Origin of the sequence: Thermoanaerobacterium sp. CMT5567-10, from assembly GCF_030534315.2 — a bacterium.
GTDB lineage: Bacteria > Bacillota > Thermoanaerobacteria > Thermoanaerobacterales > Thermoanaerobacteraceae > Thermoanaerobacterium.
Genome location: NZ_CP130558.2, coordinates 2,582,915 through 2,640,585, shown reverse-complemented (window position 1 = coordinate 2,640,585; position 57,671 = coordinate 2,582,915). Strand labels below are relative to the sequence as shown.

Annotated in this window: 56 protein-coding genes (1 of these 56 cut by a window edge); 6 read left to right on the top strand and 50 right to left on the bottom strand. The window is 32.4% G+C overall.

Annotation, left to right across the window (positions count from 1 at the left end; all coding sequences use genetic code 11):
- The 6 genes from Q2T46_RS13430 to Q2T46_RS13405 form a co-directional block, all read right to left on the bottom strand.
- A protein-coding gene (locus tag Q2T46_RS13430) for a DMT family transporter (RefSeq protein WP_303265075.1) crosses the window boundary here: on the bottom strand, positions 1-308 show its 5' portion. Its footprint begins 604 nt before the window's first position; only the first 308 of its 912 coding nucleotides appear in the window; it begins with the start codon at positions 306-308; its stop codon lies beyond the left edge, outside the window.
- A 77-nt stretch (positions 309-385) separates the two neighbouring features.
- The gene (locus Q2T46_RS13425; protein WP_094396718.1) at positions 386-1,837 is read right to left on the bottom strand and encodes a HAMP domain-containing sensor histidine kinase; all 1,452 of its coding nucleotides are present in this window, start codon (positions 1,835-1,837) and stop codon (positions 386-388) included.
- A complete protein-coding gene (locus Q2T46_RS13420; protein ID WP_094396719.1) occupies positions 1,834-2,529 on the bottom strand; it encodes a response regulator transcription factor in 696 nt (231 codons plus the stop codon). The genes Q2T46_RS13425 and Q2T46_RS13420 overlap by 4 nt, the downstream gene beginning before the upstream one ends.
- Positions 2,522-3,298: a lantibiotic immunity ABC transporter MutG family permease subunit gene (locus Q2T46_RS13415; protein ID WP_094396720.1), complete on the bottom strand. Its 777-nt coding sequence runs from the start codon at positions 3,296-3,298 to the stop codon at positions 2,522-2,524. The genes Q2T46_RS13420 and Q2T46_RS13415 overlap by 8 nt, the downstream gene beginning before the upstream one ends.
- Positions 3,298-4,056: a lantibiotic immunity ABC transporter MutE/EpiE family permease subunit gene (locus tag Q2T46_RS13410; RefSeq protein ID WP_303265076.1), complete on the bottom strand. Its 759-nt coding sequence runs from the start codon at positions 4,054-4,056 to the stop codon at positions 3,298-3,300. Before Q2T46_RS13410 ends, Q2T46_RS13415 begins: the two co-directional genes overlap by 1 nt.
- Positions 4,049-4,747 (bottom strand): lantibiotic protection ABC transporter ATP-binding protein, encoded by a 699-nt coding sequence (locus Q2T46_RS13405; protein WP_094045797.1) that lies wholly within the window; start codon positions 4,745-4,747, stop codon positions 4,049-4,051. The genes Q2T46_RS13410 and Q2T46_RS13405 overlap by 8 nt, the downstream gene beginning before the upstream one ends.
- 167 nt (positions 4,748-4,914) lie before the next feature.
- On the opposite strand from Q2T46_RS13405, the gene Q2T46_RS13400 reads away from it, so the two are divergent.
- Positions 4,915-5,076: a ferritin family protein gene (locus Q2T46_RS13400; RefSeq protein ID WP_256961557.1), complete on the top strand. Its 162-nt coding sequence runs from the start codon at positions 4,915-4,917 to the stop codon at positions 5,074-5,076.
- 47 nt (positions 5,077-5,123) lie between these two features.
- Here the strand turns inward: Q2T46_RS13400 and Q2T46_RS13395 are convergent, their stop codons facing one another.
- The 9 genes from Q2T46_RS13395 to Q2T46_RS13355 form a co-directional block, all read right to left on the bottom strand.
- Entirely contained in the window at positions 5,124-6,920 is a 1,797-nt protein-coding gene (locus Q2T46_RS13395; RefSeq protein ID WP_303265077.1) for a carbon starvation protein A, read from the bottom strand.
- 139 nt (positions 6,921-7,059) lie between these two features.
- Positions 7,060-7,827 (bottom strand): LytTR family DNA-binding domain-containing protein, encoded by a 768-nt coding sequence (locus Q2T46_RS13390; protein ID WP_303265078.1) that lies wholly within the window; start codon positions 7,825-7,827, stop codon positions 7,060-7,062.
- Entirely contained in the window at positions 7,799-9,493 is a 1,695-nt protein-coding gene (locus Q2T46_RS13385) for a LytS/YhcK type 5TM receptor domain-containing protein (protein WP_303265079.1), read from the bottom strand. The genes Q2T46_RS13390 and Q2T46_RS13385 overlap by 29 nt, the downstream gene beginning before the upstream one ends.
- A 37-nt stretch (positions 9,494-9,530) precedes the next feature.
- The gene (locus Q2T46_RS13380; protein WP_303265080.1) at positions 9,531-10,091 is read right to left on the bottom strand and encodes a Uma2 family endonuclease; all 561 of its coding nucleotides are present in this window, start codon (positions 10,089-10,091) and stop codon (positions 9,531-9,533) included.
- A gap of 68 nt (positions 10,092-10,159) precedes the next feature.
- The gene (locus Q2T46_RS13375; RefSeq protein ID WP_303265081.1) at positions 10,160-10,960 is read right to left on the bottom strand and encodes a TRM11 family methyltransferase; all 801 of its coding nucleotides are present in this window, start codon (positions 10,958-10,960) and stop codon (positions 10,160-10,162) included.
- Positions 10,948-11,871 carry a type II restriction endonuclease gene (locus Q2T46_RS13370; protein ID WP_303265082.1) on the bottom strand — a complete coding sequence of 308 codons (924 nt, stop codon included), beginning with the start codon at positions 11,869-11,871 and terminating at the stop codon, positions 10,948-10,950. Before Q2T46_RS13370 ends, Q2T46_RS13375 begins: the two co-directional genes overlap by 13 nt.
- 25 nt (positions 11,872-11,896) lie before the next feature.
- A complete protein-coding gene (locus tag Q2T46_RS13365; RefSeq protein ID WP_303265083.1) occupies positions 11,897-12,859 on the bottom strand; it encodes a Dam family site-specific DNA-(adenine-N6)-methyltransferase in 963 nt (320 codons plus the stop codon).
- A gap of 105 nt (positions 12,860-12,964) precedes the next feature.
- A complete protein-coding gene (locus tag Q2T46_RS13360; protein WP_303265084.1) occupies positions 12,965-14,020 on the bottom strand; it encodes a hypothetical protein in 1,056 nt (351 codons plus the stop codon).
- A gap of 75 nt (positions 14,021-14,095) precedes the next feature.
- On the bottom strand, positions 14,096-14,662 hold the full coding sequence (locus Q2T46_RS13355) for a GNAT family N-acetyltransferase (protein ID WP_013298350.1): 567 nt from the start codon (positions 14,660-14,662) through the stop codon (positions 14,096-14,098).
- A gap of 161 nt (positions 14,663-14,823) precedes the next feature.
- On the opposite strand from Q2T46_RS13355, the gene Q2T46_RS13350 reads away from it, so the two are divergent.
- Positions 14,824-15,909 (top strand): endospore germination permease, encoded by a 1,086-nt coding sequence (locus Q2T46_RS13350; protein WP_303265085.1) that lies wholly within the window; start codon positions 14,824-14,826, stop codon positions 15,907-15,909.
- A gap of 114 nt (positions 15,910-16,023) precedes the next feature.
- Entirely contained in the window at positions 16,024-16,866 is an 843-nt protein-coding gene (locus Q2T46_RS13345) for an aldo/keto reductase (RefSeq protein ID WP_303265086.1), read from the top strand.
- Positions 16,867-16,929: 63 nt separating this feature from the next.
- Here Q2T46_RS13345 and Q2T46_RS13340 read toward each other — a convergent pair whose 3' ends face one another.
- The 13 genes from Q2T46_RS13340 to Q2T46_RS13280 are packed head-to-tail and all read right to left on the bottom strand — an operon-like array spanning position 16,930 to position 30,971.
- Positions 16,930-18,258 carry an ADP-ribosylglycohydrolase family protein gene (locus Q2T46_RS13340; protein ID WP_303265087.1) on the bottom strand — a complete coding sequence of 443 codons (1,329 nt, stop codon included), beginning with the start codon at positions 18,256-18,258 and terminating at the stop codon, positions 16,930-16,932.
- A 1-nt stretch (position 18,259) separates the two neighbouring features.
- A complete protein-coding gene (locus Q2T46_RS13335) occupies positions 18,260-18,655 on the bottom strand; it encodes a PfkB family carbohydrate kinase (RefSeq protein WP_303265757.1) in 396 nt (131 codons plus the stop codon).
- Between the two features lie 44 nt (positions 18,656-18,699).
- Complete coding sequence (locus Q2T46_RS13330; protein ID WP_303265088.1) at positions 18,700-20,334, bottom strand: beta-N-acetylglucosaminidase domain-containing protein; 1,635 nt, start codon at positions 20,332-20,334, stop codon at positions 18,700-18,702.
- Between the two features lie 2 nt (positions 20,335-20,336).
- Complete coding sequence (locus Q2T46_RS13325; RefSeq protein WP_303265089.1) at positions 20,337-21,872, bottom strand: DUF4127 family protein; 1,536 nt, start codon at positions 21,870-21,872, stop codon at positions 20,337-20,339.
- Entirely contained in the window at positions 21,869-22,789 is a 921-nt protein-coding gene (locus Q2T46_RS13320) for a GNAT family N-acetyltransferase (RefSeq protein ID WP_303265090.1), read from the bottom strand. Before Q2T46_RS13320 ends, Q2T46_RS13325 begins: the two co-directional genes overlap by 4 nt.
- A 26-nt stretch (positions 22,790-22,815) precedes the next feature.
- Positions 22,816-24,180, bottom strand: a complete 1,365-nt coding sequence (locus tag Q2T46_RS13315) for an FAD-dependent oxidoreductase (protein WP_303265091.1) — start codon at positions 24,178-24,180, stop codon at positions 22,816-22,818.
- 12 nt (positions 24,181-24,192) lie between these two features.
- A complete protein-coding gene (locus Q2T46_RS13310) occupies positions 24,193-25,413 on the bottom strand; it encodes an alpha amylase family protein (RefSeq protein WP_303265092.1) in 1,221 nt (406 codons plus the stop codon).
- 12 nt (positions 25,414-25,425) lie between these two features.
- On the bottom strand, positions 25,426-26,262 hold the full coding sequence (locus Q2T46_RS13305; protein ID WP_311062266.1) for a carbohydrate ABC transporter permease: 837 nt from the start codon (positions 26,260-26,262) through the stop codon (positions 25,426-25,428).
- A 25-nt stretch (positions 26,263-26,287) separates the two neighbouring features.
- On the bottom strand, positions 26,288-27,169 hold the full coding sequence (locus Q2T46_RS13300) for a carbohydrate ABC transporter permease (protein ID WP_303265094.1): 882 nt from the start codon (positions 27,167-27,169) through the stop codon (positions 26,288-26,290).
- Positions 27,170-27,224: 55 nt separating this feature from the next.
- On the bottom strand, positions 27,225-28,526 hold the full coding sequence (locus tag Q2T46_RS13295; RefSeq protein WP_303265095.1) for an ABC transporter substrate-binding protein: 1,302 nt from the start codon (positions 28,524-28,526) through the stop codon (positions 27,225-27,227).
- Positions 28,527-29,414, bottom strand: a complete 888-nt coding sequence (locus tag Q2T46_RS13290) for an ROK family protein (protein WP_303265096.1) — start codon at positions 29,412-29,414, stop codon at positions 28,527-28,529.
- Between the two features lie 17 nt (positions 29,415-29,431).
- Entirely contained in the window at positions 29,432-30,283 is an 852-nt protein-coding gene (locus Q2T46_RS13285; RefSeq protein ID WP_303265097.1) for a MurR/RpiR family transcriptional regulator, read from the bottom strand.
- Positions 30,267-30,971, bottom strand: coding sequence for an N-acetylmannosamine-6-phosphate 2-epimerase (locus Q2T46_RS13280; RefSeq protein WP_303265098.1), 705 nt, complete (start codon positions 30,969-30,971; stop codon positions 30,267-30,269). Before Q2T46_RS13280 ends, Q2T46_RS13285 begins: the two co-directional genes overlap by 17 nt.
- Before the next feature lie 411 nt (positions 30,972-31,382).
- Between Q2T46_RS13280 and Q2T46_RS13275 the strand changes: the two genes are divergently transcribed.
- On the top strand, positions 31,383-31,814 hold the full coding sequence (locus Q2T46_RS13275; RefSeq protein WP_303265099.1) for a HEPN domain-containing protein: 432 nt from the start codon (positions 31,383-31,385) through the stop codon (positions 31,812-31,814).
- A complete protein-coding gene (locus Q2T46_RS13270; RefSeq protein WP_303265100.1) occupies positions 31,774-32,175 on the top strand; it encodes a nucleotidyltransferase domain-containing protein in 402 nt (133 codons plus the stop codon). Before Q2T46_RS13275 ends, Q2T46_RS13270 begins: the two co-directional genes overlap by 41 nt.
- 33 nt (positions 32,176-32,208) lie before the next feature.
- Here the strand turns inward: Q2T46_RS13270 and Q2T46_RS13265 are convergent, their stop codons facing one another.
- From Q2T46_RS13265 to Q2T46_RS13230, 8 genes are all read right to left on the bottom strand, one after another.
- A complete protein-coding gene (locus Q2T46_RS13265; RefSeq protein ID WP_303265101.1) occupies positions 32,209-32,496 on the bottom strand; it encodes a hypothetical protein in 288 nt (95 codons plus the stop codon).
- 144 nt (positions 32,497-32,640) lie between these two features.
- Positions 32,641-33,162 carry a YjbQ family protein gene (locus Q2T46_RS13260; protein WP_303265102.1) on the bottom strand — a complete coding sequence of 174 codons (522 nt, stop codon included), beginning with the start codon at positions 33,160-33,162 and terminating at the stop codon, positions 32,641-32,643.
- 16 nt (positions 33,163-33,178) lie between these two features.
- A complete protein-coding gene (locus tag Q2T46_RS13255; RefSeq protein ID WP_303265103.1) occupies positions 33,179-33,868 on the bottom strand; it encodes a triose-phosphate isomerase in 690 nt (229 codons plus the stop codon).
- A 13-nt stretch (positions 33,869-33,881) separates the two neighbouring features.
- Positions 33,882-34,733 carry a class II fructose-bisphosphate aldolase gene (locus tag Q2T46_RS13250; protein ID WP_303265104.1) on the bottom strand — a complete coding sequence of 284 codons (852 nt, stop codon included), beginning with the start codon at positions 34,731-34,733 and terminating at the stop codon, positions 33,882-33,884.
- A gap of 96 nt (positions 34,734-34,829) precedes the next feature.
- Complete coding sequence (locus Q2T46_RS13245) at positions 34,830-36,077, bottom strand: PTS galactitol transporter subunit IIC (protein ID WP_303265105.1); 1,248 nt, start codon at positions 36,075-36,077, stop codon at positions 34,830-34,832.
- 10 nt (positions 36,078-36,087) lie between these two features.
- On the bottom strand, positions 36,088-36,372 hold the full coding sequence (locus tag Q2T46_RS13240; RefSeq protein ID WP_303265106.1) for a PTS sugar transporter subunit IIB: 285 nt from the start codon (positions 36,370-36,372) through the stop codon (positions 36,088-36,090).
- A gap of 21 nt (positions 36,373-36,393) precedes the next feature.
- On the bottom strand, positions 36,394-36,873 hold the full coding sequence (locus tag Q2T46_RS13235) for a PTS sugar transporter subunit IIA (protein WP_303265107.1): 480 nt from the start codon (positions 36,871-36,873) through the stop codon (positions 36,394-36,396).
- 53 nt (positions 36,874-36,926) lie between these two features.
- On the bottom strand, positions 36,927-39,857 hold the full coding sequence (locus Q2T46_RS13230) for a sigma 54-interacting transcriptional regulator (protein WP_303265758.1): 2,931 nt from the start codon (positions 39,855-39,857) through the stop codon (positions 36,927-36,929).
- Positions 39,858-40,053: 196 nt separating this feature from the next.
- Here Q2T46_RS13230 and Q2T46_RS13225 point away from each other — a divergent pair, with 196 nt between their 5' ends.
- Positions 40,054-40,617 (top strand): Uma2 family endonuclease, encoded by a 564-nt coding sequence (locus tag Q2T46_RS13225; RefSeq protein WP_303265108.1) that lies wholly within the window; start codon positions 40,054-40,056, stop codon positions 40,615-40,617.
- An 82-nt stretch (positions 40,618-40,699) separates the two neighbouring features.
- Here the strand turns inward: Q2T46_RS13225 and Q2T46_RS13220 are convergent, their stop codons facing one another.
- From Q2T46_RS13220 to Q2T46_RS13155, 14 genes are all read right to left on the bottom strand, one after another.
- Positions 40,700-41,863, bottom strand: coding sequence for a mannitol-1-phosphate 5-dehydrogenase (locus Q2T46_RS13220; protein WP_303265109.1), 1,164 nt, complete (start codon positions 41,861-41,863; stop codon positions 40,700-40,702).
- On the bottom strand, positions 41,860-42,303 hold the full coding sequence (locus Q2T46_RS13215) for a PTS sugar transporter subunit IIA (protein ID WP_303265110.1): 444 nt from the start codon (positions 42,301-42,303) through the stop codon (positions 41,860-41,862). Before Q2T46_RS13215 ends, Q2T46_RS13220 begins: the two co-directional genes overlap by 4 nt.
- A gap of 14 nt (positions 42,304-42,317) precedes the next feature.
- Positions 42,318-44,372, bottom strand: coding sequence for a BglG family transcription antiterminator (locus Q2T46_RS13210; protein ID WP_303265111.1), 2,055 nt, complete (start codon positions 44,370-44,372; stop codon positions 42,318-42,320).
- A 5-nt stretch (positions 44,373-44,377) separates the two neighbouring features.
- Entirely contained in the window at positions 44,378-45,802 is a 1,425-nt protein-coding gene (locus Q2T46_RS13205; RefSeq protein WP_303265112.1) for a PTS mannitol transporter subunit IICB, read from the bottom strand.
- A 171-nt stretch (positions 45,803-45,973) separates the two neighbouring features.
- A complete protein-coding gene (locus Q2T46_RS13200; protein WP_094046406.1) occupies positions 45,974-46,387 on the bottom strand; it encodes an EamA family transporter in 414 nt (137 codons plus the stop codon).
- A 45-nt stretch (positions 46,388-46,432) separates the two neighbouring features.
- Positions 46,433-47,410 carry a LacI family DNA-binding transcriptional regulator gene (locus tag Q2T46_RS13195; RefSeq protein ID WP_094046408.1) on the bottom strand — a complete coding sequence of 326 codons (978 nt, stop codon included), beginning with the start codon at positions 47,408-47,410 and terminating at the stop codon, positions 46,433-46,435.
- A gap of 176 nt (positions 47,411-47,586) precedes the next feature.
- Positions 47,587-49,053, bottom strand: a complete 1,467-nt coding sequence (gene gtfA, locus Q2T46_RS13190; RefSeq protein ID WP_303265113.1) for a sucrose phosphorylase — start codon at positions 49,051-49,053, stop codon at positions 47,587-47,589.
- A gap of 19 nt (positions 49,054-49,072) precedes the next feature.
- Positions 49,073-50,029, bottom strand: coding sequence for a carbohydrate kinase family protein (locus Q2T46_RS13185; protein WP_303265114.1), 957 nt, complete (start codon positions 50,027-50,029; stop codon positions 49,073-49,075).
- A gap of 67 nt (positions 50,030-50,096) precedes the next feature.
- Positions 50,097-51,779: an alpha-glucosidase gene (locus tag Q2T46_RS13180; protein WP_303265115.1), complete on the bottom strand. Its 1,683-nt coding sequence runs from the start codon at positions 51,777-51,779 to the stop codon at positions 50,097-50,099.
- 110 nt (positions 51,780-51,889) lie between these two features.
- Complete coding sequence (locus Q2T46_RS13175; RefSeq protein ID WP_303265116.1) at positions 51,890-52,840, bottom strand: carbohydrate kinase; 951 nt, start codon at positions 52,838-52,840, stop codon at positions 51,890-51,892.
- 78 nt (positions 52,841-52,918) lie between these two features.
- Positions 52,919-54,382, bottom strand: coding sequence for a glycoside hydrolase family 32 protein (locus tag Q2T46_RS13170; protein WP_303265117.1), 1,464 nt, complete (start codon positions 54,380-54,382; stop codon positions 52,919-52,921).
- Positions 54,383-54,397: 15 nt separating this feature from the next.
- Positions 54,398-55,225, bottom strand: a complete 828-nt coding sequence (locus tag Q2T46_RS13165) for a carbohydrate ABC transporter permease (protein WP_303265119.1) — start codon at positions 55,223-55,225, stop codon at positions 54,398-54,400.
- Entirely contained in the window at positions 55,225-56,109 is an 885-nt protein-coding gene (locus Q2T46_RS13160; RefSeq protein ID WP_303265120.1) for a carbohydrate ABC transporter permease, read from the bottom strand. Before Q2T46_RS13160 ends, Q2T46_RS13165 begins: the two co-directional genes overlap by 1 nt.
- Before the next feature lie 74 nt (positions 56,110-56,183).
- Positions 56,184-57,512: an ABC transporter substrate-binding protein gene (locus tag Q2T46_RS13155; protein WP_303265121.1), complete on the bottom strand. Its 1,329-nt coding sequence runs from the start codon at positions 57,510-57,512 to the stop codon at positions 56,184-56,186.
- Between the last annotated feature and the right edge of the window lie 159 nt (positions 57,513-57,671).

Sequence of the window (57,671 nt, the reverse complement as noted above, 5' to 3'; positions counted from 1 at the left end):
AATATGACAGCAGATAAGCTGGCAGAAGTCATATTAATTCCCAGCTGCAAAAAAGACATGCTAAAGACAACATTTGTAAGACCTATTAATACTAACAGCAGAAAATCCTGCCATGTCATACGAATATTCTTACTTTTAATATTTTTCAAAGCAATAGGTAGTAAGATAAGTCCTCCTATGAAAAACCTTACGAAATTAAGCTGATAAGGGTTAACAAGATTAGTGAGCGTCCTACCGACAACCTCATATGTGCTAAAAAAGAACACTGTTAAAAAAAGATAGAAATACCCCTTATTCAATTTCAACACCTTCTTATGTAAATTTTACTGTAAATTTTACAATACACTTTTATTATATACCCTGTGTCAAGATTGTCGTAAGGATTTTACACACTCTTCTCATACTTTAAATCAAACTTAATACAAGCACCCCCGCCCTCTCTATTATAAGCTTCTATTTCCCCGCCATGAATCTCTACCAACTTCTTTGCAATGTAAAGTCCCAGACCAACATGTCCATCTTCTGATGACCTAGATACATCTCCCCTGTAAAACCTTTCAAAGACATGTGTTAAGTCTTTCTGATTGAATCCACTTCCTGAATCACAAACTGTTATATAAATTTTATCTTCATCGATATTACATCTTATCTTTATCATTCCTAATTCAGGCGTATATCTTATACTGTTAATGACGATGTTATCCATTACCCTCTCAAACTTTTGAACATCAATATATACCATTGCTTTATCATGCCTTTTGTCTAAAATATCCAAATCGAAATTTAAACTTTTGTCTTTTGAAATTTGTTTATATTCATCTATTTTACGTGTTAAAAAATCTTTTATATTTATTTGACTAAAATTCAGATTGACTGGTGAATCATCTAATTCAGACATAAAAAGCATCATCTTCACAATCTTTATACATTTATCAGTATTCTCAAGAATCACATCTAAATACTTTTTAAATTTTAACTTGTCGTCTATACAATCATCAAGCAATGATTCAGCATATCCTTTGATTATTGAAATAGGTGTCTTCAAATCATGGGCGAGGGATTCTACCATTTCGTGCCTTTCCTGTTCGATTTTCCACTGAGCAGTAAGAGAATTTTTTAATTCATCTTTCATATCATTAAATGCTACGCAGAGACTACCAAGTTCATTATCCGCTTTATAATCAATGTCAAAATTGAGATCTCTTTCTTTTATTTTTCTTGATGCCTCAATAATCAAATTTAAAGGCTTTCTTATATTTTTAGTAAATTCTAGAGAAAAAAGTATTGTAAATAAAGCAATATAAATAAACGGCGAAATTACTATTATTATAAATAATGGCTCGTATAAATATTTGTCTACCTTATTAATAAAATAAGGCGTTAATGTATAAGACAGTGAAACAGCACCTTCTATCATACCTTGCTTATTTATTATCGGTATGATTTTATAATAGCTACCTTTTAAACCAGATGTCGTATTTATAATTTTATACAGCTCATCTCTATTCCTAATCAGCTTCTGACTGTCAGTGCCATATATCTTGTCGCCATTTTGATTCATCACCTGATACTTAATACCTTCTTTTGGTATGATTTTGTCAATTTTACTTTTATTGTAAATATTTAATATATCCGGCCCATACCCTCGAATCTTGCTTTCGATTGAAGGAATCATCTTCTCATAGTAATTCGCCGGATAAACCTTTTTATACTGAATATTTATAAATGCCAGATATCCTATATAATACGTCACTATAGTTGCCAGTATGCTTAATATCAATATAGAAACAAAATATATAATAAACTGTGTCTTTAGCGGTTTATTTTTAAATATCATAAAACCTTCTCCCATTTATAACCTATTCCCCACACTGTCTTAATATATTCTGTATCAGGATCAAGATTCTCAATTTTTGCTCTTATATTTTTAATATGCTCTGTAACTGTAGTAGTGTCACCTTCTGCATCAAAACCCCATACTTTTTCATATATCTGTTCTTTTGAAAATACTTGACCGGGATGAAGCGACAAAAGCTCTAAAACATCAAATTCTTTTTTTGTAAGCCCAATAGGATTCCCATTCACCATCACTTCCCGCGACTTTAAATCTATTGTAATGTGTTTAAAATTTAATAAAGCCCTTTTTCCTTCTTCATTTAATAAAATTGCTCGCTTTTCCCTTCGCAAATGTGCATCTATCCTTGCTAACAATTCCTTTAAGCTAAATGGTTTTACAACATAATCATCACCACCTAAGGCAAATCCCTTTATCCTGTCCATTTCGCTTTGTTTTGCACTTAAAAATACGATGGGACAAATTACAGTATCCCTTATCTTACGGCAAACTTCATACCCATCAATATCAGGCATCATTATATCAAGCACTATAAGATCCGGCATTTCTTTAGCTTTTTCAATTCCTTCCTTGCCATTATAAGCAGTCAGAACAGTGTTGCCCTTTCTTTCAAGCGAATCTTTTAACAAATCAACTATCTCTTTCTCATCATCAATAATTAATATTTTACTCATACATCTTCCTGCCCTCCCATCTCTTAAACCATATTATACCACCAACAATCATAAATATAAAAAACAATGAAGCGAAGATGAACCCACTGGCGATTTGATTAATCAATTCTCCCGACGATATTATTTTAGGCGGATATGTCATGCTTGATGTAAAAAGAAGATATGCACCGGGAAGCATTGATAGCCTTACAGGCCATGCCCATGGGATATAAGTCCATACACTGTCCCCTAAATTCGTAGACATAAGCGCAGCAACTAACATGCCAAAGCCCCCAAATCCAATTGATGCTCCCAATCCCCATGCAAAACTAATCCACATATACATAGACAATAATGATAATGCGCCGATTGATCCTAAAATAAAAGACGCTATATAGATGACCCACGGAAAATTCCCACATAATATTAAGTCAAACCCAATTCCAAAAATAAATATTGAAATTATCATACTTATCTGCATTGATAATGCTATAATTATGAATTTGCCAATGTATAAACTGCTCCTTTCAAAATTATTGCCAAACAAGTTTATGAAACCACCAGCATTCTCCTCCTGATTTGCAGCCAAACCAAATAATAAGCCAGCCGTAATCGGAACAACCACTGCCGTCCAGATTTCAAAAAAGGCTTGATGTATATAAAAATCAGATAAAGATCTTACTGATGAGTACCATAGAAGTGCAGATGAAAACAATACTGGAAGCAAAAATGTAATATATCTTAAAGGCGTACGCTTCGTCTTTATTATTTCAGAATACAATATCTTCATCAATTTAAATCTCTCCTTTGAAACCAAATCATAGTAAGAATTGAGAATATCAAAAACGCTAAAACTGATACAATAACGCCTATCGGGATTACCGATGGATCTTTTAAAGAGTCATTAATCTGTAATAATGTACCGTTAGGATGAACACCTATTATTGGGCACATAAGCCTTGTTGGCCAGCTCCATGGTATATAGATCCAATATGATTTTGCAGCTCCAATCACACCGATAATAAGTCCTACAAACCCTAATGCAATGCTATAAAATGTTCCTTTCAAAGTTGCCAGCCATAATTCCAAAGGTATCAAGGCAAGCGATGTAACCCATGTAAAAAATCCTCCTGCAAATATTTTACCCCAAGGAATATCTCCACCTGCCGTTATTGATCCTGTTATAATAATAGCAATAATCAAAACCAATGTTGACAAAAATGTATAGAAGGCCATTATCAATATTTTACCTATCCATATTTTGTGTAGAGGAACATTTCGGCTTTTTATACTTCGATATCCGCCAGATTTTTTCTCATGCAAAGCTACCAGTGATGCATAAAGTGCCAAGCCAATCGGTATAAAAATTACCGGCCACCAATTGTACACCAAATCAATAAGAAGCTGCCATGGCATGAGATAATTTGCAGGCATAAATATCTTCTGCGGCAGTGCATACAGCACAAAAAACAGCGGCGCAAATATAATAAGTTTTCTCATAAAAGTCCTTCTGTACTTTAAATTTTCTGATTTCAAAATATTAATCATTTTTTTCACCTCTCACTACATTAAAAAATAACTGTTCAATGTCTTGCTTTTCATCTATTGTTCCTTGGTATTTAAGTTTGCCATTACTTATAATACCTATTGTATCAACAAGCTTTGAAACTTCTGTTAAAATATGGCTTGATAATATTACTGTAATCCCCATTTTCTGAAAAGACTTTATTAATTCTCGAAGATTCTGTATACCTATAGGATCTAAACCATTTGATGGCTCATCAAGTATTAACAAATCAGGATTTCCTAATAAAGCAATGGCAATACCTAATCTCTGTCTCATGCCTGTAGAAAATTGCGATACTAGTTTTTTACCTGTATCATTTAAATCTACAATTTCTAGAACTTCTTTAATCCTCTCATCAGCAATTCCAATTAATCTTGCGTGAACCAAAAGATTCTCATGTGCCGTCAAATTCCCATATAGTGCAGGTGACTCAATAAGTGCACCAATTCTATCAAGATGTTCTCTTCGCCACCTCTCTCCAAATACAAATATTTCACCTGATGTTGGATGCAGTAGACCAGTTACCATCTTTAATGTAGTAGATTTACCGGCCCCATTAGGTCCAAGAAGCCCATATATAGATCCTCTAGGAACTTTTAATGAAATGTCATCTACAACTAAGTGTTTCCCATAAGACTTTTTTAAATTTCTCGTTTCAAGTATATATTCCATAATATACCACCTTTCTTCCATCTTTTTGTTTGATGTTTGTATTATAAAATCAAATTATAAAGAATTTATAAAGAAATATTTCCCATTTTCCTATTTAATTAATTAGCAAATAATGTTATAATATTATTAAAAGAAAATTATTGTTTATTGATAATGGAGATGATTATATGAATCTATTGGAATATGCTATAAATATGGAACTTGATGGTGTACAGTACTATAATAAACAAGCCGAATTGAATAAAGACAATGAACTTTACAATGTATTTAAAGAGATGGCAAAAGATGAAATGGCAGCCGAATTTGGTGTAAGAAAAGAAGAATATTAAAATATTAATACATAAGGACAGGCCTTTACCTGTCCTTTTTATTGCTTTTAATTAGATGTTTCAAAATTTGCAGCTACATTTTGCGAATGCATTTCTCTATATATCTTAATCCATTTTGTGACACAGTCAACGCTAATTGAAACAGCCAGTATCAAAATGATTATTGAGAAAATTATAAGCACTGTGTTACCTGATGGCAGATAATTAGTAACAATATTCAAGTATGCAGCAGTAACTGTGGTAACAATCATAAACGCGAAAGGCACTGCCGTTATAGCTATATACTTTGCTTTTCCTCGTTTTAAAAGCATGGTAGTTCCAATTGCTAGCGTTATTGATGCCAAAAGCTGGTTTGATGTACCGAATAATGGCCATATAGTTGATATACTGCCATTGTACACTAAATATGCCCACGCTGCCGTAAACACAATACTTGCAAGAATTATACCTGGCCACCAATCTTTATCTTTTAATGGCTTGTAGATATATCCGCCAGCTTCCTGCAATACATACCTTCCAATCCTTGTACCTGCATCAACAGTTGTTAATATAAACAGCGCTTCAAACAGTATAGAAAAATGATACAAATAAGACATCAATGATTTAAATCCTGGAATAGATGAAAATATATACGACATTCCGACACCTAAAGTAACTGCTCCACCTGTCCTGCCAGCTAAATTTTCTCCTACTGCTTTTGAAAGTACAGGAAGATCCACCACTTTCATGCCAAGGTGTGCAAAAATTTGAGGTGGAACATTAATCGCAAAGTAATCACCAGGATGCAAACTTGTAGCAGCAATCAATGCCATTATAGATACAAAACCTTCTACTAACATTGCACCGTAACCAATAGGTAAAATATCCTTTTCATTTTTGATCATTTTTGGTGTCGTACCAGTCGAAATCAATGAATGGAATCCAGACAGTGCTCCACAAGCTATAGTTATAAATACAAACGGCCAAACTTTACCTGGAATAATAGGACCACCGCCATGTATAAACTTTGTCATAGCCGGCATTTTTATTATAGGATTTACAAATATTACACCGATTGCCAATAAAGATATAACGCCTATTTTCATATAAGTGCTTAAATAATCCCTCGGTGTTAAAAGCAGCCAAACCGGAAGGACAGCAGCAATTAGCCCATAAAGAGCCAATAACACTGTCATTTGATGTTGATTAAAAGTTAAATAAGGTGCTAAGACAGAATGTTGAACCATTGGTCCTACAATGACTGAAACTATCATTAAGACAACACCTATAATAGTTGTTTCTGCAACTTTATTTGGCCTTATCCATTTCATATAGACAGCCATAAAAAGAGCAATTGGTATTGTAGCTCCTACAGTAAATGTCCCCCATGGACTATTAAAGAGTGAGTTTACGACAACGATTGCAAGACCTGCAACAGTAATGAGCAAAATAAATATTACAGCAATAGTCGCTGCAAAACCGGAAAATTTGCCCACTTCTTTTCTAGCAATTTCTGCCAGTGACATCCCTTCGTGTCTTACAGATGCAAACAAAATTACTATGTCGTGTACTGCACCTGCCAATGTCGCACCTATCAAAATCCACAATGCACCAGGCAAATAGCCAAACTGTGCAGCAAGCACTGGACCAACTAAAGGACCCGCTCCTGCAATCGCCGCAAAATGATGCCCAAATAGTACCCACTTATTCGTCGGTACATAGTCATAGCCGTTTTCCAATGCATATGCTGGCGTCTTTCTCGTCTCATCCAATGACAAAACCTTTGACGCAATAAAAACACCATAAAGACGATAAGCTATGGCAAATATACATGCTGCAGCAATTACTAAAATAATTGCGCTCATTTTGTAAAACCCCCTTATATTTTTTAACTTCTATAAGGAGTATATAGCATAACCGTGATAAATTCATTAAATATCCCATAAGAGTTAGAAATACGGGACTAAAAAGAAATATACTGTATTAAAAAGAAATGTTTACATCCTAATTTTTCTCAAGTCCAAATATCTTTTTTAGCTCTCTAATCTTGTTTTTGCTGACTGATATCTTTGTCTTTTTATCGTCGTCCATTACAAGCCAGTATGTGCCTTTAAACCAAGGCAGTATCTCTAAAATATTGTTTAAGTTTACAATAAAGCTCTTTTGAACTCTTAAAAATGAGGCATCATTTAGTCTATTCTCCAGGTTTTTCATCGTATCATTGTAGTCAAAAATATCATTTTTAGTTTTTACAAGAACTTTTCCGTCCATCGCTTCCGCATATACAATCTCATTAAAATCTATAAGCTTAATCCTGCCAAACTTCTCCACTGGCAACTTGTGAAATTGTTTCTCAAAAAATTTTGCCTCATTATTTAGATAGACTTGCAACGTATCTGGCTTATCATACATATTTACAATTTTATTTATAGCTTTATTCAATCTACATGGATTTATAGGTTTAAGCAGATAATCTATAGCACCTATCTCAAAAGCATCTATTGCATAACTATCATATGCAGTAACAAATATAACTAAAGGCACTTTATCCAATGCAGTTATATTATTTGCAACGTTGATGCCATTTAATTTTGGAATATCAATATCTAGAAAAACTACATCTGGCTTTAAATTAAGGATTTTTTCAAAGGCCTCCGTGCCATTTGTGGCTGTTCCTATAACCTCAATAGTATTTTTATAATCCTCTAAAAGGTACTTTAAACCCTCTATAGCTGGGATCTCATCATCTACTATTAAAGACCTCAACATCACTAGAAATTTCCTCCTTATTTTCTTCATAGTATTTAGGGAAATCAAATACCACTTTTGTACCGTGTCCTTTTTTGCTTTCTATCTTGAAGAAAGCACCTCTGTGTATACTTTGAATCCTTTCATACACATTATGAAGTCCAATACCCATATTAGTGCCATAATCTTCTTTTACTATCTTCTTAAGCATTTCATTCTCGATTCCTTCGCCGTCATCTTCCACAGAGAATCTAATAAAGTCATTGTTATCTTTGATCTTTATTACAACCGTACCGCCATTATCCTTTGGCAAGATGCCGTGTTTTACAGCATTTTCCACAATAGGTTGAATCAATAAAGCCGGTATATACATATTTAGCAAATCGTCATCAATATCCTTAACCACATTGATTTTATCTCCAAAGCGTGCTTTCTCAATGAACAAATAGGCATCTATATTATCAAGTTCCTTACAAATCATTATCCACTTTCCTGCGTACCTAAGGTTATTTCTTAGATATTCGCTTAAAGTAATAAGCAGTTTGCTGGCACCATCAGGATTGTATTGTATAAAGGAAATCACCGTATTTAATGCATTAAACAAAAAGTGAGGATTTATCTGTGCTTGCAGCGCATTAAACTTCATTTCATTAGCAATCCTTTTTTGATTTTCCGCATCTGCAATCTCAAGCTGATTTGATATTAAATTGCTTAATCCTTTTGCTACTTCTATATCTGTGCTGTTTACAAATTTATTTTTGCGAAATAACTTAAGTGTGCCGACTAGCTCATCATAGCAGTATAGCGGTGCAGTAACTGATGATAATAGACCTAAACCTCTTTTATTGTTGTCCACATAAACCTTTTTAAATCTAAATGCATTGATCTCTGCCTTTTTTAAAAACTGACATTTGTCCTGTACATCATCTAAACCTATATATGCTAATACAGTCTTCAAGTCAGTAATTGCGACTGCATCGACATTTATTGATTCATAGATAATCTCAGATACGACCTTCGCTGTATCCTTATTTAAACCGCTTCTTATATATGGAATTGTTTTGGAAGTAATATCAAGCATAATCTTCGCTTGTCTGGACTCGATTATATCAATTTCATCAAATACAGATTTAATAATCAACATAAATACAGCAATTCCTGACGAATTGACAAGTATCATCGGAAGTCCGATTACCTTCACAAGCGATAGAGCGCTAGAAAAAGGCCTCGAAATTGTAAGAATTAAAATCATCTGCAGCGTTTCACCAATTATTCCTGCCAAAAACGCGATTTTCCAATCTACCGTGTTTTTATAATATTTTTTGATAATGCCGCCAATCAATCCCTCTATTGTGGTAGAGATCCCGCATGACAGTGCAGTAAAACCGCCTATTAAAAACCTGTGAAGTCCTGCTATAAACCCCACTAAAAATCCAATAAAAGGTCCACCTAATAAACCCGCTATCATTGGCCCTACAACTCTTGAATTCGCTATAGCACCATTAATCGGTATACCTACATAAGTGCCGATAATGCCGATTAAGCTAAATATGATGATAAGTATTGACAGGTCCTTATAGCTTACATTATTGCTTATTACCTTTTTGAAGAAATTCGCTCTCGACAAGACAAAAGCCAAAAGTCCTATCATGCTGAACCTTTCGGCTAATATCGTAAGCAGGTTTAACATAACTTTTCATCTCCAAATAAATCAATTGCAGCATTTTTTACATCAATATATTTTTAAAATCTATCTTTAAATCTTCAAATATGCCAACTTTTACAGTATCATCAAAGCTGTACTGAACTACATCATCATATTCTTCATCTTTGGTCATCCTAAAAACTATAATGCTTTTTTTATATGGATTCACGATCCAATACTCTTTTACACCTGAATTTTGATATAAGTTTACTTTTGTAACATAATCTCTTGACAAAGAAGACGGTGAGGCTATCTCTATTATCATATCTGGAGCACCATCACACCCTTTGTCATTAAGTTTTTTCTCATCACATATAATAGATATATCAGGTTGTACTCTGCTTATTTTATTGTTTTTATCTTTTAATCGCACATCAAATGGTGCAGAATAAACTTTGCATCTTCCGCTCTTTAAAGCAATATAATTATATATTAAAACTGACAATTGCATTGAAACTTCTTGATGTACCCTTGACGGCGGAGCCATCACATATATCTGTCCATCAATCAATTCAATTCTTTCATCTTCTGGCCAGTTTTCATAATCCACTTCCGTATAATTATTTTTTATTATCTTACTCATATCTACATCACCCTGTTTAATTATAGCATAATCATAAATAGACATAACACAAATTTATATTGCTATTACTACCATGTATTTGCTTGCCACATGCTATATTTTACTCTACTTAAGTCTTCGCCATCTTCAGGCTTTCTAAATACAAATAAATGCTCATGCATTATTAAATAAAAATTATATTTTTCCACCTGACTTTCCCAATATGGTGTTGATTTGCAATTATGTTGTACTTTTATAATATCTTCCTTCAATATAAAGCCATTTTTAAGAAAAAGTTGCATTACATAAAAAGCCAATGGAACATAATGTCCGCTTTTTCTAGTATCACCTATTAATATTGCACAATACCTATTATTCTTTAAAACCCTGAAAAGCTCTGAAACACCTTTTTCCAACTCATTTAAAAACTTCTTTACTCCTGAAATATTTGATAAATCGCCCTCTATATTACCATTTGAATATTTTATAATATTTAGATATGGAGGATGCGTTAAAATTAAATCAATACTGTTGTCATCGATTTCTTTAAGGTTTCTAATATCTCCTACTTTTACAACAGGTTCAAACTTATATTTATTACCTTTAATATCACCAAAATTAAGATTTTGTTTTGTTATTTTCACCGCATCAGGATTAATATCAAAGCCAATACTCTTTCTATTTAGTAGTTTTGCCTCTACCAAAGTAGTACCACTTCCAACCATGGGATCTAATACAATATCATTTTCTTTTGAATAACGCAATATAATATTTCTTGGAACTTGCGGTGCAAAATTCCCTCTGTACTTCCCATTATGTGTTGCCCAATCTCCTCTTTCTGGAAATGACCAAACAGTTGTTATTTCTTTTTTGAAATTTATATTCTCCATAAAATTTCCTCCAATAGCCCTTTCCGTACAAAATATAGATTTAATAGATAATTAACTCTTTCAAAACCTTTATGCAATTGATTTTTTTGACCTTTCCAGCCAATCCCATCGGTAATCCAGATGAATTCAAAGCCATTTTCTTTTAATTCATTTTGCCTTTCTATATATGAATCAACTATCTCTTGTGGTTTTGAACCTGTCCCTGAATAAAAATTGACTTCTATATTTATAACTTTATTGCCATTTTTTATTATGATAAAATCAGCTTTTCTGTTCTTAATTGAAGAATTTACACGTATGTTATAATTATCATCTAGATACTGAAACTTTTTTTGAAACAATATATCAAAAGAATTTTTTCCCTTAGATGCTATTTTTTCAATCATCGGCTTTAACATCAATTCCATGGCATCTCCACTTCTATTCTTACGTGCATTGGTATCCATGCCAACTTCGACACCTAACACGTAATCTTGTACACTTTTTGAAGATAATTCAAGAAAAAATCTCTTTAAACCAGTTTTTTCAAAAAATTCAACCATATCATCAATATCTGTGTTTGTCAAAGTCTTTTTATTAAAATCATAATGAACTATGCTAAAATTCTCATCATTAAAATCATCAATAACTGTCAACTTTTGTTCTCGTATTGCTAGTAAAATTGGGATAGTAGGAAGAACTTGAGGATAACTTGACAAAATTTTTCTTAAATCGTCATCAAATTGTTTATTCCCAATCAATGTGTTTAAAATATTAAACTCAATCTTATACTTATTAACGTGTTTTTTTACTTTGTCCCAATTCACAAAAAATTTGTAGCTCCTATTTGTATCAACTAATGTATTGTGAAATTCTTCTATGACATCTTCTAAATTTTTCATTCCTAAAAAATCAAAATAGATTGAGTCCACACTAAGCCCCCCTCATTTAATTAGCTCATCTATAATTTCTAATTATAAGCTCGTTAATTGCACCACGCCCGTCAGCCTTGCTATTTATATATCTTTTTGCACTGACTCTCTCGATAATAAATTCTTCATACAATTTATCAAAAAAATCATCATCTTTATCAATGTTTTTAGGATCTGAATTGCTTAATATTAAATAAGCTCCTTTTTTGTCCATCTCTTTAAAATACTCAGACAATCTAACTTGATCGCGATCATCAAATCCCGATTCATTGTATGATGTGAAATTTGAAGTCGAACTTAGTGGGCGATATGGTGGATCAAGGTATACAAGACTGCCTTTTTTTATAAACTTTTTTGATTCTTCAAAATCTGCACATATAATTTCTGTATTTATTAATGCTTTACTAACCTCATATAAATTTTCTTTATCACAAATTTTAGGCTTATTATATTTGCCAAAAGGCACATTAAAATTCCCATTTCTATTTAGTCTAAATAAACCATTAAAGCAAGTTTTATTTAAAAAAATCAAGTAAGAAGCCCTTTTTATCCAATCAGAATTATACATAAAATAATTAAATGTATCTTTTTGAGTGTTATACTCTTCTCTAACATTGTAATAAAATTCTTTTCTTTCTTCATCTGATAATTGTAAGTATTTGCGCTCAATATTTTCCAATTCAAATATTAAATCTTCTACATTATTTTGTACAGCTTTATATCCTACAATTAACTCTTTATTCGAATCTACCAAAAAAGATTCTTTTACGTTATAATTATTTTTCAAAAAAAAGAAAAAGGCTCCTCCACCTACAAAAGGTTCAATATAACTTTCTATCTCATGTTTCTGTATTATTTGTAATGGTAATCTACTATTTAATTCATTTAAAAGTTGAGTTTTGCCTCCAGCCCATTTTAAAAAAGGTTTTGCACTAATTTTCAAATATTTTTTATCTTCAAAACCATTTATCAAAAGTTGTTCATTCATTGTAAAATCCCATCCAATCGTTACTTTCCCATGCTTTTTATATTATATCATAAATCATTTAGTCTGAACAAACATTTGGTTTTTATCATCCAACCAAAAAATCTCCTACGTAAAAGACGGAAATACATGGTCATCGCTGGCTCTACCAGTCAAAAGATATCTCTCAAGCTCGTCTATGTTGTATTTTCTCTGAGGATATGAGTTGAAATAGTTCCTTGGTACTTCGTAATTGTGTTTCGGCTGTTGTGCGCTTTCTATTTGTGAAAATAGTTCTTTTTCTTTAACATAATTTTCTGCAACTTTATTTAGAAACTTTGCAGGGTACTTTATTTCTTTCCCTTTCATCCTTGATAAGCAGACCTTCATATCGTCGTCATTCAATTTGTACTTGCTTTTTATAGCATCAATTAGGGCGCTCGATATTGTGCTTTCGTTTTTTGATTTAGTAAAATTTGATACTTCACTTTTTGATTGACCTATTTTATTGTATTTTTCCACCCCTTCTTTGAGTTTCACATACGATGGTACACTTTCTAACGTATTATTAAAGTCTCTATGATAGATAGAATGATTATCTAAATCAGATCTATCTCTAGAATCATTGATAGATTGATCTATCACATTATTATTATCTTTCAATCTATCTGATTGATATGATTCATATATATTATTATACATAGTATATATGTCGTCATTTTTTGAAACTGGTGAATTTTCAATGGTTTCAGATTTTGACGAACCATTATTTAATAACGTGGTTTCATTTTTTGTAGTTGCATCAAGGTTAAGTAATTCAAACCATTTTTCATAGCTTATAAGTTCACCAGTTTCCTTATCAAAAGCATACGTTATGTTTCTGACATCTTTATTATTTGAAAGCATGTAATACTTTTTTATTCTGCCCATGTCTACATTGTCAATAAAGCATATCAGAAGCTTTTTGTCGATCAACTTCTTTATTGATTCAGAAATCGCGCCGGCTGACAGTCCTGTTCCAGTGTCCAATCTTTTCTTGGCATCATCTAGTTTGCCATTTTTAAATTCGTCCGTTGTAATGTGCACCGGATTTTTATTAGCATGCTTTAATAGAAACAATAGAAGTTTTACTTCACTCCCTGAAAGACTGTCTAAATTATCGTATATGAAATTAATTCCTATCATCTTTATCCTCTCCCTATATTTTATTTTTGGTTTCACTTATAATATAGGGAAAGCTTAAAAATCTTATATACGCTTTTAAAAATTTTTTTCGCTTACGATTTTTTTGATATAGACTGATTCATATTCGTCTTCCAATATATCCATGATTATCTCGTCATACCTTTCACCTGCTATTCTTTTTGCTTCTCTTATCCTCCCTGCTTCTTTGAAGCCAACTTTTTTGTAGCAAGATATAGCCGGTTTGTTGTAAGAATAAACTCTTAAATAAATATTGTGCATATTAAGAATGCTGAATCCAAAATCAAGTGCTAAATTAAGTGCCTCTTGACCATAACCTTTGCCCCAATATTCTTTATTGCCTATAAATAATCCTACTTCAGCAACTCTATTTATGTAATCTAGTTTAGGAAAACCAAGATTGCCTATAAGCTGGTCTGTCTTGATGTCTACTATGGCAAAATTGTATTCTCTCGATAATGTTTCTAAAATTTCTTTTTCTTTCTCTTTTGTAACAATCTGTGATGCAAAAAGCATTCCAGCCGCAACTTCCATGTCATTTACCCATTCTGAGTATTTTTCGTAATCATCCACATTCATAGGCGATAAGTAACACTTTTCTCCTATTAATTTCTTGTAATACATGTAATCTCCCCCAGTTAAATGTAATATTAATACAATTTTATTTTTTCAAATTTCATATGTCAAGAAATTTTCGTCATTTGTGTATCTTCCGTTTCCTCGAATAATTTGTAATTAACATTTAAAACTAATAATGTCACTATTGAAATGTGAGGATGTTGTATATGAAAAGTGTCACGCAAAAAGAAATTTTTTATGCTATGTTTTTATTTGAAATAGGAAATACTATTTTATTTGCTCATGGAATATCGGCAAAACAGGATTCATGGATGGCAGTCTTATTAGCTATGGTGTCAGCACTGCCACTTTTATACTTGTACATTTTTTTGTATAAAAAATATAAGGCTAATTTGACAGAGATATTGAAGTTAAGCTTTGGAAATATTGTAGGAAGAGCCTTGTCTGCAATTTACATGTTCTATTTTTTTTACATGGCAGCACGTGTCACAAGAGATTATTTAGAACTTAGCACAGGCAGCATCTTTCCTTTGTCGCCTATTAAGGTTATAGCAATATTTTTGATGATTGTGGTAACATATTTTATACTTTTTGACATAAGTGTAACTTTAAAAGTGGCTAGCATTTTATTGCCTTTTTTTATATTTTTAATATTTATTGTATTTATCTTTGCTTTTACAATACCTTGTTATAGTTTGAATAAGATCTTTCCGATATTTACAGGTGGAATAGTACCGATTATAAAAGCAGCATACCCACAAGTACTGACTTTTCCATTTGGAGAAATCATTGTTTTTATGATGATATTTCCAGAAGTTCCAAACAAAAAGGATCTATTCAAATATTCTTTTGTTGTATTTATACTGACAGGGTTGTTTCTTGCATTCAATAATATAAACATTATATCTGCTATTGGCGTCTATGAAGCTTCTAGGATCAATTTCCCATTTTATTCGATGACGCGGCTTATTTCACTAGGCTTTTTTAGAAATCTCGATTCTTTGTATATTGCTCTTATGATAATAGGCAATTTAATCAAAATCATTATTTTCGCTTACGCTGGTTTGAAAGCATCTCAGTCAGTTTTTGATATAAAGGAATATAAATTTTTGCTTATTCCAACTGCTGCAATCATTTATGCTCTGTCAATTATCACAGCAGAATCATATTTTATACAAATACCAGTTGAGCTTCCACTGGTGTCCCTTTATATCCATGTGCCGCTGCAAATTATAGTACCTTTACTTTTGTTAATAGCTTATTTTGTTAAAAAACGCAACTTAAAATCGTAAATTAATTTATTCATTTTAGCAAGACACTATCTTAAAATTAACTAGAATATATTACATATTTCTCTTGATTTTGCTATTTTTGTGTTATATTATAGCCTTAAAGGAGTGATATAAATGATTAAAAGAACTCTAGGAAAAACTGGCGAGGAGCTTTCGATTATTGGTTTTGGCGGAATACTAGTTATGAATATGGAGCAAAGTAAAGCTAACAATTTGGTATCTGATGCAATTGATCGAGGAATTAATTATTTTGATGTGTCCCCTAGTTATGGTGATGCAGAAATCAAACTTGGAAATGCTTTAGTAGGTAAAAGAGATAAAATATTTTTGGCATGTAAAACTGATGGTAGGACAGAAGAAAGTGCTTTAAAGGAAATGACAGAGTCTTTTAAAAGACTGAAAACTGACTATTTTGATTTATATCAATTGCATGAAATGAAGACAGAAGATGATTACAATAAAGCTATAAGCCCAGGCGGTGTGCTAGAGCTTTTAGACAAAGCTAAAAAAGAGGGAAAAATAAGATATACTGGGTTTTCAGCACATTCTGTTGATATTGCCTTGAAACTTTTAGATTCGTTTGATTTTGATGCAATATTGTTTCCTGTGAATTTCGTAAATTATTTTAATGGCAATTTTGGACCCCAAGTTATTGAAAAGGCAAAATCAAAAAATATAGGCAGGCTTGCCATAAAGGCAATGGCATTTACGACAAAATCTCAATACGATACATCACATCCGAAAACTTGGTATATGCCAATTGAGGATAAAGAGGTAGCAAAACTGGCATTGAGATTTACATTGTCACAGCCAATAACTGCTGCTATACCTCCTGGTGATGAATCATATTTCCCAATAGCCTTAGAAGTTGCAGAAAACTATAAAGAGATAACAGAAGATGAAATCAATCATCTAAGGGAATTCGCTAAGGGTATAGAGCCTATATTTCATGCATAAAGATGGAAAAGCCAACCACTTCTAATGTGAAGAGGTGGTTGGAGGTATATTTTACAAATTAGATTAATCTTTCTTAATAAGATTTAACGTCTCTTTTGCAAGATCTGAAACCTTAACCAAATTATACTTGTAAACCCCTGTCATAGCAGTATCACATATAGGTTGTATAAATTTAGCAGGCAATTTTTTTGCACCAATCATAAGTCCAACAATTGAACCTACTGTAGCAGCATTGCAGTCTGTATCTAATCCACTCATTACAGCTAAGCATATTGATTTTCCAAAATCTTTATTGCCATAAATTAACGATAAAGCAACTATACAAGCATTATTTATTGTATGGACAACATTATAATGCCCATATTTTTCATATATTTTATTAAGACATTTTTCCCAATCAGGCTCAATTTTGCTCCAATTTATCACATCCTGTATTGCTACTTTAAGTCGACTCTCTTTTGGAATTACAGAAAGTCCCGTATTAATAACATCTATAGGATTGTCAAATAGATATGCGGAAGCTAACATTGCAGATATAAACATTTCACCATAAATTCCATTTTTTGTATGAGATATAGAAGCATCGCAATATGCATATTCTGCCGCTCTCCATGGATCTCCTGGATTTATATACCCCCAAAGATCACCCCTAATCATCGCACCAATCCATTCTCTATATGGATTCCTATATATTGCAGATTTGGGTGGCATAATAAGTTGACATAAATTTGAATATGCAACTCGTTCAGCGGTACAAGTATGTAAAATAGGAAGATTATTTAACCATGCCTCAGCAACATCTTCAGAAGTAAAATTTTTCCCATATTTTTTTGCAATTTCAAGGCATAACACTGTATAATTAATATCATCATCTTCTGGACTATGTCCTTCATTATAACTATACTTTTTTAAATTGTTATCAAGCCCAAATTTTTTATAAATTTTATCACCTAAATTAAAATCTATGTATTCATTTAACGGCCACTTTCCAATCTCTATCAAAAAAGCCTTAATGCTATTTTTGCCCATAGTCATACTATATGACTCTAATGGCTGTCCTAACCAATTCCCTGCTATTCTTCCTAACCATGCACCATAGATTTTATCATATATAATCTCATCATCAATACAAATGTCCATTTTGGGAAATTCTGAAATATTGTTTTTTATCTCTTCTAATGTATTTGGTTCATCAAATGGGAAATCATCTTTTACTGGTAAATTATTTAATTCATCAAGGAGCGCACCTGAATATTTTTCTCTATTTTCATATGATTCATTCTCAATAGATTTTACTTTTTCTTCATAATCTTTTATATCCTTTCCTTCTTCCTTAGCTTGAATTAATTCCAATTGCACTCTCTCCCAGTTTGTCAAATACCATGTCTGCATACTACACACCTCTATATTCTTTTATAAATTTGTTAACTTCATCTCTATCAGGAATTGACACTTGCGCGCCTTCCCTTGTTACTGCTATTGCAGATGCATATGTTGCATAAATAATCGATTCATCAATGCTTTTATTCTCACTAAGCAATGTTGCTAATGCACCTATAAAAGTATCTCCTGCAGCGGTTGTATCAACTGCATGAACTTTAACTGAAGGATAATATTTTGTAATCTCATTATTCATTAAGAAAGAACCTTTTTCGCCAAGAGTTGTAATAACATTTTTTACACCTTTATTTAATAAGAATCTTGATGCTTCTATTAAAGATTCTTTATCAGTAATTGTTTTTCTTGTTAAAAAAGATAGTTCCGTTTCATTAGGTACAATTAAATAAATATAATGATATATATTTTCCGATTATACTTCCTACAACTATAACTTTACTCATACTTCCTCCGTCCTAATTCATCAATTATGTTAACATAAAAATCATATACAATCTTATCCAAATATTTATTTTCAATTTTTCTGCTTTCATCTAGCAATTCTTCCAAAACATCAATATTTTCTTTATCTTTTAATACGTTTATAGCTATTCTTCCTATTTTACCATCTATTTTTATCCTTTTATACCACGGTCTAATATCTTGCAAAAATCTCTTATTGTTAACAAATTTCTCTAAATTATCCGGCAATTCATAAATTGATTCGAATATCTTACCAAGTTTTTCCAAAATGATATTATCTTTTGTTAGTTGATATTGTTTTATCAACTTACTTACGCGAGTCTCAAGAGGCCACATTGGAGGATTTTCAGCATTCTCACATAAAAATTTGACATATTCCCAACCCTCTCCACCTATCTCTTTATAAGCTTTTTCTAAAGCTATATACGGGTTATATGCTTCGGGATTCCACATATAATATGAATAAGTAATAAGTGATATCTTAGACGCTTCGGCTTGGTTCATTGGATTTGATAATATATACCTACAATTATGTTTATATAATTCACGGCTTCTATTTATTACTGCACCTAAATATAAATTATCTTTGGAATAATCATTTACAGGATAATTATCCCATAATACAAGCTCATGCTTATATATGTTAGATATATTATCAGCATCAGAATTAGTAATTGTTGGCGCAGTTACACCTATTCCTGTCCAAAAAACTAATATATTTTTATCGAGTTTTTCCCTAAGACTTCTTCTGTAATCAGAATCTTCTTCCTGATGATACTCTGTTGGGCACATTATAAATTCAATATCATTGTATTTATCTTTTAGATAGGAAAAAACTTTATTGCACAAAAATGCATGTGCATTTCCTGGTATCAAAAATTCTTTAATGTCATCTTCATATTTTAATTTATAGTCTATATCATCTAATAACAAAGCAAATTTTCTTACGCCTTTATTTGCAATAATATCGTATTTTTCACATAAAAGCTTAAAATCATAGTCATCTGTATACTTTATAGAGTTTCCAGGACTAACAGAAAACACAAAATCAACGTTTTTTTCATTGCACTTATTTATTAGACCATCCAACTTATTAAGTAAATCTAGTGGATATGGCTCTCTCCATTTTTCTCTGTGATATGGATCATCTTTTGGCGCATAAAAATATGTATTCATTTTATGTCTTCTCAAAAATGATATCATATCAAGCCTATCCTCAAAGCTCCATGGTTCGCCATAAAATCCTTCTATTATTCCTCTCATTTTGAATGAAGGCCAATCGATTATTTCCACCTTAGGTATGATAACATAGTCGCCTTTTTTCTTGAACAGATTAAAGACAGTATCAATTGCATACTGGTAACCCATATCATCACTAAATTCAACTAATATATCATCATTTATTTTTATTCTATATCCTTCACTTGGTATTTTCTCATTTTTATATGTTTTTAGTTTTAAATCTCCATCTGTTCCAGATATTTTTATAAATTCAGGTAAATCAAAATTATCAATTTTTTCTTCAACTGTGATATTTACCAATTTTTTATATATCTTTTCATCACCAGTGAAAAATATTTCTTTAGGTTCTGGTACAATATCAATCATTTTTATCCTCCAATCTTTATCCCTACTTCAAACATCCTATTCCAAGGCATATAAACATCAAAATTGTAATGGAAATCATTTAAATTTTTTTCACTAAACTCAAAAAGTTTCTTTTTAACAATATCGGCTATTAATTTCCCTTTATCCTTTAGAGTAAAATAATTAAGGCCATAAGTGCCTAATAAGTCTGTTACAGAAGATCTTACAAAATGTTGATATCCCCAATCTTCAAGATATCTAAGATATAAAAATTTTTCTGAAGCAATCAATTGGTCTTGTGAAAATATATTTTTGCTAATATAATAAGATGAAATCATACTGTGTGAAGTAACTGTACCTAAGGTATTCGAAGATGTATTCCATCCGCCGTAAGAAAGAAGTTTTTTTAGTAAATTGTACTTCTTAATTAATTGCATTAATTGATTATCCGAGCCATTTGGCATTGCAACATCCGCCACAGAGCATAGTTTACCTTTACTGATATAATAATTGATGGCTTCTACAAATTCATTTAAATTTCTTTCTGGATCAATAATATCAATTTTGCTTAATATGGAATCCCAGCTTTCAGATAGTTTTAACGTGAATTCTGATGGTGGATTAACCATCAAAATAAAATCAGCATCAGAGCTACTATCTATTATTACCCCTCCAGCCGAAATAATATGATATTTAACTGTCTCATTAAGACTTCTATCTTCATATCTAGGTATTAATGTAGAACCTATTTCAGATGAATATCTTATAAAAACTGTTGGTTTTCTATCCTTCAGTTCATTAAAAACTCTCGCCATCAATGTACACCCTACTTCATCTGCACCTGGATATGAATATATCCTATCTGTCAAATCTAGGTCACTTATATATTTCATAACCTTTCTGCGCTCTCTTGCAGAAAACCCATACTTCGAACAATCATCCATTGGAATAATCAAAAAATCAATTATCCCCTCTTTTACGAGATCAACAACTTTCAAATTTATTAGATGATTTACACGTCTTCTGTTTAAAAAATCATTTAATACATCCATAGGAATTTGATTTTTAATTTTATTATATTCACTTATATCTTCATCCGCTGCAACATTAAGTTCTAATTTGTCAGATAAAACCCCATATTGAAATATTTTCTCACCATAATCCTCATAATAATCTGGTTCTTCGTCAGAACTATTATATGATGGTGATCTCATAATAAGATTAAATCCATAAACTCTTAAGTTTCTATTCATAGTTTTTAACTCTTTGATTAATTCAAGTCTCTTAATGCATTCATCAAAAGTCATTTTATGAAGTCTGGATGGAACAATTCCTCCATATAATAACATATCAACTGACACTACAAGATGACTTACATCGTTGATGTTATTGATTATCCAATCTTTAAGTTTATCTACATCTGCTGCACTTTTTTTATTACCAAGTATATCTAATGGAGGTTCAATCATTTCTATATCGCTTATATCCATTATCATTTTAGGATAAATATAATTGCAAGGCCTTTCATCAAGCGGAATATACATTACTTTTTTATTCATTGATTATCCCCCAGTTCTTTAAATCCACTCCTATAAAATTTATATGGTCTAAACCCAAACTGTCCATAAAACTCTTTAAGAATTGTCCAATCTATAATAACATTTCTCGTTCCCCTCATTTTCAATAGATTAAGCGATTCAAGTAATAATTTATTTCCTAGTTTTTTACCTCTATAATCTATGTCAATGCCTATTGGTCCAAGCGATCCATTACCAGTTGCATCCACATTTATCTTACAAAATCCTATTACACTTTTGTCGCACCACATTAATATTATATTTCGGAAATCGCCATCATTTTCGATATAATTATTGATTTCATGCTTCCATCTGCCAGGAAAATTCTTGTCAAAAAATTCATTTAGAGCATTAATATCATTTAATCGAAATTCTTTTACTATATAACTGCTATCCATATTTATTTTAACATTAAGTTTACTAAAATCTAATTTCGAAACATCTGCCATTAAATCATAGTGTGGTTCATTTAACTGAAAGCCCAAATCTTTAAAAAATCGCTCTACTTCATGAGATGGTTCAGGAATGCCAGAAAAGAAATTTTTTATATCACCACCAAGTAAGATTTTTCTAACTCCCAAATTTATAAGCTTTTTTTCTGAGAGTTTATAAAGTGACATTCCATAACCATGATACCTAAATTTTTTGTCAACTAGCAATATATTCAACCATGCACAATTTTCATACTCTTCAATTTTTCTATTATTTAATTTTACTATTATGAGCCCAACAACTTTATTGTCGATTTTTAAAATAAATGAACCATCATTATAAAAATCAACATCATCAAAGACATTTTTTATAAATCTGTTTCTATCTATATGATATTTTTTATCAAAATTATATTCCCATAATTTTATTATCCCATCAACATCTTGTTTTGTTATATTTTCGAACATAATATATTACCTCTCAAATTTGAAATTTATATATCATAGCCATAATCACGCATAATTTTTCTAATTTCACGCCCTTCTATCTTGCTGACCTTAATGCCTTTTTGAATACTATATGCAGCAGCAATACCCGCGGCTTCACCAGTTGCTCTACACGTAGGCTGTATTCTTATTGATGATTGCGCTATGAAAGTTGAAGATATGCATCTTCCAGCAACCAATAATCCTTTTATGTTTAATGGCACAAGACATCTAAAAGGTATCTCAAAATATTCATTATTTTGTATAGGCAGAATCTTAAGTTCGGTTTTCATACCGTGCACATCGACTGGATACGCGGTTTTCGCGATTGCATCATCGAATTTTGATCTTTTATTATAATCATCAATGTTTAAAATATACTTTCCTTTTATTCTTCTTGATTCTCTAATCCCAATCATAGGGGCAACAGATAATATATAACTTTCTTCAAAGCCTGGTATATATTTTTTTAAAAACTTATAAAGTCTTTGTATCATTTCTCTGCCTTTTTGATATGAATAAGATATTTCTTTTGCATTAAGAGCATCCTTTATAGACGGTATCTCTGGACAATTAAATGACATTACACCTGGCATTCCTGGTATCGAAAATGCTTGGAAATAAACCCCATCTTCATAATTAATAACCTTGCCATCAAGACCTTTTTTAAAAACACTTTCAAGTGGAAAATTACTATTCCATACCATTGCAGTTTCAATAAGCGGGTAGTCCAAGCCCCAATTTTGGCCAAGATCTTTAAGAAATGACTGTAATTTTATAAGATCAATATTTCCAACCATAAATCTTAAAGAAATTGCCTGATTCTTGCCTGTTCTCTCATCGCCAATAAAGCATGGTACTCCCGCAGAAAATGCTACATCAGCATCACCAGTACAATCAATTATGACTTTCCCAAAAATTGCACTTATCCCTGATTTATTATGAACTAATACACCTTTTATCGTATAGTCTTCTACTATACTGTCTAAAAAGAAAGTATCATACAAAATTGAACCATTATACTCTAATAACATTTCCTCAAGAACAAATTTCATCATTTCCGGATTAAACCATCCATCGTTTCCACTTGAATCTTTTGCACCATACCCATAATTTATAAGCCTTCTACGAATTTCTTTATCTATAGATGAAGCCGGGTTACCATTTATCTTAATATGCATCATTGGTGTAACCTGAGCGGCAGTTGATGATCCACCAAGGAATCCATATTTTTCTATTATTAATGTCTTGGCTCCTTCTCTAGCAGATGCAATTGCAGCTATAGAGCCTGCTGTACCTCCTCCAACAATTATGACATCATATTTTTCATCTAAAATCGGTATTTTATTATTTTTATATATATAATAATCCATAATGACACATCCTTAATCAATTAGTAATCTCCACCAATTATAATCTTCAATGTAGCTTAGGTCAAATAACATACAGCCTTGTGATTTCTTAAAACACATATCAATTGCTTTTTTAAAATTCTCTGGATTGCCTTCATACTGTTTCACAAAAAGGCTTCCAATGATAGGTACCACATTCATCGTTACTTTATTTGCCATTGTGCCAGAGCCTTCCACGCTATACCAATATGCAGGTTTCCCATTTTTAATCGCCTCATCTATTGTTACATCAGAATAATAAAATCCAGACATCAGTTTATCCAGATATTCAGCATAACCAGTTTTTGAATACTCTTTTCCTACCCACGGATAATCTTCTGGTATATACTTTTCACTAGCCCAATTTGCTCCAACCTGATAATAAATTGGATACCACGATCCTGCATAATCTATAAATTCAATTTTTTTATTTGATTTGTTTATTGTTTCTCTAACTTTTATAATGAACTTTTTGATAATTGATGCCTTAAAAGTTATCCAATCCCCAAAAAGATCACCATAGATAACTTGTTTATCACCATTGTCATCTACTTTAAGTTCATAAATATCTTTAGGCCAATTGTACACTTTCTTCCCTATAAACTCCTCAAATTTATCTTTAGTATATTCGCTAAAATCTGCCGCAAGTCCTATGAATCTGACTCTGTCAAGCACAATACCATCAATATCATAATTATTAATCAATTCATTTATCACACTTTCCTCATACTGTTGTACATCTTCTCTTACGGGATTGACAAAAACATCAGAGAAGTCGTCAATAGAATCAAACGTTTTTAATTCATCTATATCCGTAATTGGTTTTATAGACGATTTACCTTCATTATTAATTCCATATAGATATGTTTGCCAATATGGGTGTTCATAGCATTTTGACAAATTGCTTTTATTTTCCTTATTTCCTTCCGAGAAAACATCAACAGCGGCATATATCCTTAAGTTTCTATCATGTGCTTGTTTTATATATAATTCAAGATAATCTTTATCCTTTTCAAATTCTGAATCATAACAACTATAATGTGGTGCTATTTCACTTTTGTATATACAAAAACTTGATGGATCTTTAACGCTTAGTACAATAGAACCAATTCCATATTTAACACATTTATCAAGTATTTTTTCGAAGTATTTATTATCGAGAATTATATTCTTGTTAGCATGAATTTCTATCCATAGATAATAATCTTTATCCAAACTTACTCCCCCCTAACCTTTTATAGCACCCGCAACAGCATTAATGAAATATTTTTGGAAAGCTAGAAATACTATTATAACTGGAATTATGGATAATACTGTACCTGCAGCTACATAGCCAAATTTATAATTAAACTGGCCAGATAAATATTTTAGAGCCGTTGCTAAAGGATATTTATTCGGATCTTGTAACACAACTATAGGCCACAAAAATGAATTCCATAGACCTATAAAGTCAAATATTACAATCGTAGAGATTGCTGGCATAACTTCCGGAAGCATAATTTTATACCATATCTTAAATTCTGATGCACCATCTATTTTAGCAGCATCAATTAATTCTCTTGGTACAGTTAGATAAGATTGCCTTAAAAGTATTATACTAAAAACAGATACCGCACCTGGAATAATAACACCAGTCAAAGTATCAAGTAAGCCCATTTTTGATATAGTCAGGTAGTTAACAATTAGCCCTGCAGCAGCCGGCAAAATCATGGTACTAACTAATGCAGAAAATATTAAATTTTTGCCATAAAACTCCATACAAGCCAAAGGATATGCTGCAAGTGAAGCTAGTACAACATCAAGTACTATTCCAGAAACTGTTATAATAATTGTGTTTAATATATATTTAGGTATTGATATAAAATTAATCACACCTATATAATTAGCAAGTGTAAATGGATGTGGAATTAAATTCATTGTATAAATATTTTGGCCTGTTTTAAATGATGAAGATACAAGCCAAATAAACGGTCCGGCCAAAAATATTGCTATTATTATCAATATTAAATAAGTTATTACTAATGAAAATATCTTTTTTATAGCTTTTATTCTTTTATAATCCACTGATTTTTTATTTAATGTTTCCATATTAATAATAGCTCATTCCTCCTTTTCTACCTCCATATATGAATACCAAAATACTCAATGCTGTCGTCAAAATAGCAACTAGCAATCCTATCGCCGATGCATAACCAAAGTTAAAATCCGTAAATGCTTTCTGGAATTGATAAACACTCGTTACCATAGTTGCGTCTCCCGGACCACCATTTGTTAAAACATATACAACATCAAATACTCTGACTGCAGATAAAATGCTCATAAATGTACATAGCCATATATATGGTTTTAATAGCGGAATAGTAATTTTGTATAACGCTTGAGTTCTTGTAGCTCCATCAACATAAGCTGATTCTTCTAATTCTTTAGGAATTGATTGAAGTCCCGCTAGATATATCATCATATAATATCCAAGACCTTGCCACATAGTAATAAACATTAATGATAATAGTGCAAACCTTGGATCATTTAAAAAAGATATTGGTTTATTGAAAATACCATGCTCAATCATAAATGTATTAAGTAACCCATGTGGATCAAAGATCCACCCCCATGTTATTGATACAGCAACCATAGAAGTAACAACAGGTATATAGTATAAAACTCTAAAAAATGATATTCCTTTAATTTTTCTATTTACAAATATAGCTAATAAAATTGACAATAGCTGAAGTGGTGGAACGACTCCAACAAATAATATCGAATTTTCTACTGAAACCCAAAACTCATGATCATGTATAGCTCTTGAGAAATTGGCCAACCCAACAAATTTTGATTGCCCAACGACAGAATAGTCATAAAATGCTAACGGTATGCTTGCCACTATTGGATAAAAAACGAAAATTACAAGAAAAATCATAGCTGGCAGAATAAATAAATAAGCTATCAATGATTTCTTTAACTTATTCTCCATTTCTAAAACCCCTTATGGAGCAAGGCTTTTTAAGCCTTGCTCAAAATTATTACTACTATTGCTGCCCTGATAACATTTGATTTACATTCTTTTCAGCATCATCAAGTGCTTGTTTAGGCGTCTTTTGTCCATGAAATGCTTCATCTGCTTCTTTGATTAATTCTGATGTTATGTCACCGCTATTAGGCACACCTAATGTTTTGTCAGTTGATTTGCTTAGAAAATCTGCCGCAATAGATATCGCTTTGCCTTCTAGAGTTGATGTATCAGATTTGAAATAAGAATCTTGTGATGCTTTTATTGTCGACGGAAAAACTTTTGCTTCCTTTGCAAATTCAAGCTGATTTTCATCATTAGTTACGAAGTTTGCAAAATCAATCGCCTCTTTATGATGTTGGCTTTTTTGCATTACTACTAAATCCATTATTGGATTGTCTATAACTCCACTTTTACCTACCAATGGTTGCGTAATATCTGTATTTTTGTAAATATCCGGTGCCTCATCTTTTATACGGGATAAAGATTGTGCTCCAGAGTTTATAAGCCCAAGTTTCCCAGTTGAATAAAGTTGTAGCATTTTTGTCCAGTTACCTTCTGCATCTAACGGGAAAATATCATTCTGATAATATTCTTTAAATTTCTCCAACAATGCTAATGTATCAGGTGTATTAAAAGCAGCTTTTGTCTTGTTTTCGTTAAGTATATTTATATCATACCCCCAGTATGCCTCATTGTGGAAATAGTCTGGAACATATAAATAAGCTCCAGTCTTATCTTTAAATTCTTTCGCCATTTGGAATACATCATCATACGTCTTTGGTGGATTCATTCCTGCTTTTTCAAACAGCGCTTTATTATAAATCATAACTGAAGGTGCACCATACCATGGAAAAGCATATATCCCATCCTTTATTTTTGTTGATTCCCATAATGTTTTTATATATATACTTTTTTGTTCATCTGTTGCTTCTTTATTTAAATCAACCAAAGCTCCTTTTGCTGCTAACTGCAATGCCATATCTGTATTTAAGTTGACAACGTCTGGTACATCATTGCCTGCAGTTGATGCCACTAACTTATTTTGAATTGCGTCATATGGTAAATCTGTCCATTTAATCTCTACATTAGGATGAAGTTTTTTATACTTAGCGAATAAATCATTAAAGTAATTATCAAACTTTGGTCTTAATGAAATTGTCCAAAATTGTAATGTTATTTTTTCAGCAGTATTACTAGAAGTTTTAGCATTATTTGAATTGGACTTTGATGTACTGTTTCCGCATGCAGTAAATGCTGTCACAATCATAACTAGCACCAGCAACATACTTAGTGTTTTCAACATCTTACTTCTAATCATTTAAATAACCCCCTCATTTAAAATTAATTTTGCAGCGCCATATACTGTCGAAAAGTTATTAAGTCCTGCAATAGAAATATTTAAATCACATTTTATTTGCGATTTTAAATATTCCCACCACAGATCTTTTGAATTTGTAACACCACCTCCGAGAATTATTATTTCAGGATCAATAAAATTTCTTATGTTAAAAATTAATAATGAGAGCGATTTTACAAATTCATCCACTACTAACTTTGATATTTTATCGTTTTTCATATACAAATCGAAAACATCTTTCGCACTATTCACCAAATTAGAACCTGCTATTTCATTGTATCTTTTATATATTGCAGTACCCGATATATACTGTTCAACACAACCATTTTGCCCGCAGTTGCATCTTTTGCCATCAGGATACAAAATAGTATGGCCAATTTCCGCTGCGCTGAAATGACTTCCTCTTATTAATTTACCATCTAGTATTATTGCACCTCCAACACCTGTCCCTAAAGTTATCATTAAAACGTCTTTAAAACTTTTAGCAGAGCCTAGCCAATTTTCACCAACAATTGCCGCATTAACATCATTTTCAACTATTGTCTTTGTCCTATATTTTTGAGAAATAATTTCTTTTAAATTTATGCCAGTCCAACCTGGTAAATTATCCGTAGCATAAATAACTTCACCTGTATTAAAATTAATTCTACCGGCCGAACCAATGCCAATTCCTTCTATATCAGTATCAAATAAATCATCTAATACACCGAATAATTTTTTCAATATGTGATCTCTGCCTAAATAAGCATCTGTTGAAGTCTCTTTAAATTTAATTAAATCTCCATTATAGCCAATAACCCCACCTAAAATTTTTGTACCACCAATATCTATACCAATAACTCTTTTCATTTCATAAACACCTTAAATCAATACAATTTGTCTAAAACTGCTTTAGCAGTTTTGTTTAGATTTTGAACTGCTTTATCTTTCATTTTCACTGCTATACACGTATATAAAATATCAAGTATATGAAGCTGAGCTATTTTAGAAGTTAAAGCACCACTTCTTAGTGGCGTTTCTTTTGCAGATGTTAGCAATACTATATCCGCTACTGCAGTAATAGGCGATCTTGCATAATTTGTAATGCAAATAACTTTTGCTCCAGCCTCTTTAGCTAACTTACATGTTTCTACAGTATCTTTTGTACTGCCTGAAAAAGATATTCCAATTGCTACATCACCTTCCTTAAGGTTAACCGCTGATATCGCCTGTATATGTGGATCTAAATTAGCATCAACGTTTAAGCCAAGCCTCATAAATTTATACTTTGCATCAAGTACAGTATAGCCAGATGCGCCAACACCATATATCTCTATCTTATTAGCCTTTATGATTTCTTCGACAGCCTTCTCAAGTTCACTGACTAACAACATTTTTGTCGTATTTGAAATAGCCATTGTATTCTCTGTAGTTATTTTTTGTAAAAGTACATCGATCGAGTCACTAAAAGTTATATTCTCATGTATACTTGTTTCTGGGCTTGTAGTCTCTTTTGCAATATTTAATTTGAAATCCTGAAAGCCAGTTAATCCAATATGTCTACAGAATCTAATTATTGTTGTTTCACCTACATTAATTTTTTCAGCGAGTTCTGTTATTGAAGAATAAAGCACTTCTTCTGAGTTCTCAAGAACATAGTCAGCTACTCTTTTTTCTGCATTTGTCAATGAATTGTATACACTTCTAATTTTTAATACGACGCTATTTTGTTCCTGCATATTTTACCGCCTTTCTTATTGATTCAGCAAAACGCTTTGTTATCTCTTGAGGTCTTGTTATTGCAGTACCTACTACTACTGCATACGCACCAAGTTCCAAAGCTTTAATGGCTTCTTCAGGCGTCCAAATTCTTCCTTCAGCAATAAGTGGAACCTTTAATGCTTTTGACAAATTTTCAATTAATTCAAAGTCTGGTCCATCAATTTTAGGGCTATAATCTGTATATCCGGAAAGTGTTGTAGATACAATGTCAAATCCTAAATTTTCCGCTTCAATTCCTTCGTTATAAGTAGATATATCAGCCATTACCAAAATATTCGGATATAATTTTTTTATCTCTCTCAATAGATCTTTTGTTGAAATATCTCCTGGCTTAATCAACTTAGTAGCATCAATCGCAACAATATCCGCACCAGCTTTAACAACAGCACTTACCTCTTCTATAGTAGGTGTTATATATGGCTTGTATCCTTCATAATTTTTTTTAATAAGGCCTATAATAGGTAGTTTCACTTCTCTCCTTATAGCTTTTATATCTTCAAAACCATTGGCCCTAATAGCCACCGCTCCTCCCATTTCTGCAGCTTTAGCCATTTTTGCCATTATTAATGGGCTGTGAAGTGGTTCGTCACTAAGTGCTTGACATGAAACTATTAGTCCATTTTTTATATCATCTAATACCTTCATTGGCATCTCCTCTTTTCTTTTTCTTATATTAATATATTCGACATTAATTAAAAAATTCCTTCTTTATTTTAATAAAAAAAGAAAAATTTTTTTGTAAAATTTAGCTAACAATTTAAGCTTTTTATCCAATATGCTATAGTTTTATATTTTTTATTAATTTTCACATTAGTCATTTTATTATTCCAAAAATTCTCAAATTACTACAGCATGATAAAAAAATTTTTTCCCTTTTTAAGAACATTAGCACTAAAATTTGTCAATAATTGTTATTTTATAATTTAGAATATTTGATATATAACAATTTTAAAAAAACTAAAAATATTCGATATAATCCATGATTTTACTTGTAGTTGTGTATCAAAAAATGCTAATGTATAATTAAAATAGTAAATTGTATTGGTGGTGAACAGTATGGATATGGATGAATATAATAGATGGTTTAATCAAGCAATTCACACTTTTAAATCAGCTTATAGGGATTATAAAGATGGAGATTATTCATGGTCATGTTTTAAAGCGCAACAAGCTGCGGAATATGCTATTAAAGCACTTTTAAAAGCGTTTGGAATTTCTATAGTAGGCCATTCACTTGTTAAATTAGCAAATGATCTCGATAATGCTGGAATTAATAAACCTGATGATTATAATAAGTGGGCTAGAAAACTTGACAGGGATTACATTCAGCCACGATACCCGGATGCTTACCCATCAGGAAGTCCTTACGAATATTATGATGAAAATGATGCTAAAATATCATTGGAATATGCACAAAATATTCTAAATTATGTGGAGGAGTATATAAATGAATGCAGCAATGATAATAAGGGAAAAGAAAAGAAATAATCTTATAGATATAGGCAAGAAATACTCAAAAATTATTAGTAATGTTTTACATCCTATGTGTGCTATTATAATCGGTTCAGTTGCCAGAGGAGATTTTAACGATAGTAGTGATATTGATGTAATATTAATATCTGATAAAATACCTGTTAATTATAAGGAAAGGATGAAACTGCTTTACGATTATGTTTTCGACGCGATTGAACCGAAGGGCTACAACACCTATGAATTTAAATTACTATATTTTAAAAAAAATCCAATTTCTGTCGAAGCAATTGAAAAAGGTATTGTAATTTATGATGACGGAATATGGGATAAACTAAAAAAAGATATTGCTTCGGGTTATGTTGGAAAAATACAGTAAAAAACGGCTATCATAGCCGCAGTCAATACATTTTCAATTCTTTTTATTTATAAAATCACTTGGAGATTTTAGGATTTTGATTGGTATTGAAAATAAAAATTTATTTAATTCGCTTATCAATTCTTCTGTTATTTTGAAAGACTTCTCTAATAATCCGATGTTTTTATTTTCTGATATAAATTCATCTTTTAGCTCTATCTCGGTTTTACAATCTTGACATTTAATTCTAATGATTTTTTCATCACCATTGTAATAAATCACGTGATTAGTATTTTTATTACAGTGCAAACAGAACAGCTCAGCTTCCATATACTTTATCATATAAACACCTCTTGTAAACTATTCTTGATATTAAAATATAGCCTAAAACTCCACCATATTTGTTCAATAAAGTGGAGTTCTGAGTATACGGTAATTTCTTGACTTTTAATACCGTTTCAACTAATAATAATTTTAATCCGAAAATTATTCTCCCAACACAATTATCTTACATTTACGGGTACGTGATCTTGTGCGATCAAAATCTACAAAGTAAATATAGCCTGTTGGTCCTACCCCTAATTTCCCATTGTCAACTTCAAATATCTGACTAGAACCAATCAATGTAGCTTTTAAATGTGCATCACAGTTTAGAAGTGCTGAACGATCACCGTTTGGAAGATAGTCTTCTACATCGGGCCATGATAATACTGCTTCATAATGTTTTTCACCAGGATAGTTATATTGTCCTTCCTCAACTTGATCTGGAATAATCTTTTTAAGGACATTATTTAAATCAGCCTGCAGATATTCATCACCATCTTCAGTATAATCGTGAACAAATTCTTCAAAAAACACAGAACATGTAGTATGAGGAGAAATTACAGCACAGATGCCATTTTGTATTTCGCTTTTTTTGATTATTTCCTTAACTGAAGGAGTTATATTAAAAAAGCTAGGTGTTCCTCCATGAGATGTTAAATAAATTTGTTCTTTATAGATTTTCATTCTAAGGCCTCCTTACTTATCTTAATTCATTTTTAGCTTTTACAATTGCCTGTATCATTTCTTCTAGCATTTTTACTCTATCCGGTGCATTGATTATGCCGCTTGTTGCTCCCGTCCCATCGGCACCATTTATTATCGTCTGATAAACATCTTCTCCAGAACTTATTCCCGCTGCCTGCATAACTAAGATATTGCTATTTATATCTTTTATTTTTCTCGTAGTTTCTCTTATATACTCATAACCGCTAGTTTTTCCTGTGCCAATTAAATCAGTTGGTTCACATAATAGTATGTCGGGTTCTAACATAGCTATGGCTGTAGCTTCTTCTACAGAATCAGCACACACAATTGTAATAAGATCTAACTCTTTTGCTCTTTTCATTGTCTTAACTAAATCCGATAGTTTTAATGAATGCTCAGCATGATTTAAAAATACTGCTTCAGCACCCGATGATTTTACGGATTCAGGCAGTACATAGCCCATCCCACGTCCAGGTAGTAACGGATCCATATGCTGAGCTGTAATTTTGATGTTTTTTGTATTAGATTTGATGTAATATAAATCTGCAAATGGCGCAGTAAAAAATATGTCGACATCATAATCTTCGACAAACTTGTCTGCAGCAAGTGCCAATCGTAAACTTTCTTCACCGTATAGATACGACTTAGGATTGACTACAAAAAATGGAACTCTTATACCATTCATTATTATCACCTCTTCATATGACATTAGCTTGTCTATATTTGTTTGTTTCAAATATCTCATAATAATGTTCTAGGCATTCTTTCATACCTTCTCTTTGAGCACAAAGTAACTCATAATAATCGTTGAATTGAATGTTTTTCACTTTATCGCATGCAGCAGTTACCAAATCAGTGTAAATGTTTATCTTGCTTATTCCTTCAGTAGCACATCTTCTTAGATTATTATCGCCAGAAGATGATCCTCCATGAAGTACCAAAGGAATATCTACAGCATTCCTAATTTCTCTTAATCTGTTAAAATCTATAACTGGTTTCCCTTTATAATGTCCGTGAGCAGTGCCAATAGAAATTGCTAAAGAATCTACATCTGTAAGCTCAACAAATCTTTTCGCATCTTCAACGGTAGTATATATACTAGCACTATTGTCATTATTTCTATAATTTTCACTGTTGCCAACATGCCCAATTTCGGCTTCTACAACCACTCCTCTCAAATGAGCATATTCTACTATCTCTTTTGTTTTTCTAACATTTTCTTCAAATGAGTCCATCGAAGCATCTATCATTACTGAATTGAATCCGTTGTCTATTGCTTTCATAATCAATTCTTTTTTTGTACCATGATCAAAATGCAATACTGCTGGAATTCTAGCTTTTTCACCATAGTATCTACCTAAATAAAGTGCTTCATCAAATGATAAGAAATCTTCATGTGCCTCTGCATAAGCTAAAATAATAGGTAAATTTAATTTTTCTGCAACTTCAATATATGCTTTTATAGAGTTTTGATCTACAAAATTTGGAGCCGGTATAGCAAAATTATATTTCCTTGCAATTTTAAATAATTCCTTTGATGATACTAACAAGAGATCATCTCCTTATATTTAATATTTTAAGATGGACAACATTTTCAAAATCTTAATGGGAGTTTTTTAATACTCCCATTAAGATTTCTTTATTATTTAGAACAGATTCATAATCTTTAAAATTATCCATGTTAATGGGTTAGCACCATCACATATACTTGATATTTGAGAAGCGCCACTAGGGAATTTAAATGCAGCATCTGTTGCAGCCTGCGTAAGAAGTGGTGCAACATTAGTTGCAATTAAAAGTCCTACACCAATTACAATTGCCCCTATTAATACTGATCTAAAAACATTACCTCTAGTAATAGGCGCTATCATCGCTACCATAAATGGTATTGTAGCTAAATCACCAAATGGCAAAACATTATTACCAGGCAATATTACTGCAATCAAAATCGTAATAGGTACTAAAATTAAAGCTGTAGATATTGCTGCAGGATGACCAACCGCAACTGCTGAATCAAGTCCTATATAGAATTCTTTGCCTGCAAATCTCTTCTGCATAAATGATTTTGCAGCTTCGGAAATTGGTATAAGGCCTTCCATGAGTATTTTTACCATCCTTGGCATCAAAAACATTACACCAGCCATAGACATACCAAGATTTAAAGTTGTCTTTGCATCGAACTTTGCTAAGATACCTAATACCAAGCCCAAAATTAATCCTAATACAACAGGTTCTCCAAATATACCAAATTTCTTATTAATTGTATCAGGATCTGCCTCAATTTTGCTAATATAAGGTATCTTGTCAATTAATTTATTCAATGGTATAGCTATTGGAACATATGCTGCTGAAAAACCATGTGGCAGGGAAATTCCTGGTAATCCATAAAAGTCTTGCACAGTTTTAGCTGTCCAATCTGCAAGCTTCAACACTATAGCTGCATTAATTGCTGCTGCAATTAAACCTAATGTTAAGTTACCTGTAGCTGCAGTAACAAGAGCGCCAGTAAAAGCAAAGTGCCAATAATTCCAAAAATCTACATTTACAGTCTTAGTCAATTTTGTAGCAAGCATTATGATATTAATAGCAAGTCCTAATGGAATAACAAAAGCTCCTACTTTTGATGCAAATGCAATTGCTGATGATGCTGGCCAACCAACATCAATCACATTTAATTTTACACCCATGTTTTTGACCATTGCTTGTGCTGCAGGTCCTAAATTATTAACAAGTAAACCTATCACAAGATTTATTCCAATGAATCCTATTCCGATTGTTAATGCAGATCGAAAAGCTTTGCCAGGCTTTTCACCTAAAATCATACCAAGTATGAAGATTATTATAGGAAGCATTACAACAGCTCCAAGGTCTAACAAATATTTTATTACACTCATTCATAACACCTCACTTTTTTAATTCATTTATAATCTCTTCAAGTACTTTTTCCTCGCCTATACCTGTTATCAGCGATAGAGCATTGATACTTTTTTTGCCAAAATTATCTTTTAAAATCGTTGTAGTCACGATAAGATCTGCATTTTCTGCATACCCCTTGATTTCTGTTACTTTGCATTGGATTATGTTTACATGCAGATTCTCCTTTTTACATGCTTCTGTTATTTTCTCTGCAACAACAGTTGATGTAGCAATTCCTGTTCCACATGCCACTATAACAGTTTTTCTTGTCATATTCATTCTCCTTTCAATATTTTAAACAGTTTCATCATTTAAAGTGCAATTTTTTATGATATTAATAATTTCATCACCTCCATCTTCTCTAATAATCTTCTCCAGCACTGAATCATCTTGTATCAGTTGAATTAGTTGCTGCAGCATTTCAACTTGACTATGTGCTTCATTCAATGCTATCATGAAAACTAAACTAACTTCAACATCTTCCAACGGATTTGCCATGTTTTTAAAGACAACAGGGTTTTTCAGCGTTGCGACTGCTATTGCGGGTTTTACTACATGCTCTGGATCTGTATGAGGTATCGCAACATTGTATTTATTTAAAAGCAAACCTGTTGGAAAAACTTTTTCTCTTTTTTTAACTGCTTCTAAATATGTCTCTTTGACATATCCGTTTTCAAATAGTTTCTTAAAAAGCACGTTAAAGACATCATCTTGACATACTGCATCAAAATTTGTAATAATTAATTCTTTGTTGAAAAACTCCGATATCTTCATATAATCTACCTCCTCATTGTTTACACCTATATATAATGCAAATACCGTGCCAATTAATTGGACGGTATTGTATTTCTTATAATTATTTCTTCTATATTTCTTGAACTTTTGGCTTCTTTTAAGTCCTTTAAGATTTTTTCATTCGATAAGACCTTGTACAAATCAAGCATATAATCTTTAGCATCTTCTTTCAAAGCCAGCATAAAAATTAAATCTGTTTTAAAATCTCCTTCCCAGTAAATAGGTTCTTTCAACTTTGCTATGGCTATGACAGGTTTTGTGACATATTTTGTATCGCCGTGTGGTATCGCAACGCCCCCTTTCATCCATGTGGCTCCCATTGATTCTCTCTTGTACACACTTAAAATAAACTTTTCATCCACATAGCCTTTCTCTTCAAGAAGTTCTACCATCTTGTCTATAGCATCGCTTTTCATCGACACATCCATATCAAATAATATCAAATCATCATCTAATATTTCTTTTAACCTGCTTTCAGCTTCTACATCAATCCCTATTAGATTTCTAAGTTTTATCAATCCTTCTCCATTCATTATTTCCTCAACAGAGATATATGGGATATCACTTATTTTAGGATCGATGGTTCCCACAAAAGCTTGAATATTATTTTTGCTTCTTATCTTATTTATTTCTGCGTCTAACTCTCTTTCACTAAAGAGCCCTACAGGTATTATTTTTAATCTATTTTTTATTTCCGGTATCTTATCCTCTATATACTTTTTAATCTTAAGTGCAGTGCCTTCGCCAGTTATACAGATGGTTATTATGGCTTTTGGAAGTTTGTTTGAATCTTTTACGCCTTCTACATGCCCAACATAAGACTTATTTTCATCTAGAGCATTTGCAATGTCATCTATTGTAGTATCTGGTATAACAGCTCTTCTCACAGCTTCCAGCACCATGACAGTGTCTACCCTTCCTATCGTCCTTGTTGGTATGCCTGTTCTTTTTGTTATGATTTCTCCAAAAGTAATAAGTGAGCCCATATCAACAAGTATAATGCACCCTTTACCTTCATCAACTTTTTTTACAACTTCAATCGTACGCTTCAGCGCAATTTCCGGGCTTTCATCAAGTGCCATTTCGATGCCGTGAGCTATATTTACGCCCAAAAGCTTATTTGCAACATCTGCCATGCCACACGCCACATGACCGTGTGTTAATACTATAACAGCTACATTTCCCTTATTTCCACTTTCATTGGCCGAAAATGTTCTTAAATACATAGCTACAAAACCAACCTCATCGTCTGTCAGCTCTATATTTAAAATTTTATTAATCCTTTCTACCATCTTTTTTGCCACAACGTATTCTCTGACATACTCTCTTTTGACGCTCTCCAACTGAGGATTAAATATTGATTTGCCGCTTTTAATTCTTTCATACGCCGCACTTAAATGTATGGCAAGTGCGTAAAATAGATTATCTTTTATATTTTTGTAGTTTTCTTTAGCTATGTCTATTGCCTCTTCCACAGCATACAGTATCTTTTCCCCTACAATCTCTTTTAATTCCCTCTTTGAAACGAGGCTCCTTGACCTTATGTCATTGGCAAATTTTTTTAATTCCGATTCGACTTGGCTGCCCACTATTTTATATATTTCCTCTCTTTTTAGTCCATCATTTTTAAGTTCAGTAAATCTGTCTTCTATAAACTGGTATATTTCATCAGGCAGCATATACCTATCTTCTTTTGGCAGCAGCTTACTTATTTTATTAGGATATATGATTACATCCTTGTCTGCGTATTCCTCTATATACGGCTCCCTTTTGCTGACCTTTAATAATCCCATTCTTACATGATTTGGCAAATCAGACAAGTTTATTGTTATTGTATTCTCTTTGCTATCTAACGTTTTTAAAAATCCCCTTGCACAGGCTACTTGTATATCACTCCTCATTTGACCTATATTTCCGGGGCAATCATAAAGCATCAAGGCCCTAAGCGCATCTGGCTTTAATTTTATCGGCTTATTTATTCTAAACGCTTCCTTTTTAAAGAAAAATTTTATAATTTCAAATCTCTCTGTATGAGGCCTTTCACTTATTGGCGGCAGTTCAATAACCATAGGTATCCTACGTCTAAATGTAAGGAGAAGCGATGATTCTGGATTTTCCGTCGTTGCTGCAATAAGCATTATATTAGCTTGCCGCTCGATGTCAGTCTCGCCAAGCCTTCTAAACCTACCCTTGTCAAGTAAAAAAAATAGGATCTCTTGTCCTTCACTGGGAAGCCTGTGGACTTCATCAAGAAATAGTATGCCACCGTCTGCTTTTTCCACAAGTCCAGCTTTTGACGATTCTGCACCTGTAAAAGCACCTTTGACATATCCAAAAAGCTGAGACATAAGAAGCTGTGGATTATCCGCATAGTCTGCACAGTTAAAGACAATAAAAGGGCTATCGCTTTTGAGCATGCCGGATTCTATCGCAAAATTATACATAGCTTCAGCAAGCTGGCTTTTGCCAACACCAGACGGTCCGAGTATCAATGTATGAAGACCATGTGGTGGATATAGTATTGCAGCTTTTGCTTGGCTTATCTGTGTTTTTAAACTTCCATCGTATCCTATTATCTCCTTAAAAGACATAAGATCACTTTCTCGTCTTATTTCATCATCTTTACCATCATCATTGTCTTTTACATTATCAGCCACTATAACTTCTGAACTTAAAATTTCCTTTTTTATCTGTGATGCTGCAAATCTCGATATGTCGTAGCCTAAATCGTTTAATCTCTTAGTAAACTTCCTGTCAGAGATCTCTCTATCTTCACTTAGAATCTTTTTAGCATCCTCGTATAGATACGGTTTTCTGCGCTCTCTAGAATCGGGTATACCATTTTCAAGCCTGTATTGAGTTACTTCTTCTCTATTTACTTTTAATATAGAAGCTATTTTTTCATCAGTGAGAGGGTTTTTCTTGTCTTCATTTTCTATTATCTTTACGATTTCATCCACTATTACCATCCCCCGTAAACAAATAATGCAAAAAATATGCCATAAATAGTGGCATGTTTTGTACGTGGTATATATTATATCATATATTGCATGTATAATATACGCATGATACAATGAAATTAATGAGGGAAAATTTTCATGAAGGTATAGATAGTTTTTAGAGAAATTGCTGGCAAAGATATAATTAAGAGGTGATATTATGGGATTACCTGATAAAAAAGAAGTATATACTTATGAGGATTATTTAAACTGGCCAGACGATAAAAGAATAGAATTAATCGATGGACAAATTTATTCGATGGCTCCTCCATCACGAATACATCAAGAAATCTCAGGTGCGATATATCTACAGTTTGCTAATTATTTAAAAGATAAAAAATGTAATGTTTATTATGCACCTTTTGGCGTAAGGTTTTCTGAAAAAAACGAGAAAGATATTAAAACTGTTGTAGAGCCTGATATTGCAGTTGTATGTGATAAATCGAAACTTGACAATGAAGGATGTAAAGGTGCTCCTGATTTGATTGTTGAAATTGTGTCACCATCTTCAGCAAGTAAAGATAAGATTGAGAAGTTTAATCTTTATGAGAAATACGGTGTAAAAGAGTACTGGATAGTAGAACCGGAGGAAAAGATAATAAGCGTCTTTACATTACAGGATAATAATAGATATGGAAGGCCTGAACCTTATACTGTAGGTAATAAGATTAAAGTTTCTATCTTTGATGATCTAGTTATAGATTTGAAAGATGTTTTTAGTTGAGATTTCATTTTGAATTTCCAATACAATAAAAGCCATGGTTTAAACCTTATAATTTTAGGTTTAAGACCATGGCTAAATCAGTTTATTTTATCTCGCCAGCTTTAAGTTCTTCGTACTTCTTTACTATCTTGTCTATAAGTATAGTTTCGTCTTTAAGTCCTGTCACTTTCTCCACTGTCTCTTGAAGTCCTAACGTACTTATGCTTTCTTGTATTTCCATAGCTTTTGGATCATCTGCGTAGTCAAAAGCAAATCCTGCCGCTATGCCGTATACAATATTTAAAGGCATCATGCCGGCCTCTAAGCATAATTTTGCAGGTGAAACAAGTCTATCACCGTTTGAAAGCTTCCTCACGGGGTCTCTACCCACTCTCACAACTTCATCCTTTAAGTAAGGATTTCTAAATCTTTCTATAACCTTATCTGAATACTCCTTTAATTTTTCCATATCAATTTTGTGCTTAAAATTCAGTCCCAATGAAGCCTCTAGCTGAAGATTTCTCACAATCTTATTTATAGTATCATCTTCTATAGCTTCGTGAATATATTTATATCCTTTTAGATAGCCTAAATACGCTGTCGTAGCGTGGGACCCATTTAACAAGAAAAGCTTCCTCTCTATATACGGCTCTAAGTCATCAACCAATTCGCAGCCTTTAATATTTAGCTCCCCTACAACAGCATTCTTTTCAATGTCCCATTCAAAAAATTCTTCTACTGCAACGTCTATGGGCGTTTCCTTTTCGATGTCTACATTTGGAACTATTCTGTCGACTGCAGTATTTGGAAAGCCGACTTTTTCATCTAAATACTTTTTCACATTGTCATTTGAGTTTTTGTATATGCTTTCTTTTAATATATTAGTTGCAAATAAGGCATTTTCGCAAGCCATAATGTTTAATGGTTTATCGCTTATACCTAATCTTTTATTTAAATAGTAAGCCAATTTTTCTCCTATGCTGTAAAGATTGTTGACTCCGACAGATGTTGTTATTACATCTGCATCTTCTATCGCTTTCAATAAATTTTCTTCATCATCTATGTGAATAGCTTTGACACCATTTACTTCTTCTTTCTTTATATCGCTTCCTAATATGAAAATATTGTAGCTTTGATATTTATTAATATTATCAACAAGTTCTTTAAATATATCAACAAAATATATATCATAATCAGATTTGTATAGTAAGCTTCCTATAAATCCTCTTCCTATGTTGCCAGCTCCAAAGTGAACTGCTTTTTTCATTGTTCTTCACCTTCTTGTAATATTTTGATAATTTCTTGTGGTGTCTTTGCATCTCTTAATTTTTTTACATTCTCTTCATATTGGCATGTTAAAGCAATGCTTGACAATATCTCCAGATGTTCATCATCTTTGCCGGCTATGCCTATAACTATATATGCGATATTGCCATCGCCAAAGTCTACTCCATTTGGGTACTGTATTACAACTATTCCAGATCTCTTTATATATTTGACGTATTCAGATACACCATGTGGAATTGCTATACCATTGCCAATATACGTCGTAACATCATTTTCTCTCGCTTTCATTCCTTCAATATACTCTTTTTCAACATAGCCTCGCTCTACCAACATCCTTCCAGCTCTCTCAATGGCTGAAAATTTTGGTTCAGATGCTTCATTCAATACGATGTTGTTTTCATTTAAAATATCGCTGTTCATTGCAATTTATCCTCCTAATTTTTATTTAATATTTTAATAATTATATTTTTTACATCGCCAATATTGCCAGATCTCAGCATATTTTTAAGCTCTTCATCATCTACAAGTGCAATGCTTATCTCACCTAGCATTTCCAATATGGTGTTATCCTCTTTTTTTCTTGCTATCATAACGAGTATAGTATCAACATCCTCATAAGAAAAGCCTATGCTTCGCATTTTAACAGGATTTACGAGCCTGTATATCCCGATATACGGTACAAGTATGCTGTCGCTTCTCGTATGCAAAAGCGCTATGTTACTTCCCGGTATCACAGTATTGCCCATCATCTCACGCTTTTTTATCAGATCCTTTATCTCATCTTTATTAGTAGTAATTTTAATCTCAAATATCTCGTCAGCAATAATATCGATTATTTCGTCTAAATCATTGGCCTTTATATTTTTTATATTCAAATTTTCTAAAGTCTCACCTAAATACTTTATCTTACTATTTTGATTTTCAATTAAATTTATACCATTCATCTTAAAAGGAATAAGATAATTATTTTCTTTATTTAAACTTATATCATCTATATACTCTCTAATCTTTTTTATGTCAGCCAATGTCAAAAAAGGCGATACAATTATTATATTATCATTGATTTCATCATTATCATATAGCTTAACAGTAGAAATTATCAAATTATAATCATTTGCTTCATCTTTATCTCTTATTGAACCAATGTCAATAGAATCAATCTCAGGGAAAACGCTCTTTAGCTTTTCCGACAGTATCTTTGCCGTCCCAATTCCGTTTGGACATATTACAAGTGCTTTTAACTTCTTTTCAGTTCTCTGCCTTTCAACTGCAGCGCCCACGTGCATCGTTATATATCCTATTTCTTCCGCCGGTACATTTATGTTGTATTTTGAAAATATGAGCCTGCAGGCTTTATTTACTGCCTCAAACAATTCACTGTAGTACTCTTTAATTTGATCTATCAATGTGTTTCTAGACTGAAGCCCCATGCTTAGCCTATATATCAATGTCTCTAAATGTTGAGATAAACCGTATAAAAGCTGTTCATCACATTTTATGTTGATTCCTAATATTTTTGATACTTCTTCTAAAAGCTCTTTTGATAAATCCTCAAGAGTAATTCCAAGCTCAATAAAACCTTCTTTCTCGTATATATACTTTTTCCCATTTAAATGTATGGCAAGATATGCTAATTCATCCCTATTAAGCACAATGCCATTGTTTTTCATTACTTCATCAACATTGTAGATAAAATTAAATTCTTCTGAGGACAATATGTCATCAACAATTTCTTTATTTAGCATAATGCTTTCATTTTGTTTGTACCTGTATATGGCTGTAACTATGTGCAAAAACATAGCGAAATAATTGTTATCATCATTTATTTTTAGGATGGAGCTATTTATCTGCCTTACTATTTTTTTTGCCAATTCTATCACTTCATTGCTGAAGATATTGTTAAAAAATTCCGAGACATATTTGTTATATTCTTCACCGTAAAGATATAAAAGCATCTCATCTAATGGCAGATAATTGTACATAAGCTCGATTACTGCCTTTCTTTTGTCTATTTCGCTGCCATTTACCTTGATGCCAATGCCTCTCTTTCTTACAAGCTCTAAATTTCTCACTTTAAGCCATATCTCTACCTTATCAAGGTACATGCTTATTGTTCCTTCTGAGACATTGAATAAATAGCTGAAGTAGGTAGATTTCAGCGGTTCATTTGACAAAAGTATCTGTAACGTCATGTAGATCTGTCTCTGCTCTTGGCTTAAAAGGCTTCCATAAGAAATCGCTCCTATCTCTTTATTTATTGCCTTTAAGCTCTCATCACTGCCATTTATCTCATATCTTAAATCATTTTCAGTTATGACACAGTGAAAATTTTTTAAAAATTTATTTGCATCATGTATCTCTCTATCTATAGTCCTTTTGCTTATATTCATTAATTTGGAAAGGTCCTCTATATTTAAAGGACCTTTCTCTATTAAAGATTTTATTATGAATTTTTGACGATCGCTTAATTCCTTCATCATATTCACCATGTTTATTATTTCTTCTTAAGTGATGAAATAAACTCATCGTACACTTTACCATCTAGGAAATTATTTACTTTTACTATCTGTGCTGTCGGTGCAACTTGTGACGCTCTTTCAGCTAAGCTTTCCTGTGTAAATACTATATCGGCATCTTTCGGTATTTGGTTTACTGCTGAGTGCTTAACTGAAATATTTAATCCTGCATCTTTAAGTTTCTTCTTCAATATTGATTCACCCATCGCAGATGAACCCATTCCTGCATCACATGCAAATACTATTAATTTTGGTTCTGCAGCCGGAATATCTGATGTAACAGCTTGTCCTTTGCTTTGCGCTTTCAAGTTGCTTACCATAGATTTTGCAAAGTTCATGTTTTCCTCGCTCATGCTCTCTTCACTAGCTCTTCTTACAAATACAGAAGCTATTAAGAATGATACAACGGCACCGACAGCTATACCTGTCAATACCGGCAGTAACCCACCCTTTGGAGACATAGCGATTTCAGCGATGATGCTTCCTGGTGAAGGCGTTGCAACTAATCCTGCCTTTGTCAATACGAATGTTGCATCTGCAGCAATACCACCACCTATTACAGCTAATACCAATATAGGGTTCATTAAAATATATGGAAAGTATATCTCATGTATGCCGCCAAAGAAGTGTATTATTACAGCACCTGGTGCCGATTGCTTTGCTGTTCCTTTACCAAATATCCAGTATGCCATCAATACACCGAGTCCTGGACCTGGGTCTGTCTCTAACAAGAAGAATATTGATTTCCCAACCTCTTTTGCTTGCTGTATCCCAAGCGGTGACAAGATACCGTGATTTATAGCATTATTTAAAAACAACACTTTTCCGGGCTCGATGAATATTGCGATTAACGGCAATATTCCTTTTGCAGTTACCCACTGTGCTGCAGCACCTAATCCTGTTGAAACTCCAGTAACAACGGGATCGATGAAAAGAAATGCTATGATAGCTAATATCGCTCCCAATATACCTGCCGAGAAATTGTTTACCAGCATCTCAAAACCTGTAGGTATTTTCCCGTCTACTACTTCATCGAATTTCTTAATCAAATATCCACCAAGTGGTCCCATTATCATCGCACCTAAAAACATAGGAATTGATGATCCTATTACGATACCTGCCGTTGCAATTGCACCGACGACACCGCCTCTTACATCGTAGATCAATTTACCGCCTGTATAACCTATTAAAATAGGCAGCAAGTATGTTATCATCGGGCTGACTAATTTATTAAGGTTTGCATTTGGCGTCCATCCCGTCGGTATGAAGAATGCGGTTATGAGGCCCCAAGCTATAAATGCGCCTATATTAGGAAGAACCATTCCAGCTAGAAATCCGCCGAGTTTTTGAAGTTTTGCTTTTGCAGTTCCACCTTTATTTGCTAAAGCCATATTTTTCTCCATGCTGTTTACCCTCCTCATAATTTATTATTTTTTCTAATTTTATTGTAAACCACTACTTATGCCTTTTCAATTCAAACTATATCACTTTTGACATTCGTTTTCTGTGACAAATTTAAAGAAAGGCTAAAGATGACATCAGACAAATTGGAGGGCATCTTAAAGGAGTATATTTTACATTATCATTACGAAAGTACCCGCAGTAATCAAAATTCCTGCGATTAAAGTCTTTAAATCAAAATGTTCACCCAAGATTATGTAAGATAAAATAAGCGTCATGACGATACTTGACTTGTCTATAGGAGCCACCTTTGATACGTTGCCTAATGCTATTGCTTTGTAATAAAAAAGCCAAGAGAGTCCCGTAGCTAGTCCAGATAAAATCAAAAACAGCCAATTCTCCTTTGTCAAATTCTTCATGCCATATTGAGTACCTGCTGCAAAGACTATACCCCATGATAAAAATATGATGACAGTTGTGCGTATCGCTGTTGCAAGGTTAGAGTCCACGCCTTTTATGCCAATTTTGGCAAGAATTGATGTCAGTGCTGCAAAGAGAGCAGACAATATTGCATACAATTTCCACATGATTTTTCTGCCTCCTGTAATTAATATTATATTACAAAACTATTATCAAGCAGACTCTCTTTCAACTAAAGTAATTGGCAAAACATTTTTAATATTTACATTCTTACCATCTACTTGATCTAAAATCAATTCAATTGATTTCTTAGCCATCTCTTTTATAGGCTGCCTTATAGTTGTCAATGGAGGAACGATTGTCTTTGCAATGTTTATATCATCATAACCGACAACCTTCAAATCTTTTGGCACTTCTTTACCGAATTCTCTTGCTACATTTATGATTGTCGCTGCAATCAAGTCACTGCTAGCAAATACACCATCAATATCCTGATGCTCTTTGAAGAGATTTATAATCAATCTTCTATATTCATCTATATCAAACTTATTTATCTTTGTCTCAACTACTACACTTTCTATATTATTTTCTGTTACTACATCCATAAAGGCTTTATATCGGTTATTAGCCGGAGTATTTAAAATTAATGGTCCGCTAATATGAGCAATTTTTTTGCACCCTTTTTGTATCAATAACTTTGTGGCCAAAACACCACCATTGTAATTGTCTGACGCAACGTATGGTATTTTCTCTGAGAAATATCTATCAATAGCAACAATAGGTAAGTTTACATTCAGGTACTGCTCCATTTTTAACGTATGGCTTCCGATTATTATGCCATCAACTTGATGCCTTTTAAGCATATTTATGTAATCTTTCTCTTTCTCTACATCTTGCAAAGAATTGCAAAGTAGTATCTTGTAATCATTTTGATAAGCATAATACTCAATATAATTAGTCAATTCTGCGAAAAACGGATGTGCTACACTGGGAATCAAAAGTCCTATTAAGTAAGACTTTCTTCTATATAGTGAACGAGCTAATTCATTCGGCTGATAATTTAGCTCTTTCATTGCTTCATATACTTTTTTTCTCGTCTTTTCGCTTATATATCCTCTATTATTTAAGACTCTTGATACCGTTGTAACGGTTACACCAGCTTTTTCTGCAACATCTCTTATTGTAGCCATCGCATCCACCTTCTACTTATAAAACCATCTTTTGTTTAATATAAATCTACTATATTATATTACTTTTAAAAAAGCTTGTCTATAAATGGCATCAAAATGCATTTTTATAAAATGCAATAACAAGCAAAAAGCAAGTCCACAATATCACTTGTAAACTTGCTTTAATACAAAAATTTTTATACTATATATTCCACATCTTTTCCATTTTCATCTACATAATAAATGGCTGTCCTATATGACCCCAAATCTATGAATAAACTACAACGTTTATCATCTTTTTCCCATGAAAGCCTGATTTCATCATCTTTACAGTCTTCTACTAAAAATTCTCCATTAAAAGCTTCATATCTATTTCTAAATCTGATCAACTTCAACAATCTTTGAACGACGTCTTTCTGAACTGATTCCTCTATTTCATTTAAACTATAGTTGTGTCTATTTATTTCTCGCCCTTCTTTCGTCGTTTTTACTGCTTCAAAGTCATTTACTCCAGCTAAAAGGCCTACGTAATAGACTTGTGGTATACCTGGTGTAAAGAATTGAATGGCTCTGGCTGCCAAATATGCGTCATCGTCACAATTTAATGCAGAATAATAAGTGCACCCAATTTGATGAACATCAAAGCCATCTTCTGATTTATATTTATCTCCGTATATAAGGCTTAGATTAGCACCTCTTTGCACACATATATCGACTACTTCTTTGGCCTTCTTCGTATCAATAAGTCCATCTAAATCAGGCTTTACAGGAATTCCGTCATGACAATCCAACATTGTAAATTGATTCATGGGACGATTCTTAAGATAATCATACAACATTTCGTTTGATTTATTTATTAAAGTATAAAGAACAGTAAATGGCAAAATAAAATCATAAATCCAAAAGCCACGCTCTGCTAATTTGTATTGTATTTCAAATTGTGAATGTACCTCCAAAAGCAGTTCTATTCCATACGATACTGCTTGTTTTTTTATCCAGTTTAAAAATTCATATATCTCCGGTTCTACAAAAAAACAGCTAGTTCCAATTTTTTTTATTACATATCCTACTGCATCGAGTCGTACTATATTAACACCAAAATTGCTAAATGTCCTAAAAACTTCTAATAAAAATTCTTTCACTAAATGTGAGTTGACGTCCAAATCAATTTGCTCTGATGGATCTGTCTTGCCAAATGTCGTCCAAACTTTTTCTTCTTCTCCTGTCTCTTCTATTTTAAACGTAGAATATGGCAAAGTCCTTCTCAAAAACATTTTTTCTATATCGCCTTTGACAGGTTTTCCATCCTTCCAAAGTTTATCTAATGTAATAAACATATCAGCGTATTTTGATTTTCTACCTTTTTTTAAGAAATCCTGAAAATAAATAGATCTTCTGGATACATGATTAACCATTAGGTCTAAAAGAATGTCAAAATTGTCAGCCATTCTCTTAACGTCGTACCATGTTCCAAATTTAGGTTCTATCTCACTGTATGTTATAGGTGCAAACCCTCTATCACCAGATGATGGAAAAGGAGGCAAAATGTGAACACCACCAAATACATCAGAAAAATATTTTTCCAAGACATCATTTAAAGTTTTTAAATTTCCACCCAAAGAGTCAGGATATGTTATGAGTTGTACCTTATTTTTAAGTGCCAATTAATATCACCTCAGTTTTTTACAAATCGTACATAGATTTTAATGTCTCAATGTCAGGCAAGTCAACTATTGCTCCTACATATCTTAGCTTATATGCACTGACCGCAAATCCTAATTCCAATGACTTTTTTAAAGTATATCCTTTTATCAAGCCACTATAAAAGCCTGACCAAAACGCGTCACCTGCACCAGTAGTATCGACGACTTCATCTGCTAATGTATTAAATCTAATTATTTCTTCTCCATTAGAAACGATAGCTCCGTCTTTACCTAGTGTAAGAATCACAAATTTAGCGCCAAGATCCAAAAATTTATTAAGTTGATTTTCTGGTGTGTCTTTACCAAAAATCCTTTCCGCATCATCTTTAGATGGCTTTATTATATCAACTTTTGCTATTAAAGATTTTATATATTCTCTTCCATCGTGACCTCTTTCCCAGATCATAGAATGATAATTAGGATCATAACATACTAAAACATCATGTCTTTTGCACTCATCAATCAAAATCTCCACTGTACTTCTTGACGGATCTCTCGATATAGGCCAGCTAGAAAAATGAACTATTTTTGTGTTCTCAATTAAGTATTTTAGCTCATCTGAATATTCAATATGATAATCTGCATCTCTGTAAAATATTGGTGTAGGACTGCTTTTGCTTTTTGTAACCAGGACCATGCTTGTAGAATAATCAACTTGTCTTACATATTTAATTTCAATATGGTGCTCTTGTAATTTTTTTAATAAAAACTTTCCAAGTCCGTCATTGCCAACCGATGAAACAATAATTGAATTTATACCTAACATTTTAGAATTTATAGCAATATTTGCAGGTGATCCTCCAAAATATTTTTTATAAGTATCACACTCAAAATCATCACTATAATCAGTAGAAATCATATCTACCAACATTTCTCCAACTGTCAATACATCATACTTTTTATCGTCAAACACAATCTTGTCATTAAAATTAAACATGATTATCCTCCATTTATATAATATTGATAAAGCCAAAATTTTATTTAAAGATAGTATTTTTGCTCTTTTACACCTTTAAAAGATAAACTCTTGATTCATATGGCCTAAGTTCAAAATTTTCTATATTATCGTCGTTCGCCACATCGTAATTTGAAATTAAAAGATTTTTATTAACATAATTAATATTATCAGGCAAACTAAATTCCGCATTATTTGAAGTAAAATTGCAGATGACTAAAAGCATCTCATCATTTAGTTTCCTTGTATATGAAAAAATATTTTTGTCATCTGGCAAAATTAATTCAAAGTCGCCATAAATGATAATTTCATTTTCTTTTCTTAACTTAATTAGCCTTCTATAATAATTCAAAATAGAGTCTTTATCACCAATCTGCTTAGCTACATTTATTTTAGTATAATTAGGATTTACCTTTATCCACGGCTTTCCCGTTGTAAATCCGCCATTATCGCTATCGTCCCATTGCATCGGTGTTCTCGCATTGTCTCGAGAAAAATCGTATATATACTGCATATACTGCTCATGGCTTCTTCCTTTTATAATCACTTCTTCATTGTAGCCATTTATTACAGCTATATCTCTATAATCTTCTATATCTTGAAATCTCACATTGGTCATTCCAATCTCTTCGCCTTGATAGATGTAAGGAGTTCCTTGCTGCATGTGAAGACACGTTGCCAACATTTTTGCTGACTTATCCCAATATTCAGTGTCATTTCCAAATCTTGATACAACTCTAGGTTGATCATGATTGTTCCAGTAAAGGCTATTCCAGCCTCTATCTGACATGCCTTTTTGCCATTTGCTCATTATTTTCTTAAGCTCTACCAAATCCAGTGGTTTCTTTGTCAGATTTATAACATCCTTATCTATATCCATGTGCTCAAAGCTAAAAACCATATTTAGCTCATTTCTATCTTCCCCTACGTAATCTATTGCAATTTCTGGCGTTACACATGGCGTTTCACCCACAGTCATTATGTCGTATTTACTTAGGACTTTCTCGTTTAGTTCCTTTAAATATTCATGAACTCTTGGACCGTTCATTACATATAGAGACATATCTCCATATAAGCCGCCTTCCGGCACAATTCCATCTGGGAACCTTTGATCCTTAGAAATCATATTTATTACGTCCATCCTAAAGCCGTCTATGCCTTTGTCTAGCCACCATTTTACAATATCTTGAACCTCTTTTCTCACTTTTTCGTTTTCCCAGTTCAAATCAGGCTGTTTTTTAGCAAAACAGTGCAAATAGTACATGTCTGTAGCTTCATCGTATTCCCATGCAGAGCCACTAAAACTACTCCCCCAATTATTTGGCTCTTTCCCATCCTTGCCTTTTTTCCAAATGTAGTAATCTCTATATTCATTGTCTTTTGACTTTCTGCTGTTTATAAACCATATATGCTCATCAGAAGTGTGATTTACAACTAGGTCCATCAATATTTTCAATCCTCTTTTGTGGGCTTCAAAAAGCAGCTCATCGAAATCTTCCATAGTCCCAAATTCATCCATTATGTCTTTGTAGTCGCTTATATCATATCCATTATCACAGTTAGGTGACTTATAAATAGGACATAGCCACAATACATCAACACCTAAAAACTTCAAATAGTCCATCTTTTCAATAATCCCACGCAAATCACCTATTCCATCACCATTAGAATCTTTAAAACTTCTAGGATATATCTGATAAACTACGCTTTCCTTCCACCATGCTTTTTTCATGTTTTTTCTCCTCCTTTTAGTCTTTTAATCGTAAGATTAATCTATGTCGATATCCCATTTCTTTAGATATAAGACTCTGCATTCGCCTACAGAAAATATTGAAATATAAATTAAGATAGCAATTTTTTTACCTCTTCAATAGAAGGCATAGCAGGAATAGCTCCTTTTTTTGTAGTGCATAGCCCGCCAACTGCATTTGAAAATCTGATTATTTCTTCTATATCGCCACGGTCAATTTTTTCTATTGGACATCCGATTTTCGATATGTTATAAAGAATTCCTCCCAAAAAAGCATCGCCTGCTCCTGTAGTGTCAACTACATCCACATTAAATGCAGGTATTTGTCCTGAACCTGATGAATGTTTATAATAACAGCCATCCTTTCCTAATGTCACCAATACAAGCTTTATTCCCAGGTCGTACAGCTTACTGCTAGCCACTTGAATATCTGATTCACCAGTCAAAAAGTACAATTCTTCCAATGACAGCTTTGCTATATCTACATATTTAAGTGGAGAAAATATCACTTCTTTTGCTAATATTTCGTCTTTCCACAGTGTCGGTCTCCAATTCGGATCATAAGATATTATTTTCCCAGTTTGTTTTGCATACATTAAAGCATTTAAAGTTGCGGTCTTTGAAGGTTCATCTGTTAATGATAATGAGCCAAAATGAAATATTTTACTTTCATCTATTAATGTTCTATCGATATCTTCAATGCTAAGCATCATATCAGCACCTGGATTTCTGTAAAATGTAAAACTCCTATCACCTAATTCATCCAGATGAACAAATGCCAATGTTGTATTTGCATTAACAGTGTTTTTTAAGCTTTTTGTTTCAATCATATTTTTATCAAGGACATGTTTTAAAAAATGCCCAAATTGATCATCACCAACCATCCCGATAAAAGCACATTTGCCACCTAATTTCGTCACTGCAGTTAAAACATTAGCAGGTGCTCCACCAGGATTCATTTCAAACAGTGTATTTCCATTTTCTGATTTTCCAGCAGGCGTAAAATCAATCAGCAACTCTCCTAATGCCACTACATCATACACAAAAATCACCTCTAATAGTTGAATACTTCTTCATAATCGTGATTTTTAAATAAGCTTACAAATTCATATGCACTTACTCTATTCCAAACCAATATCCCATTTCTTGAAATTTACAACTTTGCAGAGTCCATTAGAAAACAATGAAATATTTACAGATTGACTGTCAGGATAAACTCTTCCAGTCATTACTTTTTTCCCACCATTTATAAAAACTTCAACAGACGATACATCCACAAAAATATTAAGCCTTAATCTACCATCTATTAACTCAACTTCTGCCTTTCTCTCTCCTTTAGGACCAATGCCTGATCTTTCTCGATTAAATGTAAATAATCTTTCGCGACAATTATATAACAAAACAGTCTCTTCGCACTTTCCCTTAAATACCTTAACTCCAAATTCATATGCATCTTGTGGTTCAAATTCAGCATCAATCTCATAACATATTCCATTCGTTTCTAGATTAACTTCACCATTTAATTCTATGTCTTGCAAGCTGTATTCATTTTTCCTGTACTTAACTATCTCTGATATTGGCTTAAAGTATATCTCCTCACCTATTTTTATAACTTCTCTAGGAAGCGTCATAGCACCAGCCCAATTATGACCAAGACGATTTGTAACCAAATCTGTCTCCCACATGTTCATCCATGCTATCATTATGTTTCTACCATTTTTATCCACGGAAATCTGTGGTGCATAAAAGTCGAATCCGTAATCTACCAACCAATAATCCTTATATGTGAATTTTCCTTCCTCTGAATTTAGTTCTCCCATAAAATAGATAGAAGAATGGGTATTTTTAAAATAAATACCATTAGGTCTCATGTACTGTGCTGATACAAACAAAATATCTCTGTCATCAAATCTGACTATATCAGGACATTCCCAGTTAATGCCTGTATCTTCATTACCCTTTAAAAGAATATTTACAAATTCCCATTTTTTTAAATCAATTGACTTATACATGAGAACCTGTCCAATTCCGTGTTCATCATTAGAGCCAATTAAAAGATAATAGGTATCACCTATTTTAAAAATTCTTGGATCTCTAAAATCTTTCTTGCTAGCTTTATCTGGAATCTGTTTATCATCTATTATCGGATTTTTTTCATACTTTTCAAATGCAATTCCATCTGCTGATATGGCCATATTCTGAACCTGTTTGTAATCATCGTTTTTTTCTTTTTTAGTGTATATATGTCCTGTGTAAAAAAGGTATAATTTCCCGTTTTTTTCGATGGCACTTCCAGAAAAGCATCCATCTCGGTCATAGTCTTTATTAGGTGCTAAAGCTATAGGTAAATAAGTCCATTTAATCAAATCTTTGCTTACAGCATGCCCCCAATGCATTGGTCCCCATACAGCATCATATGGATAATGTTGATAGAATAAGTGGTAATTGTCTTTAAACTGAATAAATCCATTTGGATCATTTATCCACCCATATTCACCCATTAAATGGTATTTCAATCTGTACATTGGGATTAACTTTACTTTACTACGTCTTATAAATTCATTTGGATTACTAATTTTGCTCATCTAATCCATCCCTTACTATTTAATTGAACCTTGTAAAACACCTTTTATAATTTGTTTTTGCATTATCAGATAGACAATTATTACAGGAATAGTCGCAATCATTAATGCTGCCATTGCAGGACCGTATTCAATTGTATATGTCCCATAAAAGTAGAAAACAGACAATGGCAATGTTCTTTGGTCAGGTGACATCAAAACCAAATACGGTAGTAAAAAATCATTCCAAATCCATAAAATATCCAATATGGCAATAGTTACTGTCGTCGGTTTTAGAAGTGGAAAGACAATTTTAAAAAACGTCTGCAATTGACTGCATCCATCAATCGTCGCTGCTTCTTCAAGTTCTACTGGTATGCTCTTTATAAAGCCGTGATACATGAAAACAGCTAATGATGCACCAAAACCTAAATACATATATATAAGAGCCCATTTATTGTTCATCATCCCTATAGAACCATATATCTTTACAAGTGGTATCATGATACCTTGAAATGGTATAATCATTGATGCAACCATGAAGAAGAACATAAATTGATTGAATTTCCACTTTCTTCTTACAAAAATATATGCAGTCATTGATGACAACAATGTTATCAACGAAACGCTAAACACTGTAATGATTAGTGAATTTGCGAATGCATGTAGATAATCCATCTTTGTATATGCATCAATATAGTTGCTTAAATTTAGCTTACTTGGTATCATCATAGGATTTATTAATATGTCTTTTCTTTCTTTAAATGAATTAATTAATACAATAAAAAATGGAAATATATACAATACAAATACTATACTTAAAAATATCAGTTTTATGCCATTTAATATATATTCTTTTCTTTTCATCAGCTTTCCACCTCCATTTTCTTACTGAAATATACTTGCAATAATGTGACAGTTGCAACTACAGCAAATAGGAAAAATGCTTCCGCCTGGCCAATACCATACTGCTGACTTAAAAAGGCAGTATTATAAACATGCATTGAAATCAACTCTGTACTCTTATACGGCCCCCCATTTGTTAAAGACAAATTTATATCATAAACCATGAACCCTCTCTGCAAAGTCAAGAATACGCTTATCGTAAAGGAAGGAACCATCAATGGAAGTATTATATTTTTTAATCTGTGGTATGAGTTTGCACCATCGATACTTGCAGCTTCTAAAAGATCTTTGGGAATATTCATAAATCCCGAAATATATATGACCATCATGTATCCAGAATATTGCCATACAGTTACAATAACCAACGCCCAAAAGGCTTTATTGGGATCAGAAAGCCAAGACGCACTGAATATAGGCAAATTAAAGTGTTGACCAATGTAGACAAGGATATTTGAAAAAACAAACTGCCAAATAAAGCCAAGCAATATTCCTCCAATCAAGTTAGGAGTAAAAAATCCTGCTCTAAAAAAGTTTTGTCCTTTTATACCACTAGTCAACAAATACGCTAAAAAGAAAGCAATAGCGTTAATTAGTATTACAGAAAAAAATACGTACTTTAAAGTAAGCAAAAAAGAAGTCCAAAATACTTTGTCTTTAAACACTTGTAAATAGTTTTGGAATCCAATAAATGAATGTGTAGCTGAAATACCGTTCCAGTCAGTAAAAGTAAGGTATATTCCATATATAAAAGGCAATATTATTACAGTAAAAAAAGCAATAGTCACAGGTCCTGCAAATATTAAATATGTCTTTAGTTTGCTCAAAAAATTTTTTTCTAGATCCACAATAAATCCTCCTTAATATTGAATAATGCTGAATAACGGATAGACTCTTCCACCCGTTATTCAGGCCATACTAATTATTGTACACTTTTCCAGTAGCTTTCAATATCATTAATTAATACTTTTCTATCAATTACTCCAGATAAATATTTCTGCATTGAAGCACCTAATTTTGACCAATGATCAGATGGTAATATAGTATTAAATTCCAATTTTAGTGTATTACCTTCCTCCATATACTGTTTTATAGATTTAGCCAAAGGATCCTGTGGCTCTAATACAATATTTTTAAAAGCAGGTATAACATTGGCTTTGTTCACAAGAACATCCTGTCCCGCCTGACTGTAAACTAACCAATTCAAGAATTTCTTAGCAGCATCCTGTTGAGCCGCATTGTTCTGTGTCTTATCTATGCCTATAAATTTCGATGGACCTACTGCTATCTGTGAATTACCATAATCGTCGGGATTATTGCTTATGGGTACAGGTATAAATCCATATTGACCATTAGCTGTATCAAATGTCTTTATTTGCGGCCATGCCCAGTTTCCCATAAACCAAAAACCTACTTCTCCTTTTCCAATCACCTCAGGTCCTTTATCATACGTTGGAGCCATTGGATTGCTTTTATCCAAATTGTACTTTTTCATCATGTCAAATGTATCCATCAAACCGTTGAAAACTTTATTATTAGCCAAATTAACTTTTCCAGCTTTTAGATCTGATATAAACTTATTTACTTGAGCTGGATCCTTTGATTGGTCTGCATACGCTAGCGTCAGAAAGTGTGCACCTAAAGACCAATCCATGGGTGAAATCTCAAGAGCTTTTGCACCAGTAGCTTCAACCTTTTTAAATGCATTTTCTAAATCATTTCTTGTCTTTATCGATTTAGGATCAAAGTTACCCCCAAATGCTTTATCCAAAACTGCTTTATTGTATATGAAACCATAACCCTCTACTGCTAATGGAAATGCTATAACCTTTCCATCTACTCTGGCTACACTTAAAGTCCAATCGATCGCATCCGCAACCCATTTTTCGCCACTTAGATCTAAAAATTTATCTTTGAATTTAGCTATATCACCCGGATCCAGCATTGCTAGCGTAGGTGCATTTCCTGCAGCATACATTGAAGTAACTTTTTCAAATGGAGATTGCCCTGCTGGAGCAGGAATTACATCTACCGTTATATTTGGATTCTCTTTCGTAAATGCCTTAGCCGCGTCTTCTAACTGTGATTCAATTTCGCCTTTAGAATTTAAAAATGTAATTTTAACGATTTCAGAGTTCTTAGTTGATGATGTATTACTTTTAGCTGTATTATTATTTGTGCCACAACCTGCTGCAAGAGAAAGTATCAAAGCTGACGATACCACCATTGATAATAATTTTTTTCTCTTCATGATGATCTCCTCTCCATATTTATTTTAAAGCTTTTTGTAAAGCTTTTTATTATGGTTTTATTATATCACGCATTTATAAATATGTCAACCGTTTGATATATTCAAAATTATTCTGTATTTTGTCAATTGCAATAATTATTATAATAAATCATGAAAAAC

Excerpts from the sequence above, each read along its gene's own strand:
- Q2T46_RS13425 (WP_094396718.1), bottom strand. The coding sequence starts at position 1,837 with ATGATATTTAAAAATAAACCGCTAAAGACACAGTTTATTATATATTTT.
- Q2T46_RS13420 (WP_094396719.1), bottom strand. The coding sequence starts at position 2,529 with ATGAGTAAAATATTAATTATTGATGATGAGAAAGAGATAGTTGATTTG.
- Q2T46_RS13415 (WP_094396720.1), bottom strand. The coding sequence starts at position 3,298 with ATGAAGATATTGTATTCTGAAATAATAAAGACGAAGCGTACGCCTTTA.
- Q2T46_RS13410 (WP_303265076.1), bottom strand. The coding sequence starts at position 4,056 with ATGATTAATATTTTGAAATCAGAAAATTTAAAGTACAGAAGGACTTTT.
- Q2T46_RS13405 (WP_094045797.1), bottom strand. The coding sequence starts at position 4,747 with ATGGAATATATACTTGAAACGAGAAATTTAAAAAAGTCTTATGGGAAA.
- Q2T46_RS13400 (WP_256961557.1), top strand. The coding sequence starts at position 4,915 with ATGAATCTATTGGAATATGCTATAAATATGGAACTTGATGGTGTACAG.
- Q2T46_RS13395 (WP_303265077.1), bottom strand. The coding sequence starts at position 6,920 with ATGAGCGCAATTATTTTAGTAATTGCTGCAGCATGTATATTTGCCATA.
- Q2T46_RS13385 (WP_303265079.1), bottom strand. The coding sequence starts at position 9,493 with ATGTTAAACCTGCTTACGATATTAGCCGAAAGGTTCAGCATGATAGGA.
- Q2T46_RS13380 (WP_303265080.1), bottom strand. The coding sequence starts at position 10,091 with ATGAGTAAGATAATAAAAAATAATTATACGGAAGTGGATTATGAAAAC.
- Q2T46_RS13375 (WP_303265081.1), bottom strand. The coding sequence starts at position 10,960 with ATGGAGAATATAAATTTCAAAAAAGAAATAACAACTGTTTGGTCATTT.
- Q2T46_RS13365 (WP_303265083.1), bottom strand. The coding sequence starts at position 12,859 with ATGAATGAACAACTTTTGATAAATGGTTTTGAAGATAAAAAATATTTG.
- Q2T46_RS13360 (WP_303265084.1), bottom strand. The coding sequence starts at position 14,020 with ATGATAGGAATTAATTTCATATACGATAATTTAGACAGTCTTTCAGGG.
- Q2T46_RS13355 (WP_013298350.1), bottom strand. The coding sequence starts at position 14,662 with ATGTATTACAAGAAATTAATAGGAGAAAAGTGTTACTTATCGCCTATG.
- Q2T46_RS13350 (WP_303265085.1), top strand. The coding sequence starts at position 14,824 with ATGAAAAGTGTCACGCAAAAAGAAATTTTTTATGCTATGTTTTTATTT.
- Q2T46_RS13345 (WP_303265086.1), top strand. The coding sequence starts at position 16,024 with ATGATTAAAAGAACTCTAGGAAAAACTGGCGAGGAGCTTTCGATTATT.
- Q2T46_RS13340 (WP_303265087.1), bottom strand. The coding sequence starts at position 18,258 with ATGCAGACATGGTATTTGACAAACTGGGAGAGAGTGCAATTGGAATTA.
- Q2T46_RS13330 (WP_303265088.1), bottom strand. The coding sequence starts at position 20,334 with ATGATTGATATTGTACCAGAACCTAAAGAAATATTTTTCACTGGTGAT.
- Q2T46_RS13325 (WP_303265089.1), bottom strand. The coding sequence starts at position 21,872 with ATGAATAAAAAAGTAATGTATATTCCGCTTGATGAAAGGCCTTGCAAT.
- Q2T46_RS13320 (WP_303265090.1), bottom strand. The coding sequence starts at position 22,789 with ATGTTCGAAAATATAACAAAACAAGATGTTGATGGGATAATAAAATTA.
- Q2T46_RS13315 (WP_303265091.1), bottom strand. The coding sequence starts at position 24,180 with ATGGATTATTATATATATAAAAATAATAAAATACCGATTTTAGATGAA.
- Q2T46_RS13300 (WP_303265094.1), bottom strand. The coding sequence starts at position 27,169 with ATGGAGAATAAGTTAAAGAAATCATTGATAGCTTATTTATTTATTCTG.
- Q2T46_RS13295 (WP_303265095.1), bottom strand. The coding sequence starts at position 28,526 with ATGATTAGAAGTAAGATGTTGAAAACACTAAGTATGTTGCTGGTGCTA.
- Q2T46_RS13290 (WP_303265096.1), bottom strand. The coding sequence starts at position 29,414 with ATGAAAAGAGTTATTGGTATAGATATTGGTGGTACAAAAATTTTAGGT.
- Q2T46_RS13285 (WP_303265097.1), bottom strand. The coding sequence starts at position 30,283 with ATGCAGGAACAAAATAGCGTCGTATTAAAAATTAGAAGTGTATACAAT.
- Q2T46_RS13280 (WP_303265098.1), bottom strand. The coding sequence starts at position 30,971 with ATGAAGGTATTAGATGATATAAAAAATGGACTAATAGTTTCATGTCAA.
- Q2T46_RS13275 (WP_303265099.1), top strand. The coding sequence starts at position 31,383 with ATGGATATGGATGAATATAATAGATGGTTTAATCAAGCAATTCACACT.
- Q2T46_RS13270 (WP_303265100.1), top strand. The coding sequence starts at position 31,774 with ATGAATGCAGCAATGATAATAAGGGAAAAGAAAAGAAATAATCTTATA.
- Q2T46_RS13265 (WP_303265101.1), bottom strand. The coding sequence starts at position 32,496 with ATGATAAAGTATATGGAAGCTGAGCTGTTCTGTTTGCACTGTAATAAA.
- Q2T46_RS13260 (WP_303265102.1), bottom strand. The coding sequence starts at position 33,162 with ATGAAAATCTATAAAGAACAAATTTATTTAACATCTCATGGAGGAACA.
- Q2T46_RS13255 (WP_303265103.1), bottom strand. The coding sequence starts at position 33,868 with ATGAATGGTATAAGAGTTCCATTTTTTGTAGTCAATCCTAAGTCGTAT.
- Q2T46_RS13245 (WP_303265105.1), bottom strand. The coding sequence starts at position 36,077 with ATGAGTGTAATAAAATATTTGTTAGACCTTGGAGCTGTTGTAATGCTT.
- Q2T46_RS13240 (WP_303265106.1), bottom strand. The coding sequence starts at position 36,372 with ATGACAAGAAAAACTGTTATAGTGGCATGTGGAACAGGAATTGCTACA.
- Q2T46_RS13235 (WP_303265107.1), bottom strand. The coding sequence starts at position 36,873 with ATGAAGATATCGGAGTTTTTCAACAAAGAATTAATTATTACAAATTTT.
- Q2T46_RS13225 (WP_303265108.1), top strand. The coding sequence starts at position 40,054 with ATGGGATTACCTGATAAAAAAGAAGTATATACTTATGAGGATTATTTA.
- Q2T46_RS13220 (WP_303265109.1), bottom strand. The coding sequence starts at position 41,863 with ATGAAAAAAGCAGTTCACTTTGGAGCTGGCAACATAGGAAGAGGATTT.
- Q2T46_RS13215 (WP_303265110.1), bottom strand. The coding sequence starts at position 42,303 with ATGAACAGCGATATTTTAAATGAAAACAACATCGTATTGAATGAAGCA.
- Q2T46_RS13210 (WP_303265111.1), bottom strand. The coding sequence starts at position 44,372 with ATGGTGAATATGATGAAGGAATTAAGCGATCGTCAAAAATTCATAATA.
- Q2T46_RS13205 (WP_303265112.1), bottom strand. The coding sequence starts at position 45,802 with ATGGAGAAAAATATGGCTTTAGCAAATAAAGGTGGAACTGCAAAAGCA.
- Q2T46_RS13200 (WP_094046406.1), bottom strand. The coding sequence starts at position 46,387 with ATGTGGAAATTGTATGCAATATTGTCTGCTCTCTTTGCAGCACTGACA.
- Q2T46_RS13195 (WP_094046408.1), bottom strand. The coding sequence starts at position 47,410 with ATGGCTACAATAAGAGATGTTGCAGAAAAAGCTGGTGTAACCGTTACA.
- Q2T46_RS13185 (WP_303265114.1), bottom strand. The coding sequence starts at position 50,029 with ATGTTTAATTTTAATGACAAGATTGTGTTTGACGATAAAAAGTATGAT.
- Q2T46_RS13180 (WP_303265115.1), bottom strand. The coding sequence starts at position 51,779 with ATGAAAAAAGCATGGTGGAAGGAAAGCGTAGTTTATCAGATATATCCT.
- Q2T46_RS13170 (WP_303265117.1), bottom strand. The coding sequence starts at position 54,382 with ATGAGCAAAATTAGTAATCCAAATGAATTTATAAGACGTAGTAAAGTA.
- Q2T46_RS13165 (WP_303265119.1), bottom strand. The coding sequence starts at position 55,225 with ATGAAAAGAAAAGAATATATATTAAATGGCATAAAACTGATATTTTTA.
- Q2T46_RS13155 (WP_303265121.1), bottom strand. The coding sequence starts at position 57,512 with ATGAAGAGAAAAAAATTATTATCAATGGTGGTATCGTCAGCTTTGATA.